Genomic DNA, 57,671 nt, shown 5'->3' with positions numbered 1-57,671 from the left:
AACCCCTAAATGATAGGCTGGCGAATCTTCCAGTTTTATAGGAAAAGTGAAAGGTAATTTCCCCGAAGGCGAAATTTTCCCGGACAGTACATCTGCTAAGGCATGTCCTCCCTCTGAGCCATTAAACCAAGATACTAGAATACTTGAAGAGTTTTTTTCTATTGTCTGCAAATCAACAGGACCACCAATTACCATTACCGAAACAATGTTTGGATTGGCTTTGGCTATGTTCTGTATTAATTCGTCCTGATGCGATGGTAAAGTGATGTTTTTGCGGTCAGAACCTTCTGTTTCCACTTCGCGGTTGTTGCCTCCGACAAAGATGACCAAGTCCGCCTCTTTGGCTAAGGCAATCGCTTCTTGAACCAGCCGTTCGCTTTTTTCTCTGATTTCTTTCTCTGATGAGGCTGTTTCGCTGCTGTTGCGCTTGTGCCGTGAGGAACGTTCCTGCGGCAGGTAACCTTGTGCATACTTGATTTTGACATTGGTTCCCTCATAAGCCTTCTGTAGTCCTTCCAAGGGTGTAATTTCATATAAAGCCTTGACACCGGCACCTACACCGCCCGTAGCCATATGCCGGACTGCATTGTCTCCGATGACGGCTATGTCCTTCACTTTTTCGGTGTTTATGGGCAGCAGTCCGGAGTTTTTGAGCAATACGATGCTTCTGGAAGCTACTTCATAGGCAATCTGCTGCTGGGCAGGCAGGGAAGTCATTTGGGTATTGGCTTCTTCTTTGGGAACAGCCGGGATAGCCAGCCGCACACGAAGCAGGTTCCTTACTTTCTCGTCAATGACTTTTTCCGAGACGACACCGGCTTGTACCGAATCGAGCAATGCCTTACCAAAATATCTGTCGTTGGGCATCTCTACATCAAGACCTCCCAGTGCAGCTTTTGTGGTGGAGTGGGTGCCTCCCCAGTCGGAAATGACGATACCCTTAAATCCCCATTCACCGCGTAGGATTTTATTCAGGAGGCGGTCATTCTCCGAGCACCATTCACCTGACACTTTATTGTAAGCAGCCATTACACCGTAGGCATTGGCTTTCTTCACAGCCGCCTCAAAAGGGGCGAGGTAAATTTCTCTCATGGCACGTTCGGAAACTTTTACGTCTACGAATCCGCGCATGTTTTCTTGGTTGTTCAGTGCATAATGTTTCAGACAGACAGCTTCCTGATGGTCTTGTGCACCTAATGTATAGTTGACAGCCAGTTCACCACTCAGTAGGGGGTCTTCACTTAAATATTCGTAAGTACGTCCTCCGGTTGGGATGCGTTGTATGTTGATGGCCGGCCCTAAGATCATGTCTTTACCCCGGAGTTTAGCTTCGGCAGCCATTCCCTCTCCGTATTTGTATGCCATTTCCGTACTCCATGTAGCTGCAAGGGCAGAGCCTGTCGGGAAGAAAGTGGCGGAATCGGTGCTTAAATGCAAGGAGTTCCATGAATGCGGTTCCATTTCTTCGCGAATGCCGAAGGGACCGTCGGCATATTCTATGTCAGGTATATTCAGACGTTCGACACCTGCCGATGAAAACATGTTTTTTCCGTGGAGCATGTTTATTTTTTCTTCCAGTGTCATTTCTGCTATGATGTTTGTGATTTCGTCCTCGTGTTGTGTCAGGGGATTGACTTTTTCATTGGTAGGACTACATGCAGAGAAACATCCTCCTATGCAAATTAGCAATGATAATGTTGAGTGTTTCATGGTATGATGTTTTTATTGTTATCTTGTTGTCAATGTAAAATGGAGGATACTGGGGGCATCACCTACTTGCGGTCCTCCCCAGTCTGTCTGGTCACCGTTGAGGATACGGAGCATTTTGAAATCACCGTTCTCGTCATAGAATCCTTCTTGTACTTTCAGGTACTGCCAGGCTTTTCCTTGTTTTTTCCCTATTGGTTCGAAAGTGAACCGGCAATTAGTACCGATACCGATGAATTCGTTTTCGCCAAGTTGGATAATCATGGCCTTTCCGTTGGCCGGACGCTTTTCGGCGGCAGCGGTTTGCCCTCCACGGGTGTTGCCGAATTTGATGATGGCTTTCCAACTGCCTAAGCTGACGTACTGTTCTGAATGGTCGGAAGGCTCTATGACAGGGTGTATCCTGTCTTCTGCACTCCATTCAGCCAGCAAGTGTGCCATCGGTTTTAGTATTTCATATTCAGCGGATAAGGGGGATTGCCTTTGCATGTCTGGAGAAAAGTTCCTCCGTTGGTCTACGCCGAATGGGGAAAAGCCGATTCCTTTTGCGATGGTATGATAAAGGAATCTCGGGCTTCCGATAGTTTCGGGAACCATTAATGCGTTATCGGGGCGGGCATATAGTTCGAGCACTTTCAGGACCGCCTTGTCATCACGGAGGTAGATGTCCGGAGCGACGAAGTCGATGTCAGGGGCTGCGGCTTTCCAGATGGATATGACATTGTCCGTTGCACCGCCGCTTTCATAGTGGTCTGCTGTGGGATTCGTCAGAGGATCTCTTAAGGCAACATTGATGTATAGGGGAAGCGGATAAATTTCTTTTCCTGCTTTGGCCACATAATTGATATAACGGGCTACGTGCCATGCATGGAAATATTCGTCTGCCCGTTCGCCAAAGACTTCCTTCCAACTCCCTTTTGCATTTTTCGGCACATTCAGTTCTTTACAAACAGTGGGTGTCAGAATATCTTGGGGAATGGAGCCTTCGAATAGTTTTTGGGCTTTCTTCGAATAGTCTCTTACACTGCCCCATGTCCCCGGTTCATTTTCCACTTGTACCATGATGACTGTATGTTGTGTATCTGCTTCCTTCAGATAACCCATGAATCTGGCGAAAGCTTTGGCATCCGCTTTCATCGCTTCTTCACAATGCGGACTGGGAGAGTCTACTTCTTGACCATTTTTGCCGACAACATTGGGATACTTCTTAGAATCTGTTTTCATCCATTCGGGCATGTAGTGATTGCTTCCGTTCTTCCAGGTGGCAAACCAGAGGAAGATAAGTCTCACATTGTTTTGCCGTGCCTGATTTAATACTGACTGCACTTGTGAGAAGTCGAACTTGCCTTCTTGAGGTTCCAGTTGTTCCCAATATACCGGTATTTCTAATGTGTTGGCATGCATTTCTTTCATCACATTCCATACATTGGGCAGCATGGAGGCCCAGTTGGATGAGTTTCCGCATTGTCCTCCCAGAACAAAGAAAGGTTTGTTGTCCACCAAGAGTGTGTAACGTCCGTTTTTCTGTATAAGCTTGGGGATGGATGTGTCTGTTTGTGCTGACAGCCACGTTGTGGTAAGTAGCATGGCGATACAAAAAGCCCATGCCTTGTAATTGGAGATTTGTTTCATGCTTGTTGATTTTGAAAAGGTTATTATTTGGCAAAGATGCTGATTCTTTTCGTGAAACGGCTCTCTCTTTTGTGTCTGATAAGGGAGGATAATGTTTCCCGTTTATTATTTGTTGGCAATAACTGTTTCTGCAAGCATAAACCGGAGTAAAACCTATTCTTCCGGTGTCTCTTCAGCATCTTGTTCCGGATACTGTCCATCTTCTTCTTCTTCGTTGGTTTGTATTTTTCTGCTATGTTGCCTTATGAATTCGGAAGGGCTGATGTTGAACTCATCTTTAAAATGTTTGGAGAACACTTTGGGTGAGTTATAGCCCAATATGTAGGCAATCTCTGAGATTTGCATCTGGCTTTCTGTCAGGAGTTGTTGTGCCCGTTTCATGCGGATGGTCTTGATGAATTCGATGGGTTTCTTTCCCGTTATCTTAATCATCTTCTTGTAGAAGTAGCTGCGTGATATGTTCAGGCTGCTGGCAAGTTCCTCGACGGAAAATTCCGTTTCATTTATATTGTCTTCTACAATGGCGATGGCTTTTTCTATCAATTGCTGGTCAAGGGGGGTAATGGTGATGCGGCTGGGTTCGATCTTTATCTCCTGATTGAAGATTTCTTGCCGTTTTATATTCATTTCAATCATTTTGCAGATGCGGAGTTTTAGCACTTCCATGTTGAATGGTTTGGTAATATAATCGTCGGCACCGGTTTCGAGTCCTTCCAATTGGTGCTCTTCGCTTGCTTTGGCTGTTAAAAGTATTATGGGAATATGAGAATAATGTATGTCTTTTTTAATGTTTGAACACAGTTCCAGCCCATCCATTTCCGGCATCATGACATCGCTGATTATTAAATCTGCATCTTCTTTTTTTAAGATGGATAAGGCTTGTTTTCCATTGCTGGCTTTCAGTATATGATATTGTTTGGAAAGACTTTCAGAGAGAAACTTGAGAAAGTCGTAGTTGTCATCTACAAGCAGAATAGTGGATTGGCGAGATTCTTCTTCTGCCGATTGCATTTTGATTGTATCATCTTCTTCGATTACTTCACTGTTTTGGTGTAACGGGAATGTAATTAAAAAGATAGATCCGCAAGGATGATTGTCTTTGACACTGATTTTGCCATGATGCATTTTTATATATTCGGAGGCAATATGTAACCCAATGCCGCTGCCTCCGCTATTTGCCGGATTTTTGCTTGACTGATAAAATCGCTGGAATATTTTCTCCTTGTTTTCGTCTTCGATGCCGCAGCCGGTATCTGCGAATGTCAGTTCCAGATTTGATTCTTTCACCTCAATATTCATTGAGATACTTCCTTTGTTAGGAGTGAACTTAAAAGCGTTGGTTAGTATATTTGTACAGATTTTGCGCATTTTGTCATAATCAAAATCCATAAAAACAGAGTGTTGCGGGCAAGTGAGAGTATAGTTTATGCTCCTTTTTTGTGCTATCGGGTCAAAAGAGTAGAATATTTCGCTTAGAATGATGAGGATATTGTCATGTTTGCATTTCAGGCTCTCGGCTTTGGCATCCAGTTTTCTGAAGTCCAACAACTGGTTGATGAGTTCCAGCAAGTAGTTGGCGTTCTGCTTTACCATGTCAAGTATGCCTTTTCGGTGTTCGGGATGGTTTTCGAGAAATTCTTCAAGCGGATTAATAATCAGTGATAAAGGGGTGCGTAGTTCATGACTTATATTGGCGAAGAACTGTAGTTTCATGTCATTGATTTTTTGTTGTTTTTCATTTTCTATTTCAACAGTTTGTAGAATCAATTTTTGTTTGTGACGCATGCGCAGGCTTCGAATAACCAGTAAGATTAGGCACATGGCGATACATGTATAAATTGTGTATGCCCACCAAGTGCGCCATAGGGGAGGAAGGATATTGATTTTCAATTCTTTGATGTTTGGACTCCAAATGCCTTGTGAGTTGCATGCTTTTACAGATAATGTATAGTCTCCGGCAGGCAGCATAGACAGATTGACCTTATTGTTGTCTGCGTACACCCAGTCAAAGTTTCTTTGGTTAATTTTATAGGCATATTTTATTTTGTCTGTTTCTGCAAAGTCAAGTGCAGAGAAAGATAAAATGAATGAATTTTCTTTTTCAGTAAAAGAAAGGGTCTGTGTGCATTCAAGTGAACTTTCATTCGATAAGTTGGGATGGTATATTCCTGATTTGAGTTCAATCCCTGTCAGGTAGATGTTTGCGTGGTAGTCTGTTGCTAAAATTTCTTGGGGAATGATTGTCTGATATCCTTTGGGGGTACCTATTAAGATATTGCCATTGTCCAACTTGAGTATAGCATGTATATTGGTGTCATTGCATATTAATCCGTCTTTTATGGTATAATTCACAATGTAATATTTTCCATTTACTATTTGGACTCGTGAAATACCGTTTCCCGTACCGATCCACATTTGTTTGTTGTTGTCTTCTATAATAGCTTTGACGAAGTTGGTGGCAAGCCCACTCTTCTGGTCAAGAAAAAGGATGGAATCGTTCTTCTGGTCCCAGACACTTATTCCATGTGAATGGCCTATCCAAAGAAGGTTGCGGCTGTCTTTGTAGACAGTAAGGATATTCTTTTCGCTGAAGTGGTTGTCTTCATCGAAAAGGCTATAGGTTTGGTTTTCTGTATCAATGATGATCAATCCTCCGTTGGAAGCTACATAAAGATATTTGTCGCTGTCATAGTACATATCTCGGATGAAAAACTCTCCGGGGCGATACAGAACTGTGTCGAACTCTTCGGTTTCGGGGTTCAGCCTTTGAACGTAACCTCTCATTGTCCCTATCCATATATAACCATATTTGTCGACTTTTACTGTATATACGTTGTTTTCGAGCAAGTGGCTGTTGCTTACTGTATACTGTTTGATTTTCCCTTTTGAGTAGCACAAGAGTCCTTTCTGATAAGTTCCGATCCACAAACGGTCTTTGGAGTCTATGGATAAATCAACCACAATATTGGCAGGGGTTGGTATTTTTTCATATAAGTCACTTGCCAATGATTGGCGGATTAAACCTGTACCATCCGTACCGTAATATATAAATTCCTGATCGGTGTCTTTACAGAAGGTCAGGATGTCATTGTACTCTGGAGACTTGTTGCACAGTATGATTTGAGACATCGGACTGTAATAGGATATGCCGTGTTTAAAGTTGCCTATATATACAATTCCATCTTTGTCTTGATAGATTGTACTAAGGTTGTTACTGGCAATGGTATGCTGCTTTAGAGGGGTATGGGTCAGGTTGGTAATTGATTTGTTCAAGGTATTGTATATGAATAGGCCCTTGTGGCTGGTAAGTATCCATACGTTTCCATTGCCTATGTCCAGGATGCGTTGTATCCGGTTATATTGCATGTCCTGGCCATTGTTTAACTTTATTTCTTCCCATTGCCGGGTGAAGCTGTTTTTGTGCAATAGCAGGCTGTTCTGGTATGTATATAACCATATATTCTCGTTCCGGTCGGTATAAATATGAGGCTCGTGGTTTTTCAATAAAGGTATGAATGTTGTAGGGATGGCGATTTCTTTGGTTTCAGAGGTCTGCTTGTCTATACTGTATAATGCGCCGTCGGAGTACATTATATAGATGGACTGTACTGCAATAGATATGTTTGAGATTTTTTCAGTTTGTAGGGGAAAAACCTTGATGGGGTTCTTGTCTTCATTTTGTAAATAGAGCTTGCTACGGTTGTAGGCCCAGAATTCATTTCTGGGAGTCATGCCTATTCTTTGAATGTTTTTGCTTGGTATATGTTTCTTTTCAAGTACGGACTTGTAATCGTTGCTGATTTTCCCTGTTTTATAGTCATAAATGCTGTATTCGTTGGCTGTTTTAATCCATATGTTGCCTTGCGGCCCTTCAAAAACTTCAAAGATGGCATCATCGGATAGTCCTGAATTACTTTGATAATATTGATGGAATGAGTAACCGTCGTATTTGTTGAGCCCTGATTCAGTTCCTATCCACAAAAAGCCTCTACTGTCCCTGAAGATGCTTCGGACACTATTGTTGGAGAGCCCTTCTGATATGGAAAGTTGTTTAAACATCATGGTTAGTGTTTTCTCGTTCGTATTTCCTGAAGTGGTGAGTATAACACACAAGATATAAATGGCGGTTGTGAATAGGCGCTTCATGTATTTCTTAATTTTAAATTAGGAAGGTTAACAATATCATAATTCAAAATTAAAAATAATATTCTGATTAGGCAAGACTATTTTTGTGTATATATTGAGGATTATGTCATTTGTTTGTTGAAAAATAATGTATTGTTTGTTTCCAAAGGTGCCGAAATGTGCATTGTGAAACAAAATTGGGTATTAAAAGACATTTTTATAACCTATGTTTCGCTTTGGAAAGGAATATATTTGGCAGCAAAATCACTTAATTCTAATATTATGATAAAGAAAATTTTAACGGTGGCGATGCTTGTGTGCACTTGCAGTAGTTCATTGGCACAGCCGCATGTCAATGATGGTACTTCGTATTTGATGAATCAGGCTTTGGATATGAGTACGGACTTCCTTGATTTAAGTAATACTTTATTCTTTGCAGACCATCTGGAATCATTCGACGTTAAGTCGGGTGAAGGACTGGTGAATTGGAAACGGGGGCATTTAATGCCACGTCAGGCTTTCAATACCAACGGTGCGCAACCCCGTAAAATGAGAATGCTCGATTTTCCTTTTACTGCTTATGAGAATGACCCGAACTTAAAATTTAAGATTGACTTTGTAACTCCGCGTACAGTACGTATTCGTATGCTTACTACTCCAGTGGAACCTAAGGTAAGTACATCCATTATGCTGGCGAAGGAACCGGGTAAAGATGAAAGTTGGAAGGTAACCGAAACGGAAAATACCATTGTCTATGCCGGTAATTATGGAACTGTACAAATAAACAAGAATCCTTGGAGGGTTGTATTGAAAGATAAGACAGGACGTATATTAAGTCAAACCGTTACTTTGCGTGATGCTGATTCTACGCAAGTGAAGTATACCCCTTTCAGTTTCATTAAAAGGGGAAGCGACAATGCTCGTCGTATCAATCCCGTGTTTACTCTGACTGCAGATGAGATGATTTTTGGCTGTGGCGAGTCTGCTACAGGGTTGAACAAAGTGGGGCAGAAAGTAAATCTGTTTGTTACAGACCCACAAGGTCCGGAAACAGACCAGATGTACAAGCCCATTCCTTTCTTTATGAGCAATCGGGGATATGGTATGTTCATGCATACTTCCGCACCTGTCACTTGTGATTTCGGTGCTACTTATATCGGGCTGAACAAAATGTTTATGGGCGACGAAAACTTGGATTTGTTCGTATTCTTCGGTGAGCCGAAAGACATCTTGGATGAGTACACTGATTTGGTAGGAAAACCGGGTATGCCTCCATTGTGGTCTTTTGGTACATGGATGAGCCGTATCACTTATTTCAGTGAAAAAGAAGGTTATGATGTGGCTGCTAATATCCGCAAGAATAAGTATCCGTGCGATGTTATTCATTTTGATACTGGTTGGTTTGATGTAGACTGGCAATGCGATTATAAGTTTTCTGAAAACCGTTTCCAGAATCCCCAGCAGATGCTGAAGGACCTGAAGTCGCAAGGGTTCCATGTTTGCTTGTGGCAGTTGCCCTATTTTACTCCCAAGAACCGTTATTTCCCTGAACTGATAAAGAAGGACATGTATGTAAAGAATGGTAATGGGGAACTTCCTTATGAGGATGTGGTGCTCGATTTCTCCAATCCGGAGACTGTAAAGTGGTATCAGGACAAGTTAGCCGGACTGCTGAATATCGGTGTGAGTGCCATCAAGGTTGACTTTGGCGAAGCGGCTCCGCTGAACGGTATTTATGCTTCGGGCAAAAGTGGTTGGTATGAGCACAATCTCTATCCGGTGCGCTACGACATGGCAGTATCCGAGATAACCAAGAAGCTTCATAATGAAAATATTATGTGGGCCCGTGCTGCGTGGGCCGGTTCACAACGCTATCCGTTGCATTGGGGCGGTGATGCTGCTACGACGAATACGGGTATGCTGGGTACACTCCGTGCCGGTTTGTCCTTCGGTTTGTCAGGTTTCTCTTTCTGGAGCCATGATATGGGTGGATTTGTAAAGTCTACTCCCGAAGATTTGTATTGCCGTTGGTTGCCGTTCGGTTTTCTGACTTCTCATACTCGTGCACACGGTGCACCTCCGACAGAGCCGTGGTTGTACGACAGCAAGCGTGTACAGGATGTTTTCCGCAAAAGTGCAGAGATGAAATATCGGCTGATGCCTTATGTTTATGCCCAAGCCAAGGAATGTACTGAAAAAGGCTTGCCGATGTTGAGAGCTTTGTTCGTGGAATTCCCTGATGACCCTGGAGCATGGAAGGTGGACGATGAATATCTCTTCGGTTCGCAGATTCTGGTTGCCCCCTTGCTCGAATCCGGTATAACCGGCCGCACCGTTTACCTTCCCGAAGGAAAGTGGATAGACTATCAGACGGAGAAAGTGTATGAAGGCGGATGGCACAGGATTGAAGCAGGCAGCCTGCCGATAATCATGCTGGTGCGCGACGGTTCGGTGCTTCCTCATCTGAAGTTGGCGCAGTCCACCTCTGAGATGGATTGGAGCAAGATGAGCCTGAAAGTGTATAGTGCCGATAAGAAACAGGCGGAGGGCTTGATATGCCTGCCTACAGACAACCGCATTCAGGTAGTGAAAGTGGATTGCGCAAAGGCGAAACCGCAGTTGCTGAATCAGGTTGAAGGCACTTCCCTGAGTTTCTGAACTTAATCTTTGAAAATCTATATTTAATCCACTCCTGCCGGTAGGCCGGGAAAAGAGTAAACCTTTTTTGCCACTATAGTGGCAAAGTCTTGCCATCACATTGGCAAAACTTAGCCAACGGCTTGGCAAGACCGTGCCAGCAAACTGGCAAAACTCTTATTCCTGGTATATTCCAAGCAGGGTCTTTGTTAAACCTAAGTATTTAGTATTTATGAGAAATGTGATGAAGTATTTGGGCATCATGTCAGTATCGCTGGCATGCGCCGGACCTCTCTTTGCAACAAGCGGATATCCGTTTGCAAGTGTCGCTGTAGTGCAGCAGAGTGTAGCCACCGTAAAGGGACAAGTGGTAGATGAGAAGGGCGAACCCATTATCGGTGCCAATGTCATCGTAGAGGGTACGACGAACGGTATGATTACCGATTTGGACGGAAACTTCTCTTTGCAGTGTCCCGTAGGCTCTACGCTGAAAGCCAGTTACATCGGTTATCTGACAAGGACCGTTAAAGTAACCGGAAACATGAATGCCTTGAAGATTATCTTGAAAGAAGATGCCGAAACATTGGAAGAAGTGGTGGTGGTAGGTTACGGTACGATGAAGAAATCCGACCTGACCGGTTCCGTTACTTCTGTAAATGCAGAGGAGATGATGAAACGTAATCCGGTGAACTTGGGACAAGGTCTGCAGGGAGCTGCCGCCGGTGTTTCCGTCATCCGTTCCTCCGGTTCGCCCGACGGGGGATTCAACATCCGTATTCGTGGTGTAGCCACCGTAAACGGTAGTTCCGACCCTCTTTATGTAGTGGATGGAGTGCAGGTCGGTACTTCCATTGACTTTCTTAATCCAAACGATGTGGAGAGCATTGAAATCCTGAAAGATGCCTCTGCTACTGCCATTTATGGAACGCGCGGTGCCAATGGTGTTATCATGATTACCACTAAAAACGGAAGCAAGGGCAAGGCACAAGTCAACTTCTCTGCCAACTATTCTCTTCAATTCAACAACAACAAGATAGACGTGGCCGATGCAGATCTCTTTGCCAAGGCAGTACGCGAATCTTGCCGTAACGGTTCGGTCATGACCAATCTGGCTTTTGGCGAAGAGTACATTGGCAAATTGAATAGCATTGACTGGCAGGATGAAATGTCACGTACAGCGTTGCAGCAGAACTATAATCTCTCCGCTTCGGGTGGTACGGAAGCCACGCAAGCCAACCTTTCGGTGGGATATCTGAATAATGAAGGTGTTGTCATTGAATCTTATTTCAAACGTCTGACAGCCCGTGCCAATATCACTCATAAAGTGAAAGATTTCATTCATGTGGGATTGAACTTGAACTATACACATGCCCAGCATCACTTCAGTGGCAATATGCGTAGTTATGCGCAAGCCATTCCTACGATGGACTATGTAGAGAATGGAGTCTTTTATTCTATGCCTATCGTTTTGCCCGACGGTTCATGGGGACATTATAAACAAGAGTCTGATGGTGACATCAACAAGGGGGCCGACAACCTGGTGGCTGCAGCCAAGACCAGAACCGACCAGATTTCCAAATGGGACCGTTTGGTGGCCAGTGCATTCCTGCAATTGGACATTGCAAAGGGATTGACTTTTAAAACCATCGGTAGCTACAACTATTTCACAAAAGGTTATGATGGATATACCCCTTATAATCCTCGTACATTTGGTTCGAAAGACCGTAAGGACAGTTATTCTATCAATCAGAATCAGAACTCGGAGATTGCCTTAGAATCGTTTGTCAACTATGACTGGTCGAATGCCCATCATCGTGTAAGCGCTATGGCAGGTTTCTCTATCAGCGATACGGACGGTGTCTGGCTGAATACCAGTGCCAGTGATTTCCCGGCTGACAACATTCGCCAGATTTCTTTGACAAACGACCCCAGCTCCAAGAATACAAATGGGGGACGTGACTTGAAGACCCGTTATCAATCTTATTTCGGACGTCTGACCTACAGTCTGAATGACCGTTATATACTGACGGCTACAGTACGCCGCGACGGTTCTTCCAACTTCGGTTCGGGCAACCGGTACGGTACTTTCCCTTCCGCTTCTTTGGCATGGCGCTTGTCAGAGGAGAACTTCATCAAGAATCTGAATCTTTTCAGCAACCTGAAGATACGTGCAGGTTGGGGGCAGACCGGTAATGCGGGTAGCGGAACCAGTCTTTCTGTCCCTCAGCTCTCTTCTTTGGATTGTATGTACTATGTGATGGCCGGGGGCGGCATGATGAATGCAGCCGGTATTGCACAGCAAAAGGAAATTGATACCAACCTGAAGTGGGAGACCAACGAGCAGACCAACATCGGTCTGGACATGGCCTTTATGAACAACGAGCTTTCATTCTCGGTGGACTACTTTATCCGTGACTCGAAAGATTTGCTTATTTATCGTCAGATCCGTCCTTCTACCGGTTTTACTTCTGTGTATACCAATGCCGGACATATCCGTAACAAAGGTTTTGAGGTCAGTGCTGCGTGGAATAAGAGTTTCGGTGATTGGAATGTAGGAGTACGTGTGAATGGTTCTACCTTGAAGAATGAGGCGGTAGAGGTGGGCGACCCTATTTTCTATAAAAACAACAGTTATGGTACGCAGGATGGTGATGACTGGGACAATCACTCCATCACACAGAACGGTTATGCCGTAGGTTCTTATTATGGCTGGAAAGTGGCCGGTATTTTTCAGAACCAGCAGGAGATTGATGCCTTGAATGCTCAATCGCCTACAGGCAAGTACCAGGATGGTGACACCGCTCCGGGTGACTTCAAGTATATCGACCTGAATGGCGACGGCCAGATTACAGACGAAGACCGTACGGTTATCGGTAATGGTTTCCCGACTCTTTCCTACGGTTTGAACCTTACTGCCTCTTACAAGAATTTCGACTTTTCAATGAATATGTATGGGGTAGCCGGAATGGATGTCTATTCTTACAGCGCTGCCCGTCTGACTTCTATGTATGGTCCTGACGGCGGTTACCAGAACGTTCTGGCAGAATATGTGAAGAATGCCTGGACTCTTGAGAATCCCAATGGCAAATATCCGCGTATCACCAAGGGCGACCACAATAAGAATCACCGTTCCAGTGACGCTTTCATTAAGAAAGGCGATTATTTGAAGATTTCGAACATTCAGTTTGGCTATACTTTCCCGAAGAATTTGGTAAAGCACGCGAAGATGGAGAATGCCCGCATGTTTGTCAGTGCAGACAACATATTGACGCTTTCTTCGTATAACAAATGGGGTGATCCGGAAGTCGGTTCGGACAGAGTGCTGCTGACAGGTTTCGATGGCGGACGCTATCCGTTCCCGTTATCCGTCTCTTTCGGTGTGAGTGTACAATTCTAATCTAATACTTAACAGATAAACAAATCATATTATGAGAAAAAGTTTTTACCATATATTGTTGTTGGGTGCTCTCACCTTGGGTACTACCAGTTCTTGTGATGACTATTTGGAAGTCGATCATTACGATATTCTGCCCGAAGATTTCATGTACCGGAATGAGGCAAATATAAAGTCGGGGCTTTATGGTATTTATGATACTTTTTATACCTATCAAGGCAGTGATAATAGTGGCGATGATACGACATGGGGATTTAAGCCCAATGTATTTATTGCCGGACACAGTACGATGGATTGCCAGGCGTCCGGCTGGGATGCCGAATGGCAACGTCATGCGGTATTAGCCAATAAAGGTTCGCTGGATACGGCTTGGCGTATGAGCTATAAGGGTATTGACCGTGCCAACCGTTTTCTGGCCGGATTGCAGAATGTGGACGTTTCCGTGCTTTCTGCCGAAAAGAAAGTGCAGTTTGAAGCCGAGGCGCGTGCCATTCGTGCATACAATTACTTGTATTTGTCAAAAGTCTTTGGCCCTGTCCCCATGTTGCTTACGGGTGAGACTTATACAACCAGTGCAGGAAAGGCGCGTCCTGAAAATCTGGAAGGCACTTATCAGGTTATTGAGGAAGACCTTAAGTTTGCCATGGAAAAGCTGGATTGGGAACCTGCCGATGGAGAATACGGTCGTATTACGAAAGGTTTCTGCAAGGCATTTTTGGCAGAACTCTATATGTATCAGAAGAAATTTACTGAAGCCAAGAAGGAATTGAATGACATTATTACCAGTAATACCTATGCATTGGAGCCGTGCTATGCCAATCTTCATGCCTGGGACAACCATTGGACAAAAGAATCCATTTTTGAGGTGGCTTATCATATTCACGGCAATATGAATTGGGGAGGCAACAGCCACGATGACGGCAAGATATGGTATGGCTATATGTGTGCCGCTCCCGAGTATGGCGGTTGGGGGTCCTTGGCTCTGTCTTGGGAGTATTATCGCTCTTTTGAGCAGGGAGACAAGCGCAAGGAGTATACTTGTGTAGGTACGGGTGACGTACATCCTATTACCAATGAAAAACTGGGTACCAATCCCTCTTACAGCGGATATGTACAAGGCTCTGAAAATGTACCTTGTGTATATTCACTGAAGTATTGGAGAAAGCAACCGGGTAAGGACGGGTTTGTGTATTGCCCGATTTCATTGACTTTCAAACGATATGCAGGCGTATTGCTGGATTATGCTGAATGTTGTTTCGAGACGGGTGAGGAAGCGACCGGATGGGAGATGATCAGACAAGTGCGTAATCGTGCGTGGGGTAACTTGGAAATTGGTGTACAAGCCATTGATTTCCCGCAGGCAATGTTGAATACGACAGTTGTCGATGTACCCGATGCAAAGACTGTTTATGCTGAATATAAGACGCGGAAAGGGTATACAAGTGATGTATGGAAAGTGGCTTTGACACAAGAACGCCGTCATGAGCTCAATGCAGAGTTCTCTTTATATTTCGACCTTTGCCGTATGGGGTTGGCTGAAGAATGGTTCAGATGCGAATACCCGAAAACAAAAGCCAATTCTACACCGGAGGAGTGCTGGGAAACTGGCGATTCTTTCCGTTATTTTGAGCATCAGAAATATCAGGAGATTTTCCCAATACCTACTAATGAGATTCTTAATAATCCTCTCATCAATTCGGAGGACCAGAATGAGGGATATTGATGACTCTAAAATTGTGCTAAGAATAGACAATTATATTGTTCTGTTATTCTGAACGAAGTGAAGAATCTCTTCTACAGAAAAGAGATTCTTCACTATGTTTGGGGTATGTATTCCTGAATGAGCAAATCAGATGATTAAGTGTCCACAATTTAAACTTGTAGTTAAGTATGGCAAGAAAAACATTTTGTTTCCTTCTATTTATATGTATGGGCGTGTGTGCATGTACTGTTCGGCATAATTCGTTACGGTCGACATTGTGTGCGGAAATTGTTGCCAATGTGCAGGACAGCGTGTTGCCGTTTTGGATGGATTATGCAGTGGCGCCTGACGGCGGTTTTTATGGTATGGTATTACGGAATGGTACTCCGGTGGTAGATGCTCCCAGAGGAGGGGTGCTGAATGCCCGGATTCTGTGGAGCTTTTCTGCTGCATACCGTACATTTGGAGATGAATCCTATCTGAAACTTGCCGACAAGTCTCAGCGTTATTTCATCGATACATTCATAGATAAGGAGAACGGTGGGGTATATTGGCTGGTCAATCCCGATGGTGAGATAGTGAATGCTTCTAAATATACTTATGCCATGACCTATGCCATCTATGGACTGGCAGAGCACTATCTGGCGACGGGTAACGACGAAAGTCTGAAAACTGCTATTAGTTTGTATCATGTCTTGGAAGAAAAAGGTCGCGAACCGCAATATGACGGTTATGTGGAATCCTTTACCGAAAATTGGGAGAAATTGGAGCGATATGACAATAATGCTCCCAAGACCATGAATGCCCATCTGCATGTGTTGGAAGCTTATACCCTTCTATATCAGTGCTGGAAAGACAATGGCTTGAAGAAAAGGCTTGAGTTTTGCGTCGATTTGTTCATCAACCGCATTTACGACCCGTCAAGGAAGCATTTCAATCTGTTCTTTGATAATGAGTGGAACAGTCTGGTCGAAATGGATTCTTACGGACATGATGTTGAGACCGGATGGTTGCTTTGTGAGGCTGCCCGTACGCTGGAAAATCAGGACTTGATAGAACAGACAAATCAGCTTGCATTGGATGTGACGGAAGCTTGTCTGGCTGAAGGAATGAGTGATAAAGGCTATATGATTTACGAGAAGAAAGGTGACAGAAAAACCAAGCATGCCTCATGGTGGGGCCAGATTGAAACGGTGATAGCTTGTGTCAATGCTTGGCAAATCAGCGGGAGTGACGTTTATCTACAATCGGTTGATACGGTCTGGACTTTTGTCAAAGACCATATGGTGGACAAGGAATACGGGGAATGGTATAGCGACTGTTTCGACGGAGAGCCTAAAAAGGAGGCTCCCAAAGTAAGTATGTGGCGTTGTCCATATCATACGGTACGCTTGGGAGTGGAAATGTATAATCGTTTAAAATAATACGTATGAAGAAATTGATAATAGGTGCGGCATCACTGATGCTTTGTGCAGGTTTGCAAGCCCAGGACTTCAAGATTAACCCGTCGGGGTATTTTGAAAACCACGGGGCCAATGTGATGGTTTTCAGTGATGTCTATCCTGAAGGACACCAAGGGGGTGTCACCTTGGTTTTGAATGGAGACCGCAGGGCCGCAGGCGGTGATGTGCGTTTCGAGATTTCGCAGGGGCAGTGGCAGGGATTGCCCAAGATGAGGAAACGGGTGGTGGATGAGGCTGCCAACGAAATCCGTGTCACACTGAGCTATCCTGACTCGGCCAAGCATATGGCGGGGTTCAATCCGATGCTCTATCCGGATTTTGCTTTCGGCTATACTATCAAGGTGAAAGGGGAAAAGGACTATCTGGTATTGACTGTTGATTTGGACCGGCCGGTTCCGGAGCGCTTTGCCGGGAAGCTCGGTTTCAATCTGGAGCTGGTGCCTTCTACCTTGTTGGGCAAGCCCTGGATTATGGATAACCGGACGGGTGTTTTCCCTCATCAGGCGATGGGGCCCACCATGAAGCAGACCTCCAATATGGAGCATATCGGAGACTTCAATCCTAAGGGGAAAGCCAGCCTGGACCAGTTGCTTCTGGACCGGAAGACTTATAATCCGATGATTGCCGATGATATTGTCTCTGCCCCTCTTGCCGCGGGAAAAAAGTTTGTGCTCAATCCGCAGGATGAGTTGGCAAAGATTACGATTGAGAGTGAGAAGGGAGATTTGATGCTGTATGACGGACGGATAAACCATAATAACGGTTGGTTTGTGCTTCGTTCGGAATTTCCGGCAGGAACGAAAGGGAATGCGGTAAAATGGATTATCCGTCCCACAGTTACCAAGGAGTGGCGCTATGCACCGGTAGTACAGACTTCCCAAGTGGGTTATCATCCCGGACAGAAGAAAGTGGCTGTCATCGAATTGGACAAACGGGATACAGATTTCCGGCAACCTGCCCTCTACCGTATTGCGGCCGACGGCAGGAAACTGGTGAAACAGCAGGCTGCCAAGGATTGGGGAGATTTCCAGCGTTACCATTATTTGCAGTTCGACTTTACGGAAATTACGGAAGAGGGACTTTATCAGGTGATGTACGGTGATGCGGCTTCTCCGGTGTTCCGTATTGCAAAGGATGTTTGGGATAAAGGAATCTGGCAGGCGGAGGTGGAATATTTCCTGCCGGTACAGATGTGTCACATGCGTGTCAACGAGAAGTATCGTGTATGGCATGACTTCTGTCACCAGGACGATGCCCGAATGGCCCAAACGAATATCAATCACATTGACGGATATAGCCAGGGACCTTCTACTCTGTGTAAATATCAGCCGGGCGATCTTGTTCCGGGATTGAACGTAGGCGGTTGGCACGATGCAGGCGATTATGACCTGCGTGTGGAGTCGCAGGCAGGTGAAGCCTATATCCTCGCTATGGCTTGTGAGAATTTCGGTGCCTACTGGGACGAGACTTCCATTGATTTCGAAAAACGGATTGTAGAGATACACCAGCCTGACGGGAAAAACGACTTGTTACAGCAAGTGGAAAACGGGGCTTTGACCGTAGTAGCCGGTTGGAAGGCATTGGGACGCCTCTATAGAGGAATTTTGTGTCCTACTGTACGGCAATATGCACACTTGGGAGATGCTTCGGCCCATACTGATCATGTCAGTGGAACGGCTGATGACCGTTGGGTGTTTACGGAAGACAATCCGGGACGTGAGTTACAGGTGGCCGCTTGGCTGGCAGGTATTTCACGCGTGCTGAAGGGACATAATGATACTCTGGCGGCAGATTGTCTGGAAATAGCCCGTGAGCTGTTTAAGATTACACGTTGTGATAACAATTGGATACTGACAACGAAAGTACATGCCGCCGTAGAGCTTTATCTGGCAACGAAGGAAGCCGGGTACCGCGATTTCGTTTTGCAGCAGCAGGATTTCATCTGCAAGAATATCCGTCAGACGGGCTGGTTCATCGGACGGTTCGACCAAGCTGTGGGCAATGTCCGTTTCAGCAAGGCTATTCGTAAGGCATTGCCGGAGTTACAGGCCATGTATCAGGAGTATAGCAGTAAAACCCCGTATGGAGTGCCACACGACAGAGGTAACCGTTCTTCCGGTTCATGGGAGCCTCAGCATTTGGGCTATAACTACTGTTATTTACATGCTGCTTATCCTGACTTATTTACACCGGACTACATTTTTAATGCCGTCCAGTATCTGCTGGGTATGCATCCGGGACGTAACCAGGCAGCTTTTGTAACGGGAGTTGGTGCCGAAACGATGAAGGCCGCCTATGGTGTCAATCGTGCTGATTGGTCTTATATCCCGGGTGGAGTTTCTCCGGGTACTAATCTGATTCGTCCCGATCTACCCGAACTGCTTCATTTTCCGTTCTTGTGGCAGGAAGGTGAGTATTGCCTGGGTGGACATGCTACGTGGTTTATGTATATGGTATTGGCGTCTAATAAAATATTGAATTGCAATGAATAGTAAAATAAAGGTAGATAAGTTTGTAATTGTAGTTTTTCTGCTCTGCATGGTTTGTAATATGACCATGCAGGCAAAAGCTTACGAGAGTTTCAAAGTATCCATTTATGTCCGTGCTTACGAGGTAGACAAGATGAAGGACATCCATTGGCTGGATTCTACCTGGAATGTGATTTCACAACAGTTGGAAGTGGACAAGATTTATCTGGAAACACACCGGGACTTGCTGGTTGTGGAGGATGCCACTCTGGAGCAGGCAAAGAAATTCTTTCATGACCGGGGTATAGAGACAGCTGGAGGTATTACCTATACCATCAACGAGGCAAACAGTTTCGAGACATTCTGCTATTCCAATCCCGAACACCGCAAGATGGTGCAAAAGATTGCGGAACACACGGCGAAACACTTTGATGAGTTTATTCTGGATGATTTCTTCTTCACCAGCTGCAAGTCCGACATAGAAATAAAGGCAAAAGGAATGCAGAGCTGGACGGACTACCGCTTGAAGCTGATGACCGAGGCCGGTCGTGACCTCGTGCTGAAACCTGCCAAGAAAGTGAATCCTCAGGTAAAGGTGATTATCAAATATCCCAACTGGTATGATCACTTTCAAGGTTTGGGATTTAATTTGGAGGAAGGTCCCCAGCTCTTTGACGGTGTCTGGACCGGTACTGAAACAAGGGACCCGGCAGGTAATCAGCATTTGCAGAACTATCTGAGTTATAATATTATCCGTTATTTCGATAACCTGCGTCCGGGTTATAACGGTGGGGGATGGGTCGATGTAGGTGGACTGAACATGGGTATGGACCGGTATGCCGAACAGCTTCATTTGACCATGCTTGCCAAGGCTCCCGAGATTATTCTCTTTGCCTATCACCAGCTTCTGGATGTGAAGTTGTCTCCTAAATACCGTACTCCCTGGCAGGGAATGGGTACCAGCTTTAACTATGATGAGGTGACCGCTCCCATCCGGTTGGAAGACGGCTCTTTGGTAGAACCTACCACGATGGCCCGTATAGCCGGTGTTGTGCTGAAACAAACGGATAAGTTGATTCATAAGCTGGGGAATCCGGTGGGTATAAAATCCTACAAGCCTTTTCATGCCGCCGGTGATGATTTCCTTCAGAACTATTTGGGCATGATAGGTTTGCCGATGGATATGCGTCCTGTTTTTCCGGAAGACCAGCAAGTGGTTCTGCTGACTGCACAAGCTGCACAGGATACGGAAATTATGGCTAAAATCAAGAGACAACTGCAAAGCGGGCGTGATGTGGTGGTTACGAGCAGTTTGCTGAAAGCCATTCCTGAGAAGCTTACAGAGGTAGCCGAGTTGCGTTGTACTGATTTGAAGGCTCTTGTCAATGATTTCGGCCGTTACGGGCAGTCCGGACGTGACCTGTTGATTCCGCAGGTGCAGTATTATACGAATGATGCTTGGGAGATGGTCAGTGCCGGTCGTCCGCTGACGGGTGGAGTTTCGGGCTATCCTATTCTGTTGAGAGCCCCGTATGCTACCGGTAATCTGTATGTTCTTACCATTCCCGACGATATGGGCAATCTGTATGATTTTCCGGCCAATGCCTTGAATGAAATTCGTCGCATTATGAGTAAGGACATAGGAGTCTGTCTGGAAGCTCCCTCCAAAGTAGGCCTGTTTGTATATGACAATAAAACGCTGGTGGTAGAGAACTTCAATGACGAACCGGTAGAGGTGCGTATCGTGACCGGTGATAAGGTGATGAAGCTGGAAAGCTTGGAGGATGGGACTGTTTTGAGTCCTCTTCCTGCCGGACCGGTGATACAGACCAGACGTCCGGTTACGCCTAAGAATTCTTTCCGTTTATTACTGTTGCCCCATTCATATAAGGCATTCCGATATAAATAATGGGTAAGAAGATTGCCGGGTGACTATTTGAAAGAGCAAGGAGGCTGGTTTACTGTAAAACCAACCTCCTTTGCTTATTCATGAGCATGCTTATGCTCCCCCAGTATTCTGTGTGGCAGTGTTCCGTGTCCCAATAACTCTATCGGGCAGTTGAAGTTCCGTTCCAGCCACTCCTCCGTGACACCGGTGTCGGGGTGGTAATCCAGCGTTTCGTTGACGCAAGCGATAGACTTGACTTGCTGCAATACCGTACCGATGTCATGGCTGACGAGGATGATGGCACATTCTTCATTGATTTCTGTCAGTAGTTCGTAGAGGCGGGCTTCAAAACGCTTGTCAATGTAGGTACTGGGCTCATCAAGAATCACGACCTGTGGGTCGGAGATGATGGCACGTCCCAGCAAGGCGCGTTGCAACTGTCCGCCGCTCAAGGCACCTATGGCGCGTTGTTCCATGCCTTCCAGTCCCATGCGGGCTATCACATGGCGGGCCTTTTCCCGGTGTCGGGTATTGAAGCGCGAAGCAAGTGGCTTTTGGCTGCTGAGGCCTGAAAGGATGACTTCTTCTACTGTAATGGGAAACTTCCGGTCGATGCTGCTGTACTGGGGCAGATACCCCATGGATAATCGAGTGTTGAGGGGTAGGCATTGAGAACCGGCTACTTCGGGTGACGGGGAATCGGTATGATAAAGTATCTCTCCGGCAGTGGGCTTCAGCAGTCCCAGGATGCACTTGATAAGTGTGGTCTTTCCTCCACCGTTGGGGCCGATGATACCCAGAAAATCACGTTCGTAGATAGTCAGGTTTACATCGTGCAACACAGTCCGGTTATCGTATCCGGCACTGAGGTTCTTTATTTCTATAATAGGAGATGCGAGCATGTTTTTTTCTTTATTCTCCTTCTCCTTTAGGGGAACGAGGGGTGAGCAGTGCTTGGGCCGTATTCATCATCTCCTCCTCCCAGTCGTATGAGAGGGGATTGATAGCCACCACCCGGGTTCCGGTCTGCTGGGCGATAAGGTCGGCATTGCGGCGGTCGAATTCCGGCTGTACAAAGATGACGCGTACCTTCTCCTTCTTGCAGGAGTTTATCAGGTTCTTCAGATGGGCGGGGGAGGGTTCCTTTCCACCTGCCTCGATAGGAATCTGGTGCAGGTTGTAGTCGCGGGCAAAGTAGGAAAGTGCCGGATGATAAATCATGAAGGCACGGTCGGCATTCGGACTGGAAAGCATCTGGCAGATGAGGCTGTCCGTATGCTCTATCCGCCGGATGAGTGCGTTGTAACGTTCCATGTAGGCGTTTTCATTGGCTTTGTCTATGGCGCAGAGTGCATTCAGAATATTTCCGGCAATGATTTGGGCGTTGATGGTGGAATTCCAGATGTGGGGTTCCACACCACCGGCGTGCGTATGGCCTTCGTGTACATGCCCGTCTTTATGATGATGTGCATGGGTATCGTCCAGAATAAGTTCCACATTCTCGGACATATCGAAGAATTGCAGGTGGGGAGCATTGTCCGTCAGTTTTTCCGTCCATGTCTGCTCGAAACCGATGTAGCCGATGCGGAAATAGGCCTTGCTTTGGGCAAGGTCGACAAGCTGCTGGGGCGTGGGGTCGTAGGTTTCCGGACTTGAACCTTTGGGCACCATGCTGACGACGGTGAATTCATCGCCGGCAATGGCTTCGGTGAAATACCGCAGCGGCTCGATGGTGACGGTAATCACGGGTTTATCGTCATTCTTCTTGTTCTGTTGGCCTCCTTGCTTGCACGAGAAGAGCAAGGTGGCTATGAGGAGTAAAAAACAAAACTTTTTCATTTACAATTTACTATTTACAATTTACAATTTGGCTGCGCTGTGGCAGGGGGCATCAACTATTCATTATCAACTATTCCTTATCCATTATCACTTCCTCTTTCTTTCCCCTCAGTATCTCCCGTTTCCCTCCGGGAGGACCTGGGAGACGCTCTACCTTGAATCCTACGGCTTGCAGCATGCGGCGTACTACTCCTTTGGCGCAGTAGGTGGTCAGCACGCCATCGGTGCTCATGGCGGCATGGATATTCCGGAAGACTTTTTCCTCCCACATTCCCGGTTGCTTTTCGGGTGCAAAGGCATCGAAGTAGACAACATCGAACGGAGATTTATTAATCATTAACAAACTGTCAATGCTTATTGTTTCGACATCTGCCCGCACTTTTCTCAGTGTGAAATAAGGAGTTATGGCAACTTCTTCTTCCCACGCAGCCCGATGCAGTTCCTCGAACAGAGGATTGTCGCTATATTTTAGCGCATCCACCTCCGGCCATGCAAGCGGATAGAGTTCGATACCGGTATAGTGCACAGGTCTCTTTTCCTTTTCGGCAGTTTCCAGTGTAAGCAGGGCATTCAGCCCGGTGCCGAAACCGATTTCAAGGATATGCGGGCGGGCAGTAGCGGATGCTTTCAGTCCCATGTCGATGAAGATGTGCTGTGATTCTGTACGTGCCCCCTTTACCGAATGATAATGTTCATTCAGTTCCGGTACAAACAGTGTCGCACTTCCGTCTTCCGTCTTCTCTATGATTCGTTGCATCACTTCTGCTTTTGTTGAATGTTTTTATTTAGTTTAATTCTCTGTGATTCAGCGTGTTGTTGCGCCTATATATCCAGCGTGCTGCATCTATACATCCAGCACGTTGCATCTATACATCCAACGCGTTGTATCTATACATCTATTGCTCAAACTCACTACATGTCAATAATTCATCATCGAAATGGCTCCTTGCAGTGCCCACAGCATAGCTATGTAGCGCACCAGTTTCCCTGCAAACATGGACGTGGTGGTCAGCATCAGATTACTGCGCATGAAGCCCAGTGCAATGGCTATGGCCTCTCCCACAAAAGGCAGAAAGGCGAAGAAAGCCATCAGTGCCCCTTTCCCTTGGAGGAAATGCTGCATCCGTTCTATCTTTTCCCTTTTTACCTTGAAATATTTCTCAATCCAGTCTATACGTCCCAGACGTCCCATGTAGTAGCACGTCATGCCTCCCAGCGTATTTCCCAAGGTGGCGGAGAGTACGCACAGTGCCGGGCTCAGACCGACCTTGACCAGTGCTACCATCACTATTTCGGAACTGAACGGAATGATGCTTCCTGCCAATAGGGCAGAGATGAACAGACCGACATATCCCCAGTCAATTAGCAGCTGTACGAGTGTATCTACAAAAGCGTCCATATGTTGAATCCTAATAGAATGAATAATCCGATAAATGCACAAATGAAGAATATATTGGAACTGCGGCTATTTGTCAGTACAAACAAGTGTCCCGCCAGGATGCTGACACCGATGAGCAGGAAGGACATCAGGTGGACACTCAATACCGGTTGCAGTCCGATATAGACAAAGATGCAGAAATTCAGCAGGATGAGGAAGTGTAGATAGCTTCGGGTGCGTATCTTGTCTTCATAGCCGGCAATGAGACAGTGTGCCGCGCTGACGATGAACAGAACAAGGAGATATCCGAGGGTGGCGAGTTCCCACGGCTGATAGTCGAACCGGGTGGGAGCGAAGGTCACCAGCTCGCGGAAGGGCTGGCAGAAGAGTTCCATTTGCCCGTAGTAGAGGGCGTGTCCCAGCAACAGCCAGTAGGGTACGCTCCATCCTACCAAGGAGGCGAAGAAACTTTTGGGTTGGAGAGACTGGAAGTTGTAGGCACCTATCCAGAAGATGGGGACAAACAGCATGAGCTGCGGAAAAAGCAGGCTGCCCAGTCCGATGAAGACAAAGGCGTGGAAGAGACTGCCTGTGGGCCGTGCCTGCTGGTAGCTCTTGAAGAGGAAAAACAGTGCCACCAGGAAGGAGGCGGCTGCCAAGTCTCCCGCATACAGCATGTGTAGGCTGGGGCAGACGGATATCAGCAGGAAGTAGACAGAAGTCTGTACCGATGCCCGCATCCGGATGATGGCGAACGTATTGTTGAGCTGTATTAGGAAGTACCCGATGACGGCATACAGAATAAAGCTGAAGAGACGGTTTGCCCAGGTGGGGATGCAGAAGTCGCAGAATGTTTCCCAAAGGGAATATCCGCTTTGCTGTGTCTCCGTCTCGGGCAACAGAACAGCGGTCAGTATCCAGCAGGATACTGAAATCAGGATAGCGGTGGGTAGTGTGAACCGCCCTGCCGTTATCCGGTTCTGGAATCTCTTCGTTCTCATTTATAAGTCAAATCCGATGTCGCGACGGAAATATTTCTTCTCGAAGTTTATCATGTCGGCCACGCGGTAGCTCTTCTGCAAGGCTTCTTCCTTTGTTTCACCATAGGAGCAGACGGCGATGACACGGCCACCGGCAGTTACGGTCTGTCCGTCTTTGGTGGCTGTTCCGGCATGGAAGAGGATGCTGTCCGTTTCGGCAGCCTTCTCGAATCCGGTCATCACCTTGCCCTTTTCGTAGGCTTCCGGGTATCCTCCGCTTACCAGCATGACGCAAGCGGCTGTGCGTGGGTCGAATTCCAGTGTACGCTGGTCGAGGTCGCCCTGGGCAACGCCTTCGAGTAGGTCTACCAGGTCGCTCTTGATACGTAGCATTACACTTTCGGTTTCGGGGTCGCCCATGCGGACGTTGTATTCAATCACCATCGGTTCGCCCTTCACGTTGATAAGTCCCAGGAAGATGAAGCCTTGGTAGCCGATTTCTTCTTCCAGCAGACCGTTTACGGTAGGTTCGATGATGCGGGTGCGTACTTTTTCCATAAATGTTTCGTTGGCAAAAGGTACGGGAGTAACGCTGCCCATACCGCCGGTGTTGAGGCCTTTGTCGCCTTCGCCGATACGCTTGTAATCTTTGGCTACGGGCAATACCTTATAGTGGCGGCCGTCTGTCATCACGAATACGGAACATTCGATGCCGCTGAGGAACTCTTCAATGACTACCGTGGCGCTGGCATCGCCGAACATGCCGTCCAGCATTTCCTTCAGCTCTTTCTGAGCTTCTTCCAGTGTGGGGAGAATCAGCACGCCCTTGCCTGCACACAGTCCGTCGGCCTTCAGTACGTAAGGCGCTTCGAGGGAAGCGAGGAAGTCGAGTCCCTCCTGCAAGTTGTCGGCGGTGATGCTCTTGTAGCGGGCAGTGGGGATGTTGTGGCGCATCATGAAGCCTTTGGCAAATTCCTTGCTACCTTCCAGTGTAGCACCTTTGGCGGTGGGGCCGATGATGTCGATATGGCAGGTGGCAGGGTCTTCCTTGAAGCTGTCGAAGATGCCTTGTACCAACGGGTCTTCGGGACCCACAACAATCATGTCGATTTCTTTCTCAAGGGCAAAGGCCTTGAGTGTGGGAAAGTCTGTCGCCTTCAGGTTCACATTCTCGCCTGCTTCGCTTGTACCTGCATTGCCGGGCGCAATATATAGTTTCTCTACTTTCGGGCTTTGGGCAATCTTCCATGCCAGAGCGTGTTCGCGGCCACCGGAGCCTAATAATAATACTTTCATGGGTTCATTTACAATTTACAATGTACAATTTGTCTGTGCTGTGGGGCATCAGGTAAGTTGTACAGATTGTTATACTTAATGATTTATTCTCTCTTTTATTCTCTTCTTTCTTCTACCATCTACTCCCTATTTGCACGCCCGCACTGCATAGCAAATTGTACATTGTACATTAAAGATATTCTTCAAAATATCTTGTTATCTTCTCGTGCAGATGCACACGGTCGCGTCCCAGGACGTTGTGCTTGTGCGTGGGATAGATAGACAAATCGGGATAGGTACGGGCATCCACGCACGCCTTCATGAATGAAAGGGTGTGCTGCGGCACGCAGGTGTCGTCGTGGTCGTCGTGTATGATGAGCAGATGTCCTTTCAAGTTACCGGCAAGGTTTTTCAGATTTGTCTGCTTGTAGCCTTCCGGGTTCGCTTGCGGAGTGTCCATATAGCGCTCACCGTACATTATCTCGTAGTATCCCCAGTCGATAACCGGTCCGCCGGCAACGCCTACCTTGAAAATTTCGGGATAGCGCAGCATCAGCGCCGTAGTCATGTGTCCTCCGAAGCTCCAGCCGTGCACTCCGATACGCTCTCCGTCCACATAAGGCTGGCTTTTCAGGAATTCTACGCCCTTCACCTGGTCTTTGCCCTCTTCGATGCCCAGCTGGCGGAAGGTGGCGTTTTCAAACTCCAGTCCACGGTTGCTGCTGCCACGGTTGTCGAGGCTGAACATGATGTAGCCTTTGTTTGCCATGTAGATGTCCCAGCCGCGGGCATCGTTCATCCAGCCGTTCGTTATCATCTGGGCGTGCGGGCCGCCGTATACGTAGACGATGGCGGGATACTTCTTTGCCGGGTCGAAGTCGGCAGGCTTTATCAGGCGGTAGTACAAGTCTGTCTTGCCGTCGGCGGCTTTGATGGTGCCTACTTCTATGCTGGGCATTTCAAAGCCTTCGTAGGGGTTCTTGGCTGTCAGCAGTGTGTGTTCCCGTTGTTTTTTCGGGTTGGTGGACATCAGTTTTATGATACGGGGGCAAGTGGGCGAAGAGGCATTGTCGATGAGGTAAGTTCCCATGAAACCGGAAATTTGTGCCGAGTGCATGCCGGTTGGGTCTCCTATCAAGCTGCGTTTGCCATTCTTCAGGTTGACAGCGTAAAGGTTGCTCTGCAAAGGAGAGATTTCCGTACTCTTGATGATGAGCTCTTTCGTGTTCCGGTTAAAACCTACGATGTCTTGTACAAGCCAGGGGCCGGAGGTGAGTTGCTTCAGCAGTTCCCCTTCCGTATTGTATAGGTACAGATGGTTGAAGCCGTCACGCTGGCTTTGATAGATGAACTTGTGGCTGTCCCATGGCAGGAATAGAATGGGAGATTGCGGCTCCACATATTTGGGATGTCTCTCTTCGATGAGCACTTGTTGCAGCTTTCCGCTTTCAGCATCGTACCGGCACAGTTTGGAGTGGTTTTGGTCTCGGTTTAGCTCTATCAGATAGAGGCTTTTACCATCCGGTGCCCAGGTGATGTTGGTGAAGTAGCGGTCTTTTGGGTCGCCCATGTCCAGGTAGATGGTCTTTTGAGTAGCCGGATTGTAGATACCTACCTTTACCTGATGGCTGAGCATGCCGGCCATGGGGTAGCGTATTTTATCCACCAGTGCTATTCTTGTCGTGATGTCAACCAATGGATAGGGGGTGACCATGCTTTCGTTCATTCGATAAAAGGCCAGCAGGTCCCCGGCAGGATTCCAGAAAGTGCCTTTTGAAATGCCGAATTCATTGCGGTGCACACTTTGTCCGCAGACGATACCTTCCGGTTCGTTGGTGACTTTCAGGGTTTGCCCGTCACCGGTCATCACATAGAGATTATTGCCGATAGTATAAGCCAAATGGCGGCTTACCTCGTTCCAATCCTCATTTGCGGCTTGGGCGGGGCAAGGCTGGCTCCAGATGACTTTTTTCTTCTTCCAGTCGACGAGGGCACGGTACTTGCCGGTGTTCAGCAGCAGGAGTGGGTCTATTTGGACTTGAATACCCAGATTGACGCCTCGGGGTACGTTGACAGCCTTTGCAGCATGAAAGTGACGCAGTTTTCCAAGTCCTTTTTCTTCCAGCAGCGCGTTGGCTTCTTCCAATGTGATGGCAGTGAATTTCTCTCCGGGCTTGGCACCTAATCCTTTGACAGCCCATGTACCTTCTATATTGTCGATGCCAAGTTCCAGACAAGCGGCATCGCCCCACCACTGGTACGATTTGTTTTCCGGTTTGTGGTAGGTCTCACCTCCGGGAATCAGATCTTCCAGGGTCGGCTTTTTCAGTTCTTGTGCCATAGCGTTTGTTGCAAGCAGAGCAGGTACTGTTATCAGCAGTGCAAGAATGCTCTTACTTATTTTCTTTGCATTCATTCTCCTTGTCATTGTTCGTGTTATTCTTCTTCCTTCTTTCCCGCCTCTCTTCTTTTGCTTTCCGGGTAAGACTCACCCAACCTTGTTCTGCGTTCTCCACCGAATTCACGTCTTTCCCTCGGTCTGAACTCCCGTCTTTCCCCATTCTTGAACTCTCTTCTTTCACGCGGACGGAATTCGCGCTTTTCGCCGTCCTTGAATTCTCTTGGTCTGCGTTCGCCGTTGAACTCGCGTCTTTCGCTACCGAATTCACGTCTCTCTCCACTGAATCGGGGACGGAATTCGCGTCTTTCTCCGGGTTTGAACTCTTTCCGTTCCCCAGAAGCCGGACGAAATTCTTTGCGCTCCTTGCTCAACTCCTCGCCTTCGGCACGGAATTCCTTGTACTTTCCATCGAAGATTTCGTACTGGCGGAATTCGCATTCCAGCGCACCATTGAATAAAGGTATCTTGGAGGTGGCTTTTAGCCCGATTTGGTCGAAGCACTCTTCCCGGTAAGAAAGAATCCATGCGGTGTTGCCCGTAAAGGCATGTTTCAGACGCTCGCCAATCATGGAGTAAAGGCCCAGCAGGTCGTTGGTAGAGATACGCTCACCGTAGGGAGGATTGGTGATGATGATGGATTTCTCCGCAGGTTGCTCGAATTGCTGGAAAGGTTGCAGCTTCAATACCACGTCCTTGCTTACGCCGGCAGCCTTTATATTGTGTGTGGCAATTTCGTTTGCCTTCGGGCTGTTGTCGTAACCGTATATCTTATGCGTAAATTCACGTTCCTGGCTGTCGTCATTGTATATCGTGTCGAACAGCTCCTGGTCAAAATCCACCCACTTCTCGAAAGCGAACTCCTTGCGGAATACGCCCGGAGCGATGTTGCGTGCAATCAGCGCCGCTTCGATGGGAATGGTTCCCGAACCACACATCGGGTCTATCAGGTCACATTCGCCACGCCAGCCGGTCATCAATATCATGCCGGCGGCCAGCACCTCATTCAGCGGGGCCTCTACTGCTTCCTGGCGATAACCGCGGCGGTGCAGCGATTCGCCGCTGGAGTCGAGAGACAGCGTACATTTGGTTTCGGCAATGTGTATGTTCAGCAGCACGTCCGGTTTGTTGACACGCACGCCGGGACGTTCGCCGGTCTTCTCGCGGAAATAGTCCACGATGGCATCCTTCACCTTGTAGGAAACGAACTTGGAATGACGGAACTCTTCACTGAATACAACCGCGTCCACGGCAAAGGTCTTGTCCGTATCCAGATAGTCTTCCCATCGGATGGCTTTAATCTGTTCGTAAACCTCGTCGGCATCCTTGGCTGTGAAGTGTTTGATGGGTTTCAGTATCCGGATGGCTGTACGCAGGCAGAAGTTTGCCTTGTACATCATTTCCTTATCACCACTGAAAGATACCATGCGGCGGCCTATTTCTATTTCGTTGGCGCCCAGTGCAGTCAGCTCTTGTGCCAGTACCTCTTCCAGTCCTTGGAAGGTTTTGGCAATCATTTCAAAAGATTGTTCGCTCATCTATGCATTTACTTTATGTGAATCGGCAATCTGGGTAGTTGTCACTCGTTTCTCTCATTAGTGGCTGATAACCATTTAACTACTTGAACTGCTGATTTGAGTTATTTACGATTTTAATTGTTTATTGGTTGTTTGTGACTTACTTCTTGGCCTTTGTCTGTACAATCCTTGCTCCTGCGGGAACATCTTCTGTCACCCAGATATTGCCGCCTACGGTGGCTCCTTGTCCGATGGTGATGCGTCCCAATATGGTGGCGTTGGAATAGACTATCACATTGTCTTCCAGAATGGGATGGCGGGGAATACCCTTGATGGGCTTACCGTCTTCGTCTAGCGGGAAGCTCTTGGCACCGAGGGTCACACCCTGGTACAGCTTCACGTTGTTGCCGATGATGCAGGTCTCGCCGATTACCACACCCGTACCGTGGTCGATGGTAAAATAACCACCTATTTCCGCTCCTGGATGAATATCGATTCCCGTTTCACTGTGCGCCATCTCGGTGATGATGCGGGGAATGAGGGGAACACCCAACTTGAGCAACTCGTGTGCGATGCGGTAGTTGCTGATGGCGCGGATGGCCGGATAGCAGCTGATGACTTCGCCGAACGACTGTGCGGCGGGGTCACCGTTGTAGGCGGCTTCCACATCTGTGGCGAGTGTACGTCTCATTGCCGGCAGGTTGCTGATGAACTTGGCAGCCAATAAGGCGGCTTCTTCCCGTTGGAGCTCGGTACAACAGTTGCATTCGCCGTCGCCTGCAAAGCAGAGGCCGGCAAGGATTTGCTCGGTCAGCAGGTCGAACAAGCGTTCGACATTGACACCGATATGGTAAGTCACCGTACGGCTGTTGACCGTAGAATTTCCGAAATATCCGGGGAAGATGATGGCTCGCGCCAGTTCGATGATGTCGCGCAGCACTTTTGCCGAAGGCAGCGGGTTGCCGTCCGTATGCTGGTGAAACAGTCCTTTGTATGATTCGCTTTCCGATAGCTCATCGACTGCTTGTGTCAAAATGTGGGTAAAGTTGAGTGGACTCATTATGATATCCTTAAGTTTAAAAGTGGCAACAAAGATAGGAAATACTCGTCAAATATCCTACATATCCCTCATTTATAGTACGTATTTACCATATTTGTGGTATTTTCTACGAACCAATTTTGCGCTACTTTTGTCTTGTAAGAAATAACATACCTCGTTCCACTCCGGATTGTTAGTCTTTTCCCTTAGGGGAATGAGGAATTTAAAAACGGTTGGATTATGAAGAAGATAGCAGAACGCCTTACCGACCTGGTAGGCAACACTCCCTTGCTGGAGTTGAATAATTATAACAAGAATAAGCGTCTGAAAGCCCGTGTTATCGCCAAATTGGAATATTTTAACCCCGCCGGCAGTGTGAAGGACCGCGTGGCGCTTGCCATGATAGAAGATGCCGAGGCAAAAGGGCTGTTGAAGCCCGGTGCCACCATCATCGAACCTACCAGTGGGAATACGGGCGTAGGGCTGGCTTTTGTGGCCGCTGCCAAAGGTTACAAGCTGATACTGACGATGCCCGACACAATGAGCTTGGAACGCCGCAACCTTTTGAAAGCCCTCGGTGCGGAATTGGTACTGACTCCGGGTGCCGACGGTATGAAAGGCGCCATAGCCCGTGCCGAAGAACTGAAAGCCGCCAACCCCGGCTCGCTGATTCTACAGCAATTTGACAACCCTGCCAATCCGGCAATGCACGAGCGTACTACCGGACAAGAAATCTGGCGTGATACAGACGGCCGGGTGGATATTTTCGTGGCCGGTGTAGGTACGGGAGGCACAGTGAGTGGTGTGGGTGCAGCCTTGAAAGCCAATAACCCAAAGGTAAGGATTGTGGCTGTGGAGCCCGAAGATTCTCCCGTACTTTCCGGTGGGAAGCCCGGTCCCCATAAAATACAAGGTATCGGTGCCGGATTTGTGCCAAAGAACTATAACAGTGCCGTAATAGACGAAGTTCTGCAGGTATCCAATGATGACGCCATCCGTACGGGTCGCGAACTGGCGAAGTATGAGGGATTGTTGGTCGGCATCTCTTCGGGAGCTGCCGTTGCTGCAGCTACCCGCTTGGCACGGTTGCCCGAGAATGAAGGAAAGACGATTGTAGCGCTGCTACCCGATACGGGAGAACGGTATCTTTCGACGCTGTTGTATGCATTTGAGGAATATCCGTTGTAAAAGTAAATATTTCTGCCGGTTATCCGCTCCATCAATGTGGAGCAGGTGACCGGCAGATGGTATTTATAGTTCGCTTGGTCTTAACCCGAATGACCGGCAGCTTATTTTCTCTACTTTTACTTCCCATATCTTGACATTGCGTACGGCGGGTTCAGCATATTTGCATTCATTTTCCGTATATTGCTTCATCAGCATGTCGAGTACGCGTCGCTTCTCTTCCATGTCTTCCACGAAGTGTACTTTCCCACGACAGATAACACTGCGCGACTTCATACTGTAGCTGCATGCCACTTGCCGGTGCATATAAACCAGCTCGTGTCCTTCGCAGAAGGTGATGCAAACTTGCGGGTGCTTTGTTACCATCTCCACTTTACTGCCTTCCGGGCCGGAATGCAAGTATATTACCCCGTCTTGATAGGCAAAGTTCATGGGAACCGCATATGGGTTTCCTTCAAGGTCTGTGATGCCCACTATGCAGTATGGGCATTTACGGATAATTTCCTCAATCTGTGTAGGGTCTGTAATAGTAATTGTCTTCATGTGCAAAGCCTCATCCCCGGCCCCTCTCCGAAAGAGAGGGGAGTGGGGATATTTAAATATTGTAGGGTTATTCTTTATTTCACTTCACTCAAGTTTCGCAAGTTTTCAATTCATTGCTCTCCTCTCCCCTCTCTATCGGAGAGGGGAGAGGGGGTGAGGTTACACCAGTGCAAAGTCCAACTGCTTCTTTTCCAAGTTAGCGCGTGCCACCTTAATGGTAATGGCATCTCCCAGACTATAAATTTTATTTTTGCGGCGTCCGCGCAGGCAGTAGTTCTTTTCGTCGAATTCGTAATAGTCATCGTCGAGGTCGCGGATAGGAATCATGCCTTCGCACTTGTTCTCATTCAGCTCCACGTAGAGTCCCCATTCCGTTACGCCGGAGATGACGCCGTCGAAGGTCTGTCCCAGGCGTTCGGTCATGAATTCTACTTGCTTGTACTTGATGGAGGCGCGTTCCGCGTTGGAGGCTATCTGCTCCATGCTGCTGCTGTGTTCGCAGAGGGCTTCGTATTTCTGTTCGGACACGGTGCGGCCTCCCTGGTCCAAGTACTTGGTGAGCAGACGGTGTACCATCATATCCGGATAGCGGCGGATGGGCGAGGTGAAATGGGTATAGTAATCGAAAGCCAAACCATAGTGCCCCACGTTATGCACGGAGTAGCGTGCCTTCTGCATGGCGCGGATGGAGACGGTTTCAATCAAGTTCTCCTCCTTCTTGCCCTGGATGTCGTCCAGCAGGTGGTTGATGGACTTGGAGATGTCGGTCTTTGTACCGCTGGTACGCAGCTTGTAGCCGAAACGGGCGATGAACTGTGCCAGGTTGTCCAGCTTCTCCGGGTCGGGGAGGTCGTGAATACGGTATGGCAACACTTTGGCTTTCTTGCCTTTGGGCACGCGGCCTATCTTTTCGGCTACGGTGCGGTTGGCGAGCAGCATGAACTCCTCTATCAGCTTGTTGGCATCTTTCGACTCCTTGAAGTAGACGCTGACGGGTTTGCCCTTCTCGTCAATTTCGAACTTCACTTCGTAGCGGTCGAAGTTGATGGCTCCTGCCTTAAAGCGGTTCTCACGCAGTATTTTGGCAAGCTTATCCAGTTGGAGCATCTCTTCCTGGAAGTCTCCTTTGCCGGTTTCTATAATCTCCTGGGCTTCTTCGTAGGTGAAGCGGCGGTCGCTCTTGATGACGGTATGTACCACGCGTGAGTTCTTCACTTCGCCTTTTTCCGTCATTTCAAAGATGACGGAGTAGGCAAGCTTCTCTTCGTCGGGGCGGAGTGAACAGATGAAATTACACAACCGTTCGGGGAGCATTGGGATGGTGCGGTCTACGAGGTAGACGGATGTGGCACGCTTCTCGGCTTCCTTGTCTATGATGCCGCCCTCTTTCACGTAGTGGGTCACGTCGGCAATGTGTACGCCTACTTCCCAAAGTCCCCCTTTCAGTTTGCGGATGGAGAGGGCGTCGTCGAAGTCCTTGGCATCCTTGGGGTCGATGGTGAAGGTGGTCACACCCCGGAAGTCCTCACGTCGGGCTATTTCCTCGGCGGAGATTTCGGCGGGTATCTTGTCGGCAGCTTTCTCTACGGCAGCGGGGTAGACATAGGGCAGGCCGAATTCCGCCAGGATGGCGTGCATCTCGGTGGTATTGTCTCCTGCGCGCCCCAGGATGTCGATTACCTGGCCGATGGGGTTCTTGGCTTTGTCGGGCCATTCCACCACCTTTACGATGGCTTTGTCGCCCGTCTTGCCGCCTTTCAACTTTTCTTTGGGGATGAAGATGTCGTTGGCAAGCGTACGGTTTTCCGTTACAAGGAAAGCGTATGACTTGGCAACTTCCAGGGTACCCACGAAGGTGTCGTTGGCACGTTCCAGTATCTCGATGACTTCTCCTTCGGCTTCGCGTCCGCGACGCTTGGCATAGAAGGCGATACGCACTTTATCATTGTTCATGGCGTGTGCCGAGTTGCGTTCGGCCACGAATATCGGTTCGCCTCCACCTTCCGGTATAAAGGAATTCTTGCCGTTGCTCTTGCGCTGGAAGGTTCCGGTCATTTCCACGCCGTGGTTGTTCAGCTTGTATTTGTGCTTGTCCACTTCTGTGATGTAGTCGTCCATCGACAGTTCGGACAAGATGTCCATGCACAGCATCTTCAGCGGATGTGTGGTGAGGTGGAGTTGTTCAAAGATGTATTTCAGGGATAATACTTCGTCTTGCTTTGTGTGGAAGAATTCCAGCAGTACTTTGACGAGCTCTTTCTTCTTCATGCGTTTGCCGGCTTTCTTTTCTTTCTTTTTGGCCATAATGTTATGATGTATTTTATGTATAAATAGAGATTCTGTGTCAATCTGTGTAATCTGTGGTGATTACCTCTTGCAAAGTAAACAAATAAATATGTTCCTTCGTTCACTCAGACTTCAAAATATTATCATTCTATTGAAAATAATGAAGGAACGACAGATTGTAATGGATTTATGTACTATATTTGCACACAAAGTGAAGATAGGCTGTACCTTAGACGAAAAGCAGATGGAAATGCAAACTCTGAACAAAAAAGCAGATGCCACACGGGAAAAAGACATTTACCGGGTGACGGTTGTGGGAAGTGTGGTAAACTTTCTCTTGCTTGTCTTCAAATTCTTTGCAGGTATTGTAGGTCACAGTGCCGCCATGCTGGCGGATGCGGTACATTCTTTGTCGGATTTCATTACAGATATTATTGTCATTGTTTTTGTGCGCATTTCGGCAAAGCCCGAAGATGAAGGACACGATTACGGTCATGGCAAGTACGAGACGCTGGCAACTGCCATTATCGGTATTTTTCTGTTGTTTGTGGGATTCGGCATTTTCTGGAACGGGGCTTCCTCCATTTACCGCTTCCTGCAAGGCGGCTCTCTGCAGGAACCCGGTATACTGGCACTGGTGGCTGCATTGGTATCCATCGTTTTCAAGGAAGTGCTTTATCAATATACCGTATTCAAGGGCAGGAAGTTGAATTCGCAGGCGGTTGTTGCCAATGCCTGGCATCACCGGAGTGACGCGTTTTCGTCCATAGGCACGGCAGCGGGTATAGGTGGCGCCATTCTTTTGGGTGACCATTGGCGGGTGCTGGACCCGGTGGCAGCGGTTATTGTCAGCTTCTTCATTATGAAGGTGGCTGTGCAGTTGTTGATACCGTGTGTGGACGAACTGTTGGAGAAATCATTGCCTGCCGAGGTGGAGGATGAGATACTGAAGACGATTCTCTCTTTTCCCGGTATCAGCTCGCCGCATCACCTTCGTACGCGCCGCATCGGCAGTTATTGTGCCATCGAGGTGCATGTGCGTATGGATGGTAGCATCTCGCTGGAGGAAGCTCACGAGACGGCAACGGCGGTGGAGAACAAGCTGAAAAGGCAGTTCGGCAAAGGAACACTGGTCAGCATCCATGTGGAGCCGGTGAAGAAGAGTAACGAGGCGACAGAGTAACACAAGGAGCGTCAAGGTGACGGACCGGATGAAAAGTAATTAGTAATTTGTAACAGAAGAAGTGGAATCGATTTTAATTACAGGAGCAAGCGGATTTATCGGAAGTTTCATCGTGGAGGAGGCGTTGAAGCGCAAGTTCGGTGTGTGGGCGGGTGTACGTTCGTCCAGCAGCCGCGAGTATCTGCGTGACCGCAAGATACATTTCCTCGAACTGGACTTTGCGCACCCCAATGAACTGAGGGCACAACTCTCGGGACATAAAGGGACCTACAATAAGTTTGATTATATTGTCCATTGTGCCGGTGTGACGAAGTGTGTGGACAAGAACGAATTCGATTTGGTGAATTATCTGCAGACCAAATACTTCATCGATACGCTGAGGGAGCTGAACATGATTCCCAAGCAGTTTATCTTCATCAGTACGCTGAGTGTGTTCGGCCCGGTACGCGAGAGGACCTACGACCCGATTATGGAGAGTGACCCCCCTTCACCCAATACCGCCTACGGACTCAGTAAACTGAAAACAGAACTTTATTTGCAGAGTATTCCGGGTTTCCCCTACGTCATCTACCGGCCGACGGGTGTATACGGGCCGCGTGAGAAGGATTATTACCTCATGGCGAAGTCCATCCGGCAGCATACGGACTTTTCTGTAGGCTTCTGCCGCCAGGACTTGACGTTTGTATATGTAAAGGACATCGTGCAGGCTGTCTTCCTCGGGATAGAGAAGCAGGTGTCCCGCCGCGCCTATTTCCTGGCTGACGGGAAGGTGTATAGCAGCCGTGCTTTTTCCGATTTGATAAGGAAAGAATTGGGCAATCCGTTTGTTATTCGCCTGAGATGTCCGTTAATTGTATTGAAAGTCGTATCTTTGCTCGCCGAATTCTGGGCGAAGCGGCAGAACAAGACCAGCACGCTCAATTCGGACAAGTATAGAATAATGAAACAACGCAACTGGCAGTGTGACATCACACCGGCCGTCGAGGAACTGGGCTTCAGTCCTGAGTACGACCTGGAACGGGGTGTAAAGGAAACCATTGCCTGGTATAAGGATAAGGGATGGCTTTAGATTTATTTAAAAGGGTAGAAACCCGTAAGGGGCTTTTTGCGGTAGAGAAGATTACGCTGATATACAATTTGCTGACTTCCATTCTCATTCTGTTTCTTTTTCAGGAAATGGATCATCCGGTGCAGATGCTTGCAGACCGTGTTGTCATTGCGGGTATGACGTTCCTGCTGATGTATCTTTACCGGCTGGCACCCTGCAAGTTCTCTGCCTTTGTGCGCATAGCCATCCAAATGTCACTGCTTTCCTATTGGTATCCCGACACCTTTGAGTTCAACCGGATATTCCCCAATCTCGACCACGTGTTCGCGTCGGTGGAGCAATGGATGTTTGGTGGACAGCCTGCTGTGTGGTTCTGTGAAAGGTTTCCGCAGATGTGGGTGAGCGAGCCGTTCAATATGGGATACTTCTTCTATTATCCGATGATTCTGCTGGTGGTGGTGTGGTATTTCCTTTATCGTTTCGACCTTTTCGAGAAGGTTTCGTTCGTCATCGTCACCGCTTTCTTCATCTATTACCTTATTTATATCTTCGTCCCCGTTGCCGGGCCGCAGTTCTACTTCCCCGCCATTGGAAGCGACCATGTGGCGCAAGGTATCTTCCCGTCCATCGGTGACTATTTCCATCACCATCAGGAACTTCTTCCCGGTCCGGGCTATGAGCACGGCTTCTTCTACAACCTGGTGGAGAGTTCCCAGCAGGTGGGTGAGCGTCCCACGGCTGCTTTTCCCAGTTCGCACGTCGGAATGTCTACGGTACTGATGATTATGGCATGGCGTGGCAGCAAGCGTCTGTTTGCCTGCTTGTTTCCTTTCTATCTGCTGTTGTGCGGGGCTACGGTCTATATCCAGGCACATTACCTGATAGACTCTATCGTGGGTTTCGTATCGGCTTTCGGCATTTATATCCTGGCCACGTGGATGTTCAAGCGATGGTTTGCGCAGCCGATGTTCCGCTAGTCGGGCATGGTGATTATCTTTCCACCGTCTGTGGGCAATACCAATGTACGCGGATAAACTTCTGCCGGAAGTTAATGCTGGAAGTTTACGATGAGCTGTTTGAGCAGTTTTTTCTTTTTCATAAAGACATATTTATGGGATTCTTTCTTTCTTGGGAAGACGAATATAGGGACTTGTTTCTTTCTGCCAAAGAAACAATGTTTTTTTTCTTGCCTCCTTGTTGGCAAGGTTTTGCCTTCCCATTGGCAAGGCTTTGCCACCGCGTTGGCAAAACTTTGCCATAGGCATGGCAAAAGTTTGCCAAGGGCAAGGCAAGTGGTTGGCAAAATTTCTTGCTGACAGACAGTGAGTTATGCGGATGGCAACAAAGCCTGTCATCTGCGTCTGAATACTCCCCCCCTCTCAGAAGCTATTCAAGAAGGAGCGTGAGGATGATTGCTCAAGTATCGGACTCGATGGTAAAAATCGTATGCGGTTTTCTCCTATGGCAGTAACGGCTCTATCTCTTCGAAGATGCGGTACAGTTCCTCCTTCGTCTCTGCCCGCAGCATGGCTATCCGGGTGTCGCGGAAATTGGGAATCCCTTTGAAGAGCGGGCTTGCTGCCAGGTGGCGGCGCACGTGCAGTATGCCTCGTCGCTCATCCAGCAGGTTGACGCTGTCTTCCACTTCCTGGCGGAGTACGTTCAGCCGCCATTCGGAACTCAGCGGAGGGAGTTCTTCGCCCGTCTCCAAATAATGCTTCACTTCCTTAAAGAACCACGGGCGGCCGAAGCTGGCACGGCCTATCATGATGGCGTCCACACCGTAGAGGTCGAAGCATTCTTTGGCCTGTTGGGGAGTGGTGATATCACCGTTGCCGATGATGGGAATGTGCATGCGTGGGTTCTTTTTCACCTCGCCGATAAGTGTCCAGTCCGCCTCGCCGGTATACATCTGGGCGCGGGTACGGCCGTGGATGGTGAGGGCGGCAATGCCGCAGTCCTGCAACTGCTCGGCAAGGTCTACGATGATTTTACTGTTGGCATCCCAGCCCAGGCGGGTCTTCACGGTGACGGGAATCTTCACGGCATCTACCACGGCACGGGTGATTTCCAGCATCAGCGGAATGTTCTGTAGCATACCGGCACCGGCACCCTTGCCGGCAACGCGCTTCACGGGGCAGCCGAAGTTGATGTCCAGCGTGTCCGGGTGTGCCTGCTCCACGATGCGGGCGGCTTCTACCATGGTGGCGGTGTCCCGTCCGTATATCTGTATGGCTACGGGCCGCTCTTCATCGCTGATGTTCAGTTTCTGCTGGGTCTTGCCTACGGAGCGTATCAAGGCATCGGCAGAAACGAACTCGGTATATACCATGTCTGCTCCGAAGTGCTTGCACATCAGGCGGAAAGCAGGGTCGGTGACGTCCTCCATCGGGGCGAGGAATACGGGGCGTGGGCCCAGGTCTATATCTTTAATCTTCATAATCTAAGCGGATTTGTCCGCAAAAGTACAGAAAAAAGCCTACCTTTGCATACTCTAATTCAAAAAGAAATGATGAAACACTCAATCAGTGACTTCGAAATCATGGCACCGGTAGGCTCGCGCGAATCTCTCGCAGCAGCCATACAAGCAGGTGCCGACTCCATCTATTTCGGTATCGAGAACCTGAACATGCGTGCCCGTTCGGCAAATACCTTCACTATCGACGATTTGCGGGAAATAGCCCGGACGTGCGACGAACATGGCATGAAGAGCTACCTCACCGTCAATACCATTATATACGACCATGACATTCCGCTGATGCGTACCATTGTAGATGCGGCAAAGGCGGCAGGCATCTCGGCAGTCATTGCCGCTGATGTGGCAGTGATGAGCTATGCCCGGCAGATAGGGCAGGAGGTACACCTCAGCACACAGCTCAACATCAGCAACGTGGAAGCCCTGCGCTTCTATGCACAGTTTGCCGATGTGGTGGTGCTGGCGCGTGAGCTGAATTTGGAGCAGGTGGCAGAAATCTACCGACATATCCGTGAGGAGAATATCTGCGGTCCCAGTGGAGAGCAGATACGTATAGAGATGTTCTGTCACGGTGCGCTTTGCATGGCAGTCAGCGGAAAGTGTTATCTCTCATTGCATGAAATGAACCACTCCGCCAACCGCGGTGCCTGCATGCAGGTATGCCGCCGTAGTTATACGGTGCGCGACAAGGAGACGAATGTGGAATTGGAGGTGGACAACCAATACATCATGTCCCCCAAAGACTTAAAAACTATCCACTTCATGAACAAGATGCTGGATGCAGGTGTTCGTGTTTTCAAAATAGAAGGACGTGCCCGCGGACCCGAGTACGTGCGCACGGTAGTGGAGTGTTACAAAGAAGCCATCCGTTCCTATCTGGACGATACATTCACCGATGAGAAGATTGCCCGGTGGGACGAACGTTTGAAGACGGTCTTCAATCGTGGTTTCTGGGACGGCTACTACCTGGGACAACGCTTGGGCGAATGGACCAAGAACTACGGCTCTGCCGCTACGGAACGTAAAATCTATGTGGGTAAGGGCATCCGCTACTTCTCAAACATCGGTGTGGCGGAGTTCCTGGTAGAAGCAGCCGAAGTGAGCGTAGGCGACAAGTTGCTGATTACGGGTCCCACAACGGGTGCCGAATTCGTCACTTTGGACGAGGCACGCGTCGATTTGAAACCCGTGCAGACTGTAAAGAAAGGCCAGCATTTCTCGATGAAATCGGTGAAAATACGTCCCAGTGACAAACTCTACAAGCTGGTCAGCGTAGAGGAACTGAAGAAGTTCAAAGGCTTGGATGTGGAGAAACAACGTGGCTAAGTATCAAATAGTCCAATAGTAAATATGAATTATATCTATGAACTTCCCATGAAGGTGCGCGACTATGAATGCGACCTGCAAGGCATCGTCAATAATGCCAATTATCAGCATTATCTGGAGCATACGCGCCATGAGTTTCTGTTGAGTGCCGGCGTCAGCTTTGCCGGACTGCACGAGCAGGGGGTAGACCCGGTAGTGGCACGTATCAATATGGCTTTCAAGACTCCCCTGAGGAGTGGTGACGAGTTTGTCTCCAAGCTTTATATGAAGAAGGAAGGCATCAAGTACGTCTTCTATCAAGACATCTTCCGTGCTTCCGACGGTAAGGTCTGCCTCAAGGGCGTGGTCGAGACCGTGTGTGTAGTCAATGGCCGGTTGAGCGACAGCGAACTGTTCGACCGCCTTTTTGCCCCTTATCTCAACCCGGGTAAGTCCGTGTAATCTTTGGTGGAATGAACAGTGACGAACGGATTTGCAGTATAGCTCTCACACTTTGCCCCGGTATAGGACATATCGGGGCAAAGCGTTTAATAGAGGGTACGGGCAGTGCTGCCGAAGTATTCAGTCGGCGGAAGGAGCTCCCCGAAATCATGCCCGGTGTGAATCCGGGGGTAGTGACGGCCCTTGATTGTCCCGCTGCCTTTCTGCGTGCCGAGCAGGAGATGGAGTTTGTAGAGAAGAACCGCCTTTCCTGCCTGACGTTGAAGGATGAGGCTTACCCTTCCCGCTTGCGTGAATGTGAGGACGCACCGATTGTACTTTTCTTTAAAGGAAACACCGATTTCAACCGCCTGCATGTCGTCGATATGGTAGGTACACGCCGTGCCACCGATTACGGCAAGCAATTCTGTGCCGACTTCCTGCGCGATTTGGCCGTTCTTTGTCCCGATGTGCTGGTAGTAAGCGGACTGGCTTACGGGATAGATATCCATGCCCATCGGGCCGCTTTGGCAAATCATCTCCCTACCGTTGCTGTCCTTGCTCACGGACTGGACCGCATCTATCCGTATGTACACCGGAAAACAGCCATCGACATGCTGGCACAAGGCGGACTGTTGACCGAATTCCTTACCGGGACGAATCCGGACAAGCATAATTTCGTCAGCCGCAACCGTATTGTGGCGGGTATGAGTGATGCTACCATTGTGGTGGAATCTGCCGCAAAGGGAGGTTCCCTTATCACTGCAGAGTTGGCAGAGGGATATCATCGTGACTGCTTTGCCGTTCCGGGGCGTGTTACGGACGAATCTTCCATCGGTTGTAACCGGTTGATACGCGACAACAAGGCCGCCCTTATCCAGAGTGCGGAAGAGTTTGTGCAGATTATGGGCTGGGCCGTAGCGGAGCAGCCTGCCCGGACAGAAGGTATTCAGCGTAATCTTTTCCCGGAACTGACGGAAGAGGAGGAGCTTGTTGTACGCATCCTTATGCGGCAGGGAGACCTCCATATCAATGCGATGGTGGTGGAAGCGGATATACCCGTCAACCGGATGAGTGCCTTGCTTTTTGAGTTGGAGATGAAGGGAGTGGTCAAGGCAATGGTGGGCGGTGTCTATCACTTGCTGACTTGAGCGCGGCAGGTCTCTTGCCTTACATGGACGGTTTCCCGTATTTCATGATGAACTTTTCCGGGTGGTCCGTCGCTATGATGTCTACCCCCAGGTCGACTGCCTTCTGGTTCTCTTCCGTCTTGTCGTCCAGCCCCAGGACGAGTGCCAGTACCTGCAGGTTGTGCTCACGGCATTTCTTTACGAATTGCGGGGTAAGGGAGTCAATCCAGACGACAGCGATGTCGGGGTGCAGTTCCTTTACGACATGCTCTATGTCTTTTTCACTTTTGATGTAGGCTTGCAGGGTTCTTACCTCGGGTGCCATCTTTCTGAAGCATTTGGCATGATACTCCTTGCTGAAGGTGAAGTTGCAGTTTTCCAGCATGCCTTCGTCCTTTATCAGATTCAGTAATTGGTGCAGACCGCCGTTGCGGTAGTCGATGGTGATTCTTAAACCGTGCTCTTTGGCCTTGCGTAGCAGGTCGGTAAGACGTAGTACCCGTTGTCCGGCAAATCGGGGCGCAAACCAAGAGCCGGCATCCAGTGTGTCGATGTCGGCGGACAGCCATTGGGAGATGGCGCCGGTACCGTTGGTGGTACGGTCGAGGGTGGAATCGTGCAGTACGTAGAAGACACTGTCCTTACTGATGCAGACATCGCATTCTATATTGCCTACACCGTATTTGATGCACGAATCTACGGATGCCATTGTGTTTTCGGGAGCGATGGTGGCGGCACCACGGTGTGCGCTGGTCAGGGGTATCTTGGTGGTGGCAGCAGGCCGTTGGGAACATCCTGCGGTAAGTAGGATTATGGAAAGCAATGCGAGTACCGGTTTTTTCATAATGGGCTCAAGTGGTGATGTTTTCTTCTTTAACAGTTATAAAAGCCATCGAAGATAGCTATTTTTTGTCATTCGGAGAAACGTATGGGCATAAAAAAAGGAGTACCGCTGTACTCCAACCTTTGTTAACCTTAAATCTAATACTATGAAAAAAATCACATTACAAATGTAAGGTTCCCGTTGTTATCTTCCAAATTTCAGAATGTTCCTGCTACTTCTTTTGTATTTCTTTCACTGAATTTTACTGTTTTCGCACACGGATTGACTTTTTGAGAGAGAAGAATCTATTCACAGCGTCCCGGATAAGGCAGAAGTTGCAAATCTGTTTCAATCGTTTCACAGAACCTTTCAGCCTTTGAAAAGAGTGATGGAAAGTGATTTTTATTCGGTAATTATCTTCTACTTTTGTTTGTATACAACGCGAAATTATGGGAAAACGCATTTTTATATATGTCTTTTGGCTACTCCTTTTTTGCATGATGTCGGGGCAGGTAATAGGGCAGAATAAGTCGGTAGAATCCCATAGCCATACTTGTAAAACGGTGCTGGCGTTAAAAAATAATTTGCTTTACGACCTGGCCTTGGCTCCGAACATAGAAGTGGAGCTGCCATTGGGAAAGAGGTGGTCTTTGAATGTTGAGTACAAATGCCCTTGGTGGTCTGACAGCGGATGTAATTTCTGCTATCAGCTCCTTTCGGGAGGGACAGAGGCGCGTTACTGGTTGGGAAACCGCCATACGCGCGGAAGATTGTCCGGACACTTCCTGGGAGCATATGCCGAAGGAGGTACCTATGATTTTCAGTTGAAAAAGGAGAAGGGATACCGGGGGAAGTATTACGCAGCTGCAGGAATAACTTATGGATACGTGCGTCCACTGGCTCGGCATCTGGCGATTGAATTCAGTGTGGGCATTGGATACTTGGATACGGAGTACAGGAAATATACTTCTTATGGAAATGACTTGGTTTGGGTCAGCAGTGGAAAGTATCACTTTATCGGGCCGACAAAAGCAAAAGTTTCTTTGGTGTGGCTTCTAACGTCGGGGAGATGAGTGGTATGAAAGATGCACGGCATATGATTCTCTGGCTGTTCTTCGGACTGTTGCCAATGCTGGGAAGCTGTGACTTCCGCGATATGCTGGATGATTATCCCGTTAGCGGAGTACAGATTAAACTGGATTGGAAAGGGGTGACGGATAAGCTGCCGCAGACCATGCGGATTATCTTCTATCCGAAAGATACTCAGGGGAGAAAGGTTGAAAGTTATCTGCCTGCCGGAGGGGGTGAGGTGAAGGTACCGCCGGGGAAGTATGCGGTGGTGGCCTATAACTTCAATACGGAGAGTATACAGATACGGGGCGACGAGAGTTATGAGACGATTGAGGCTTTTACGGGACACTGTACGGGGCTGGATGTACACGAAAATATGGTTTGGTCGCCCGACCCTTTGTATGTGGTGGCTTTGGACGAGGTGGAAATAAGGCAGAGTGATGTGGCGCTTCCGTTGGACTGGAAGCCGGAAGCGGTAGTGGACCATTATTCCTTTGATATAAAGGTGGAAGGATGGGATAGAATATCGAGCATCATCTGCCATGTGGACGGCTTGAACGGAAGTTACTTTATAGGCAACCGTGCTTGCCATTTGAGCGAGGTACCTATATGTGTGGATACAAAGCGTGAAAACGGGCTTTTATGGGGGTATTTCTCCAGTTTTGTATTACTGAAAGATACCAAGACCCGTGCGGATAGTCCTATGTTGCTGACACTGAAGATTGTGAAACGAGATAAAACGGTTCAAGAGGTGAAGGTGGATATCACGGAAGTGATTGAAACAGCTCCTCCCTCGGGAGGAGGCGAAGAAGAACCTGATGTGGGCGTTCCTGGGTCGGAAATCCATATCGAGGTTCCCGTACCGGAGGACAAGGTTGTGGTGGATGATTTGGAACCGGGAACCGATGAAGGAGATGGAGGGATTGGTGGCGATGTGGATGATTGGGATGATGAGACGGATGTGGAGCTACCGGTGAATTGATAGCAAACAGACAAATAAATATATTAACTTTAATAACAGACAATTATGAAGAAGGTTTTATTTTTGGCTTTGGCTGCAGCAGCAGTAATGAGTTGCTCGGAAAGTGAGGAGATAGAGAATGCCGGACAAAAGGCGGAGATTAAATTGGGAACAGTAGTGGGTAACACTACGAGAGCCACAGTGACTGATTTGCCGGAATTGCAGAAGGTAGGGTTCACTGTGTATGCTTATAATACGGGAGCGACAGCAATGGCCTCCGTTGCGACTTTTGATGCGATGAAGGAATTCATGACAGATGTTAAAGTAACCTATAGTGCTCCCAACTGGAGTTTGACTGGGGGAACATATTATTGGCCAATGACGGATAACTTGCAGTTCTTTGCTTACGGGAATCCGGGTACCGGAGCCTTGACGTACAATCAACCGGCTGCTGGTGCTATATATCCTTCCATTACTTATACGGTAGCAGATGTAGCTGCCCAAACGGACTTGGTAGCCGCGAAAGTGACGGATGCAACCAAGGCATCAAATGCCAGTGGGGTATCTTTGAAATTCGGCCATATACTGACCCAAATAAATTTCACTGTCAAGGCAGCCGACGCTTTGACTTATAAACTGAAAACACTTACAATATCCGGCGTGCACAATAAGGGAACTTATGGTTTTGATGATTCAACATGGAAGTCACAAGAAGGAACAGCCACTTATGCGCATACGATTGCCGGCAGTGCATTGGAAGTGAATACAACGGGTGTGGAAATGAATGCAGCCTGGATGTTGATGCCCCAGACGTTGGATACGAATGCCAAAATCAATGTTGTCTATGACATCTATGAGAAAGACGTTCTTCTTGATACTGTAACTTCCGCCATTGACTTGAATGATACACAAGCCTGGGGTGAAGGCAAAAAGATACGTTATACGCTGACGCTGGCCAATAAGGCGGCAAAAGTAACCTTTGTACCTGAAGTTGGTCCATGGAGTACGGCTGATGATACGAACGTGGAAAAATAAAACGGCACTGTCCGCAATAAAAAACTGAATTACTTCTATTTTATTCATTCCCCGAAACTTCTTTATGAAAGTTTTCGGGGAATGTTTCTTTTATGAGTATTATTTATCTATTTTTGTCACTGCAACAAACAAACAAATCTACTTGCCGATGCCCAACTCTTCTGCTTGCAGAGGTAAAATACAATGCGCTCAATGTCCCAAGGCTGTGGACAATGCAATAATATATGCTTCCCACCTCAGAGGATTCCATCTGCCGGCGCGAAAGTGTGAGGAAAATATTATAATTTTCCTGCTGAAAGGAGAAGTGCTTGTCAACAGTAAGGAGTATGCGGGAACTGTGTTGCATGCAGGTGAGTTCATCCTTCAAGCTATTGGTTCCAAGTACGAAATACTTGCCATGACGGATGTGGAATGCGTTTGTTACCGGTTCAGTAAGCCTGAATTCTTCTGTGAGGACCGGTATAACCATATTATGAAAGAGGTTACCCCTCCATTGATATTCTATCCTTTGACCATTACTCCCGAGTTGCAGCTCTTTCTGGAAAGTTCCAAGGCCTATTTGTCCGAGGAGAAGATTTGCCGGGAAATGCTTTGTTTCAAACGGAAAGAACTTGCTTTCATTCTTGGAAATTACTACTCCGACTATGAGCTTTCCATGCTGATACATTCTCTTGCCCAGTATACTAATTCCTTTCACTACTTTGTCTTGCAGAATCATGCCAAAGTCAAGACGGTAGAGGAACTTGCCCAGTTGGGAGGATATACAGTAGCTACTTTCCGGCGTATATTCAATTCTGTTTTTCATCAACCGGTGTACGAGTGGATGATGGAACGGAGGAAGGAAAGCGTGGTTTATGAACTTCGTTATACGGATGCTTCTATATCAGAGATTTGCTATAAATATGGCTTTGAATCGCTGCCTCATTTTTCCAATTTCTGCAAAAAGAATTTCGGGGCTTCTCCCCGTAGCTTGCGTGCCGGCAATTTATCTGAAGTAAACGGCATGTCATAAAAAAACTCCTCCGGCGGTTTCCCGGCAGAGGAGTCTCTTGTGATATTAATCAAATATAGTGAAAGCTGAGTGATAAATCTGAGCTTGCTCAAAAGGTTTATCCGAAGCGCATCCTATATTATTTGCAGAAAGACCGGATTAGTCTTTCAGTTTCGCAATGATAAAGTCGCGGTTCAGGCGAGCAATGTTGCTGATGGAAACATTCTTCGGGCATTCAGCTTCGCACGCACGAGTGTTTGTACAGTTACCGAAACCGAGTTCGTCCATCTTGCTCAACATAGCCTTGGCACGGCGCAATGCTTCCGGTTTGCCTTGGGGCAACAGGTTCAGCTGGCTCACCTTGGCAGAAACGAACAGCATAGCAGAACCGTTCTTACAAGCAGCCACACAAGCACCACAACCGATACAGCTGGCAGCATCCATAGCCTCGTCAGCGATGGGCTTCGGAATCAGGATAGCGTTGGCATCCTGGGGAGCACCGGTACGTACGCTGACGTAGCCGCCTGCCTGCATAATCTTGTCGTAGGCCGTACGGTCGACCATCAAGTCCTTGATAACCGGGAAACCGGCAGAGCGCCACGGTTCAACAGTGATGGTATCGCCGTCGTTGAAACGACGCATATAAATCTGGCAAGTCGTAGCGCCGGTTGCAGGACCGTGGGGATGTCCGTTGATGTAGAGCGAACACATACCGCAGATACCTTCGCGGCAGTCGTGGTCGAATACAACCGGTTCTTTACCTTCAGAAATCAGCTGTTCGTTCAAGATATCCAGCATTTCGAGGAATGAAGTATCGCCCGGGATATCTTTCATTTGGTATGTTTCAAAAGCGCCTTTTGCTTTCGGACCCTTCTGGCGCCATACCTTGAGCGTAAATGATATATTTTTATCCATTTTCTTTAATTCTTTAAATGTTCAACTTCCCGATTAGCTCTTGTAGTTACGAGTCTGTACCTTGATTGCTTCGTAAACCAGCGGCTCTTTCAGCAATACCGGTTCCTTTTCGTCAGAACCCTGATATTCCCAGCAAGCCACGTAGAAGTAGTTTTCATCGTCACGCTTGGCTTCGCCTTCTTCAGTCTGATATTCTTCACGGAAGTGACCGCCGCAGCTTTCGTTACGGTTCAGTGCATCGTAAGCAACCAGCTCGCCCATAGTGATGAAGTCGTACAGACGGATAGCCTTGTCGAGTTCTACATTCATACCTTCCTTGTCGCCCGGGATGAACAGTTCTTTCTCGAACTCCTTGCGGACTTCTTTCAGCTTCTTCAGACCTTCCTTCAAGCCTTCGGCCGTACGTCCCATACCTACATATTCCCACATAATGTGGCCCAGTTCCTTGTGGATAGAGTCTACAGACTTCTTACCCTTGATGTTCATCATCCAGTCAATCTTCTCCTGAACGGCCTTTTCTGCAGCTGCAAATTCGGGCAGGTCGGTAGAGAAACGGGGAACTGTAATCTGGTCGGCCAGATAGTTCTGGATAGTGTAAGGCAATACGAAGTAACCATCGGCCAGACCTTGCATCAGGGCGGAAGCACCGAGGCGGTTTGCACCGTGGTCGGAGAAGTTACATTCACCGATGGCGAACAGTCCCTTGATGGAGGTCATCAGTTCGTAGTCAACCCAGATACCACCCATGGTATAGTGGATAGCCGGATAAATCATCATCGGGTTTTCGTATGGGCTGACATCAGTGATTTCTTCATACATATCGAAGAGGTTGCCGTAACGTTGTGCAACGACATCTTTACCCAGACGGTTGATAGCTTCGGAGAAGTCAAGGAATACGGCAAGACCGGTGTTGTTCACGCCGAAGCCCTTGTCGCAGCGTTCTTTGGCAGCGCGGCTGGCAACGTCACGCGGAACGAGGTTACCGAATGCCGGATAACGGCGTTCCAGGTAGTAGTCGCGGTCTTCCTCGGGAATATCTTTTCCTTGCAGTGTACCTTCCTGCAGTTTCTTGGCATCTTCCAGCTTCTTCGGAACCCAGATACGACCATCGTTACGCAGAGATTCGGACATCAAAGTCAGCTTAGACTGCTTGTCACCGTGAACCGGGATACAAGTGGGGTGAATCTGTACGTAAGCAGGGTTGGCAAACCAGGCACCTTTACGGTAGCAAGCCATTGCTGCAGAGCAGTTACATGCCATTGCATTGGTAGAAAGGAAGTAGGCATTGCCGTAACCACCGGTAGCGATTACCACAGCGTGGGCGGCAAAACGTTCCAATTTACCGGTAACGAGGTTCTTTGCAATGATACCGCGGGCACGTCCGTCAATGAGGACAACGTCTTCCATTTCGTAGCGGGTATACAGTTTCACAGTGCCTACGTTCACCTGGCGGCTCAATGCAGAGTATGCACCCAGCAACAGCTGCTGTCCGGTCTGACCCTTGGCATAGAAAGTACGGGATACCTGAGCACCACCGAAAGAACGGTTGTCCAGTGTACCGCCGTATTCGCGGGCGAAAGGAACACCTTGTGCAACGCATTGGTCGATAATATTGTTGGATACTTCAGCCAGACGGTAAACGTTGGCTTCGCGGGCACGGTAGTCGCCACCCTTTACTGTATCGTAGAACAGACGGTATACAGAGTCACCGTCGTTTTGGTAATTCTTAGCAGCATTGATACCACCTTGTGCAGCGATGGAGTGTGCACGGCGCGGAGAGTCCTGGATGCAGAAGTTGAATACTCTGAAACCCATTTCGCCCAGAGAGGCGGCAGCACTGGCACCGGCAAGTCCGGTTCCTACTACGATGATGTCCAGACGACGTTTGTTGGCAGGGTTTACTAATTTTTGGTGAGCCTTATAATTGGTCCATTTCTCAGCCACCGGTCCTTCCGGTATTTTAGAATCTATCTTAGTCATAATGCAATTTACAATTTAGTCATTTACAATTTGAATTTAGCAAGCGCCGCACAATGATTTTGCAAAGAATACGACAACTACCAGAGCGAAGCAGAGGACAACGATAGTAGAATAGATGTTGGAGATACATTTCCAACGGTTAATCCATACTTTGTTGTTCCAGCCTAAAGACTGCATGGAGCTCCAGAAACCGTGAGTGAGGTGGAACCACAATGCGCCCAGCCAAACGAGGTAAAGCACTACGAATACCGGATTGCTGAAGGTGTTTTGAATGTGATAGACACCGTTGGCTGCATATGCCAGCGTGAGGGTGTCAGCATGCATGCCCATGTTGTGCATCAACTCGGGAAGCTGCATTTTAGCCCAGAAGTTTACCAGGTGCAGGCCCAAACCCACGATTACGATGATACCCAGTACGAGCATGTTTTGAGAAGCCCATTCCACAGTCTTGGGCTTTTCCGTAACGGCATAGCGTTCGCTACCACGTGCCTTACGGTTCTGCATAGTCAGCCAGAAAGCGTAGATGATGTGGATGATGAATAAGGCAGCCAGACCTACCGTAGCCACCAATGCGTACCAGTTTGCTCCCAGGAACTCACAAACCATGTTGTAGCCATTAGCCGAGACTAATGCAACCAGGTTCATCGCCATGTGAAATGTCAGAAACAGGACAAGGGCGATACCGGTAACGCTCATCACCACTTTCCTTCCTACAGATGAATTACTTAACCACATAAATGATTGAATTTAAGTTATTTAATAGTTTGAAAATTTGTTCTATCAGGATACTTCTGTAAATGTTTCGCAAAAATAGGAGAAATCCAGCGATAAAGCAAGCGATTAAAGAAATAATTCCGTAATCCGGCAGAATGCGAAGTTTACGGACAAGTAAAAGGTTTACTCGTCCTCCTGGTCTTTGCCTTGCTCTTTGCAGATAATGGAAATCTTTTCTCCGTTTGCTGAACGTTTTCTCAGGGCGCGGGGCGTGTCTCCGAAAGAGTCTTTGCAGAAGTGGGCAAAGTGGGATAGGGAATCAAAGCCATAGCGGGCGCTGATGACTGAAATGCGTTGTTTGGTGTATTGCAGGTCGTTCAGAATTCCTTCACGTTTCTTGTCCAGAATCCATTCATAGACCGGGACCCCATACATATTTTTAAACAGACGGCGGAATGTGGTGGTGGTATATCCACCGAGGTGGGCAAACTCTTCCACATTCTTCACCTTGTCGTAGTTCTGCATGACGAAATATTGGAAGCTTTCCGTATAAGTGCTGATGGGGTAGAAGAATGTACTGATTTGGTGTAGCGGATAGTAGCATGTCAATATGTATACCAATTCCTGGCATTTCATTTCAATGTATTTGCTGCACGCATAGGGTTGCTCGTTGAGGTAGCAGGCAAGGCTTTTCAGGAGCCCTTCGAGCATGGAAATCGCGGTAAGCGGGGTATAAGTCAAGGGGGCTTCCGAGCGTTTCAGTATCTCCTTGTAGCGCTCTTCGCAAATCAGAGGAAGCTCGGTGAACCAATAGACAATATATTCCACTTCGGTCAAAGCCAGGAGTTCTACTTTGGAGCCGATGGCTTGCAAGATGAGCTGGCGGCTTTGGAGAGTGGTGCCCGGATATTCGTCACTGTTTACAAGTAATTCACCTTTCAGCATAAATATCATGCAGTTCTGTGTGCACTTTTCAGCAGAGAAATGTTGTCCCTTGGGGTAGTGGCGGTAAACCAATACTCCTTCTGATTTTTGGGGACATACCATACAATCAATCTGTCGGTTGCAGCAAGTTTCCAGTCTCATGAAATGATTAGCGAATTATTATAAATGTGGCAACAAAGATAGAATTTTTTTGTGAAAACTCTATCTATTTGTCCTATCTTTGCGTCAAACTAATATAAAGGACTTATGAAAAAGGCTATTTTTTTTGTATATTTTATCTGCCTTGTTGTATCCGGTCTTTCGGCACAGAATTGGGATATTAACACTTTGCACCGGGTTAACAGTTGGGATGGCAAGTTTGTCCGTAACTATAATAAGATAATTTCACGTTCGGAGCCCTATGTTGCTGTCGGTGTTCCGGTGGCGATGGCGGTTGCCGCTTGGATAAAACATGATAAGGGTTTGCTGAAAGATGCGGTCTACGTAGGTACAAGTGTAGCGGGGGCTTTTGTTGTGACTTATGGAATGAAATATCTGGTGGACCGTGAGCGTCCTTATGATAAATATCCCGACAGAGTGCATGCATATAGCCATGAAGGCAGCCCGTCTTTTCCTTCCGGACATACGGCGACGGCTTTTGCCCTTGCCACCTCGCTCAGTGTAAAGTATCCTAAATGGTATGTGATAGCTCCGTCTGCCCTGTGGGCTTGTTCCGTGGGAGTTTCCCGTATGAACGAGGGAGTGCATTATCCGTCGGATGTGTTGGCGGGGGCTGCAATCGGTGCTGGATGTGCTGTGGTCAACATCTACGTCAACAAGTGGCTGAATAAGTGGCTGTTCGGAGAATGATTTTAGGCGCGAATTACGCGGAATTAGATAAACTAAATCCGCATAATCCGCGCCTAAGTTTGTTTCAAGTCGGCTATTGGATAATAGTGCTGTAGATGCCTTCGTTCAACACTTTTAGAGCTTGCTGCACGCTCTGGTTCGTGCTGTTCATCACCTGGAAGTATTCGTTCATGTCCCATAGGTCACGGGCTATCAAGGCTTTAAGTTGTGTCTTGATGAGCGGTAGGGATTGGTTGTACTGTTTCTCGTCAAACTTGATTTTCTCTTTGTCGGCAAGCGTACGTATTTCGGCAAGGAAGTTATCGTCTATCTCGAACTTCTCGTTGAAGGCTTCGAATTTCTTGTATTTGTTCTGCAACTCCTTCCGGTGCTTCTCGATGTAGCCGGTAGTGGCTTTGATAACCACGCCTTTGGCTACGAGGTTGCGGTGATAGTCTGTGTACTGGGTAGTGTCGATGGGGACGAAGAAGTCGGGCATGATACCTCCACCTCCGTAAACGGTACGTCCCATACGCTTGGTCTGTGCTTTCAGGGAGTCGGCAAAATGGATACTGTCCGCATGAATCATTTCTCCATGATTGAAGCGGTCTATCAGTTCCTGGTTATACTTATCCTGACTGTTCTCGCCGGTTAGGCGGCCGTCGAGGTTGGCGGTGCTGTCGTAAGGCTTCTGGATACAACGGCCCGAAGGAGTATAGTAGCGGGCGATAGTGAGGCGAATCATGGAACCGTCCGGCAGGTCGATAGGACGCTGTACTAATCCCTTGCCGAAGGTGCGGCGTCCTACTACCACGCCTCTGTCCCAGTCCTGGATGGCTCCGGTCACGATTTCACTGGCAGAAGCGGAGTACTCGTCCACCAATATGATGAGACGGCCGTTCTTGAAGTTGCCCGTACCTTTGGCAAAGAAATCACTGCGGCGTGCGGCCCTTCCTTCGGTGTAGACGATGAGTTCTTTTTGCTTCAGAAATTCGTTGGCAAGGTCGATGGCGGCATTCAGATACCCTCCTCCATTTCCTTGCAGGTCGAGGATGAGGTCTTTCATTCCTTTCTTTTGCAGGCTTTTCAGGGCTTCTGCAAACTCTTCGGCGGTGGTTGCCCCGAAGCGGTTGATACGGATATAGCCGGTTTTGGGTTGTATCATGTAAGATGCGTCCAGGCTGAGGATGGGAATTTTGTCACGCTTCACGGTGAAGTACAGCTGGTCGTCCACGCCACGGCGCACGATGGTGAGTTTCACTTCCGAGTCTTTCGGTCCGCGCAGGCGGCTCATAATATCTTCCGTGCTCATTTTTACTCCGGCAATGGCGCTGTCATTGACGGCTACGATACGGTCGCCGGCAAGGATGCCCACCTTCTCGGAAGGTCCGTTGCTCACGGGTTGTATCACAAGCAGGGTATCTTCTATCATCTGAAACTGTACGCCGATGCCCTCGAAATTGCCTTGCAACGGCTCGTTCATCTTCTTCACTTCTTCGGCGTTGTTGTAGGTGGAGTGCGGGTCGAGTTGTGCCAGCATCTTGATGATGGCTTCTTCCACCAGTTTGTCTTCATCCACCTTGTCCACATAAAGGTTGGTGATGGCAAACTCTGCCATTTGCAGTTTGCGCAGGGCTTCATTGTTCGGCTTTTGCGCTTGTGCCGTCACCGCGCATATACATATTATAATAGTAAATAGTTTTTTCATCATTTCCATTTTAATCCCTAATCCTTTATCCTTAATCCCTAATCTCCATTCCCTCCGGTATGAACATGCTTATGTCCTTGCCGTATTGCAGCAGTTCGCGCACGGTGGTGGAACTGACGCAGGTAAGTTCTGGCTCGGTGAAGAGCAGGATGGTTTCTATGCCGGTCAGTTTGCGGTTGATGTCGGCAATGGTTTCCTCGTATTCGAAATCCTTCACGGTGCGTATGCCGCGTATTATCAGACTGGCATCTACCTGCCGGGCAAAGTCGATAGTCAGGCAGTCATAGGACTGCACAATGATGCGCGGCTCGTTCCGGTAGTAGTCTCGTATCATTTGTTCGCGCTTTTCCAAGGGGAAATACGTATTCTTATTTTCATTGATGCCGATGCCTATGACGATTTCGTCTATAAAAGTCAGTGCACGGCTCACTACCGAAGAGTGTCCGATAGTAAACGGGTCGAATGTTCCCGGAAAGATAGCTCTTCTCATGATGCCAAATCTTCTTCTATAACCAAGTTGTTGATAATAAAGTTTTGTCGTTCCATGGTATTCTTACCCATGTAGAATTCCAGCAGCTCTTTTACGAGGTCTGTCTTGCGCAGGGACACTTGTTCCAGACGCATATCCTTGCCGATAAAATGCTTGAACTCGTCGGGCGAGATTTCTCCCAGACCTTTGAATCGGGTGATTTCGGGGTTGGGACCCAGTTCTTCAATGGCTTTCACACGTTCCTCCTCTGTATAGCAATAACTTGTCTTCTTTTTGTTGCGCACGCGGAAGAGAGGGGTTTGCAGGATATATACATGCCCTTTCTTTATCAGGTCGGGGAAGAACTGCAGGAAGAAGGTGATGATGAGCAGGCGGATGTGCATGCCGTCCACATCGGCATCGGTAGCTACGATGACTTTGTTGTAGCGCAGTGTCTCTATGCCGTCTTCTATATTCAAGGCTGCTTGAAGCAAGTTGAATTCTTCGTTTTCATAAACTACTTTCTTGGTGAGTCCGTAGGAATTTAGCGGTTTACCACGCAGGCTGAATACTGCTTGGGTATTCACGTCGCGGCTCTTGGTGATGGAACCGCTGGCAGAGTCTCCCTCGGTAATGAAGATGCAGGATTCGGTTTCCTGGTCTTTGCCTTTACCGTCACTCAAGTGGTAGCGGCAGTCGCGCAGCTTGCGGTTGTGCAGGTTGGCTTTCTTGGCGCGTTCGCGTGCCAGCTTGGTGACGCCGGCAATGGCTTTGCGCTCTTTCTCGGAGTCTTGTATCTTTTGCAGCATCACTTCGGCCACAAGCGGGTTCTTGTGGAGGTAGTTGTCCACTTCCGTCTTGATGAAGTCTCCTACGTATTTGTTCACCGTGGGGCCGGCGGGCTTGTGTTCCTGCGGCGCGGCAGGCCACATGTTGTTGCTGCCCAGTTTCGTTTTGGTCTGGCTCTCGAACATGGGTTCCTCCACGTCGATGGCAATGGCGGCTACCAGTCCGTTGCGGATGTCGGCATATTCCTGGTTCTTGTTGTAGAACTCCTTGATGGTACGGGCAATGTGTTCCTTCAAGGCAGTCTGGTGTGTGCCGCCTTGGGTGGTGTGTTGCCCGTTGACAAAGGAGTAGTACTCTTCGCCGTATTGGTTGGTGTGTGTGAAGGCAATCTCGATGTCCTCTCCTTTCAGGTGGATGATGTCGTAAAGGCCTTCGCTGGTCATGTTGTCTTTCAGCAAGTCCTCCAGCCCGTGGCGGGAAACGATGCGCTGGCCGTTGTAAATGAAGGTGAGGCCCGTATTCAGGTAGGTGTAGTTGCGCAGCAGGGTTTCTACGAACTGGTTCTGGAAGGAATAGTTCAGGAAGAGTGTGGCGTCCGGTTCGAAGAAGATATAGGTTCCGCTTTCTTCTGTCGAGTCTTCGGTCACATCACTCAACAGCGTTCCTTTCTCGAAGATGGCGGTACGTACTTTGCCGTCGCGGTAACTGCGTACCTCGAAACGGCTACTCAGCGCATTGACCGCCTTGATGCCCACGCCGTTCAGTCCGACACTTTTCTTGAAAGCCTTCGAGTCATATTTACCCCCGGTATTCAGTTTGCTGACCGCCTCTACCAGTTTGCCTTGCGGAATGCCTCGTCCATAGTCGCGTACGCTGACACGCAGACTGTCTTCTATAGTCACTTCTATACGCTTTCCGGCACCCATCTTGAACTCGTCGATGCTGTTGTCCATCACTTCTTTCAGCAACACATAGATGCCGTCATCGTTCTGTGAGCCGTCGCCCAGACGGCCTATGTACATACCGGAACGGACACGGATATGTTCCATGTCGTCGAGGTGGCGGATGTTGTCGTCGGTATATTCCACGCTGGAAACGGGGCTCTCTGTGATATTGTTGTCTGCTTCTTCCAGCGGCAGGGTCATATTGTTGTTATCTTCCATAAGTACGTTATTCCTTCATATTGCGCATTGCGACAAAGGTAATGAGAAATTCGGGGGTTCGCAAAAAAATAATGTCTTTTATGGACTTCTGACAAGCTTATATTCTGGATTTAGAACTTATTTTATTCCTTTCACAAAGCATCTTCTCCGTTTATGCTGTTCCGTCTTGAAGTACTCCCACTGCGCTTGCACCTTGCCGTTCAGCTCCAGCTCCGGATTACTCTCGGCATACTCGAAACC

At 48.1% G+C, this 57,671-nt stretch carries 42 protein-coding genes and 1 pseudogene (2 of these 43 cut by a window edge); 18 read left to right on the top strand and 25 right to left on the bottom strand.

All coding sequences use genetic code 11. The annotated features are described in order from the left end of the window. The 3 genes from DWZ03_RS02590 to DWZ03_RS02580 all read right to left on the bottom strand — a co-directional run. On the bottom strand, positions 1 to 1,710 hold the 5' portion of the coding sequence (locus DWZ03_RS02590) for a glycoside hydrolase family 3 C-terminal domain-containing protein (RefSeq protein WP_005834230.1). 546 nt of this gene lie to the left of the window's left edge; only the first 1,710 of its 2,256 coding nucleotides appear in the window; its start codon is at positions 1,708 to 1,710; its stop codon lies off the left edge, out of view. Positions 1,711 to 1,728: 18 nt separating this feature from the next. After that, entirely contained in the window at positions 1,729 to 3,339 is a 1,611-nt protein-coding gene (locus DWZ03_RS02585) for a DUF5597 domain-containing protein (RefSeq protein WP_120128674.1), read from the bottom strand. Between the two features lie 153 nt (positions 3,340 to 3,492). Then, positions 3,493 to 7,485 carry a two-component regulator propeller domain-containing protein gene (locus tag DWZ03_RS02580; protein ID WP_120128671.1) on the bottom strand — a complete coding sequence of 1,331 codons (3,993 nt, stop codon included), beginning with the start codon at positions 7,483 to 7,485 and terminating at the stop codon, positions 3,493 to 3,495. 261 nt (positions 7,486 to 7,746) lie between these two features. Between DWZ03_RS02580 and DWZ03_RS02575 the strand changes: the two genes are divergently transcribed. From DWZ03_RS02575 to DWZ03_RS02550, 6 genes are all read left to right on the top strand, one after another. Further along, a complete protein-coding gene (locus tag DWZ03_RS02575) occupies positions 7,747 to 10,122 on the top strand; it encodes an alpha-xylosidase (protein ID WP_044468959.1) in 2,376 nt (791 codons plus the stop codon). A 211-nt stretch (positions 10,123 to 10,333) separates the two neighbouring features. Next, positions 10,334 to 13,498 carry a SusC/RagA family TonB-linked outer membrane protein gene (locus tag DWZ03_RS02570; protein WP_016272268.1) on the top strand — a complete coding sequence of 1,055 codons (3,165 nt, stop codon included), beginning with the start codon at positions 10,334 to 10,336 and terminating at the stop codon, positions 13,496 to 13,498. Between the two features lie 31 nt (positions 13,499 to 13,529). Beyond that, on the top strand, positions 13,530 to 15,218 hold the full coding sequence (locus DWZ03_RS02565) for a RagB/SusD family nutrient uptake outer membrane protein (protein WP_016272269.1): 1,689 nt from the start codon (positions 13,530 to 13,532) through the stop codon (positions 15,216 to 15,218). A 167-nt stretch (positions 15,219 to 15,385) separates the two neighbouring features. After that, positions 15,386 to 16,621: an AGE family epimerase/isomerase gene (locus DWZ03_RS02560; protein ID WP_057281478.1), complete on the top strand. Its 1,236-nt coding sequence runs from the start codon at positions 15,386 to 15,388 to the stop codon at positions 16,619 to 16,621. Between the two features lie 5 nt (positions 16,622 to 16,626). After that, the gene (locus DWZ03_RS02555) at positions 16,627 to 19,152 is read left to right on the top strand and encodes a glycoside hydrolase family 9 protein (protein ID WP_120128668.1); all 2,526 of its coding nucleotides are present in this window, start codon (positions 16,627 to 16,629) and stop codon (positions 19,150 to 19,152) included. Then, entirely contained in the window at positions 19,145 to 21,037 is a 1,893-nt protein-coding gene (locus DWZ03_RS02550; protein WP_044467909.1) for a hypothetical protein, read from the top strand. The genes DWZ03_RS02555 and DWZ03_RS02550 overlap by 8 nt, the downstream gene beginning before the upstream one ends. 74 nt (positions 21,038 to 21,111) lie before the next feature. Here DWZ03_RS02550 and DWZ03_RS02545 read toward each other — a convergent pair whose 3' ends face one another. From DWZ03_RS02545 to epsC, 9 genes are all read right to left on the bottom strand, one after another. After that, positions 21,112 to 21,918, bottom strand: a complete 807-nt coding sequence (locus tag DWZ03_RS02545) for a metal ABC transporter ATP-binding protein (RefSeq protein ID WP_005834252.1) — start codon at positions 21,916 to 21,918, stop codon at positions 21,112 to 21,114. A 10-nt stretch (positions 21,919 to 21,928) separates the two neighbouring features. After that, on the bottom strand, positions 21,929 to 22,855 hold the full coding sequence (locus DWZ03_RS02540; protein ID WP_120128666.1) for a metal ABC transporter solute-binding protein, Zn/Mn family: 927 nt from the start codon (positions 22,853 to 22,855) through the stop codon (positions 21,929 to 21,931). A 70-nt stretch (positions 22,856 to 22,925) separates the two neighbouring features. Next, complete coding sequence (mnmD, locus tag DWZ03_RS02535) at positions 22,926 to 23,612, bottom strand: tRNA (5-methylaminomethyl-2-thiouridine)(34)-methyltransferase MnmD (protein WP_120128663.1); 687 nt, start codon at positions 23,610 to 23,612, stop codon at positions 22,926 to 22,928. Positions 23,613 to 23,774: 162 nt separating this feature from the next. Continuing rightward, complete coding sequence (locus DWZ03_RS02530) at positions 23,775 to 24,254, bottom strand: YqaA family protein (protein WP_005830979.1); 480 nt, start codon at positions 24,252 to 24,254, stop codon at positions 23,775 to 23,777. Beyond that, on the bottom strand, positions 24,239 to 25,234 hold the full coding sequence (locus DWZ03_RS02525) for a hypothetical protein (RefSeq protein ID WP_005834261.1): 996 nt from the start codon (positions 25,232 to 25,234) through the stop codon (positions 24,239 to 24,241). The genes DWZ03_RS02530 and DWZ03_RS02525 overlap by 16 nt, the downstream gene beginning before the upstream one ends. Further along, complete coding sequence (purD, locus tag DWZ03_RS02520) at positions 25,235 to 26,509, bottom strand: phosphoribosylamine--glycine ligase (RefSeq protein ID WP_120128661.1); 1,275 nt, start codon at positions 26,507 to 26,509, stop codon at positions 25,235 to 25,237. Positions 26,510 to 26,678: 169 nt separating this feature from the next. After that, positions 26,679 to 28,904: a S9 family peptidase gene (locus tag DWZ03_RS02515; RefSeq protein ID WP_120128658.1), complete on the bottom strand. Its 2,226-nt coding sequence runs from the start codon at positions 28,902 to 28,904 to the stop codon at positions 26,679 to 26,681. A 20-nt stretch (positions 28,905 to 28,924) separates the two neighbouring features. After that, positions 28,925 to 30,424 carry a THUMP domain-containing protein gene (locus DWZ03_RS02510; RefSeq protein WP_044468333.1) on the bottom strand — a complete coding sequence of 500 codons (1,500 nt, stop codon included), beginning with the start codon at positions 30,422 to 30,424 and terminating at the stop codon, positions 28,925 to 28,927. A gap of 139 nt (positions 30,425 to 30,563) precedes the next feature. Next, positions 30,564 to 31,463 (bottom strand): serine O-acetyltransferase EpsC, encoded by a 900-nt coding sequence (gene epsC, locus DWZ03_RS02505; protein ID WP_005830965.1) that lies wholly within the window; start codon positions 31,461 to 31,463, stop codon positions 30,564 to 30,566. A gap of 219 nt (positions 31,464 to 31,682) precedes the next feature. Between epsC and cysK the strand changes: the two genes are divergently transcribed. Then, positions 31,683 to 32,630, top strand: a complete 948-nt coding sequence (cysK, locus tag DWZ03_RS02500) for a cysteine synthase A (RefSeq protein ID WP_117749257.1) — start codon at positions 31,683 to 31,685, stop codon at positions 32,628 to 32,630. Between the two features lie 63 nt (positions 32,631 to 32,693). Here cysK and DWZ03_RS02495 read toward each other — a convergent pair whose 3' ends face one another. Further along, positions 32,694 to 33,170 carry a pyridoxamine 5'-phosphate oxidase family protein gene (locus DWZ03_RS02495; RefSeq protein ID WP_005830961.1) on the bottom strand — a complete coding sequence of 159 codons (477 nt, stop codon included), beginning with the start codon at positions 33,168 to 33,170 and terminating at the stop codon, positions 32,694 to 32,696. A gap of 159 nt (positions 33,171 to 33,329) precedes the next feature. Next, positions 33,330 to 35,474, bottom strand: a complete 2,145-nt coding sequence (gene rnr, locus DWZ03_RS02490) for a ribonuclease R (protein WP_005834273.1) — start codon at positions 35,472 to 35,474, stop codon at positions 33,330 to 33,332. Positions 35,475 to 35,700: 226 nt separating this feature from the next. On the opposite strand from rnr, the gene DWZ03_RS02485 reads away from it, so the two are divergent. The 3 genes from DWZ03_RS02485 (at position 35,701) to DWZ03_RS02475 (ending at position 38,664) form a co-directional block, all read left to right on the top strand. Further along, a complete protein-coding gene (locus DWZ03_RS02485) occupies positions 35,701 to 36,639 on the top strand; it encodes a cation diffusion facilitator family transporter (protein ID WP_034523299.1) in 939 nt (312 codons plus the stop codon). 61 nt (positions 36,640 to 36,700) lie between these two features. Then, complete coding sequence (locus tag DWZ03_RS02480; protein ID WP_005830955.1) at positions 36,701 to 37,708, top strand: NAD-dependent epimerase/dehydratase family protein; 1,008 nt, start codon at positions 36,701 to 36,703, stop codon at positions 37,706 to 37,708. Further along, positions 37,699 to 38,664, top strand: a complete 966-nt coding sequence (locus DWZ03_RS02475; RefSeq protein WP_005830954.1) for a phosphatase PAP2 family protein — start codon at positions 37,699 to 37,701, stop codon at positions 38,662 to 38,664. Before DWZ03_RS02480 ends, DWZ03_RS02475 begins: the two co-directional genes overlap by 10 nt. Positions 38,665 to 38,796: 132 nt before the next feature. On the opposite strand, the gene DWZ03_RS02470 is transcribed toward DWZ03_RS02475, so the two are convergent. Next, positions 38,797 to 39,042 carry a hypothetical protein gene (locus tag DWZ03_RS02470; protein WP_155519597.1) on the bottom strand — a complete coding sequence of 82 codons (246 nt, stop codon included), beginning with the start codon at positions 39,040 to 39,042 and terminating at the stop codon, positions 38,797 to 38,799. Positions 39,043 to 39,146: 104 nt separating this feature from the next. Then, positions 39,147 to 40,127 carry a tRNA dihydrouridine synthase DusB gene (gene dusB, locus DWZ03_RS02465; protein ID WP_057281469.1) on the bottom strand — a complete coding sequence of 327 codons (981 nt, stop codon included), beginning with the start codon at positions 40,125 to 40,127 and terminating at the stop codon, positions 39,147 to 39,149. A 69-nt stretch (positions 40,128 to 40,196) separates the two neighbouring features. On the opposite strand from dusB, the gene DWZ03_RS02460 reads away from it, so the two are divergent. Genes DWZ03_RS02460 through dprA form a run of 3 tightly spaced genes read left to right on the top strand, consistent with a single transcriptional unit; the run spans position 40,197 to position 43,060 of the window. Continuing rightward, entirely contained in the window at positions 40,197 to 41,489 is a 1,293-nt protein-coding gene (locus DWZ03_RS02460) for a peptidase U32 family protein (RefSeq protein WP_016272282.1), read from the top strand. A gap of 24 nt (positions 41,490 to 41,513) precedes the next feature. Continuing rightward, positions 41,514 to 41,930 (top strand): acyl-CoA thioesterase, encoded by a 417-nt coding sequence (locus tag DWZ03_RS02455; protein ID WP_044468320.1) that lies wholly within the window; start codon positions 41,514 to 41,516, stop codon positions 41,928 to 41,930. 11 nt (positions 41,931 to 41,941) lie between these two features. Continuing rightward, the gene (gene dprA, locus DWZ03_RS02450) at positions 41,942 to 43,060 is read left to right on the top strand and encodes a DNA-processing protein DprA (RefSeq protein WP_044468319.1); all 1,119 of its coding nucleotides are present in this window, start codon (positions 41,942 to 41,944) and stop codon (positions 43,058 to 43,060) included. Positions 43,061 to 43,079: 19 nt separating this feature from the next. Here the strand turns inward: dprA and DWZ03_RS02445 are convergent, their stop codons facing one another. After that, positions 43,080 to 43,883 (bottom strand): glycerophosphodiester phosphodiesterase, encoded by an 804-nt coding sequence (locus DWZ03_RS02445; protein WP_098032018.1) that lies wholly within the window; start codon positions 43,881 to 43,883, stop codon positions 43,080 to 43,082. A gap of 536 nt (positions 43,884 to 44,419) precedes the next feature. Here DWZ03_RS02445 and DWZ03_RS02440 point away from each other — a divergent pair. From DWZ03_RS02440 to DWZ03_RS02425, 4 genes and pseudogenes are all read left to right on the top strand, one after another. Continuing rightward, positions 44,420 to 44,935, top strand: a pseudogene (locus tag DWZ03_RS02440) (DUF3575 domain-containing protein); the annotation flags it as partial. Continuing rightward, positions 44,911 to 45,915 carry a DUF5119 domain-containing protein gene (locus tag DWZ03_RS02435; protein WP_410492065.1) on the top strand — a complete coding sequence of 335 codons (1,005 nt, stop codon included), beginning with the start codon at positions 44,911 to 44,913 and terminating at the stop codon, positions 45,913 to 45,915. The pseudogene DWZ03_RS02440 and the gene DWZ03_RS02435, both read left to right, overlap by 25 nt. A 45-nt stretch (positions 45,916 to 45,960) precedes the next feature. Continuing rightward, positions 45,961 to 46,929 carry a fimbrillin family protein gene (locus tag DWZ03_RS02430; protein WP_005830928.1) on the top strand — a complete coding sequence of 323 codons (969 nt, stop codon included), beginning with the start codon at positions 45,961 to 45,963 and terminating at the stop codon, positions 46,927 to 46,929. A gap of 148 nt (positions 46,930 to 47,077) precedes the next feature. After that, on the top strand, positions 47,078 to 47,941 hold the full coding sequence (locus tag DWZ03_RS02425; RefSeq protein WP_120128652.1) for a helix-turn-helix transcriptional regulator: 864 nt from the start codon (positions 47,078 to 47,080) through the stop codon (positions 47,939 to 47,941). A 138-nt stretch (positions 47,942 to 48,079) separates the two neighbouring features. Here the strand turns inward: DWZ03_RS02425 and DWZ03_RS02420 are convergent, their stop codons facing one another. The 4 genes from DWZ03_RS02420 to DWZ03_RS02405 form a co-directional block, all read right to left on the bottom strand. Next, positions 48,080 to 48,835, bottom strand: coding sequence for a succinate dehydrogenase/fumarate reductase iron-sulfur subunit (locus tag DWZ03_RS02420; protein ID WP_005830925.1), 756 nt, complete (start codon positions 48,833 to 48,835; stop codon positions 48,080 to 48,082). Between the two features lie 33 nt (positions 48,836 to 48,868). Next, positions 48,869 to 50,815 (bottom strand): fumarate reductase/succinate dehydrogenase flavoprotein subunit, encoded by a 1,947-nt coding sequence (locus tag DWZ03_RS02415; RefSeq protein ID WP_005830924.1) that lies wholly within the window; start codon positions 50,813 to 50,815, stop codon positions 48,869 to 48,871. 36 nt (positions 50,816 to 50,851) lie between these two features. Further along, positions 50,852 to 51,550 (bottom strand): succinate dehydrogenase/fumarate reductase cytochrome b subunit, encoded by a 699-nt coding sequence (locus DWZ03_RS02410; protein WP_005830923.1) that lies wholly within the window; start codon positions 51,548 to 51,550, stop codon positions 50,852 to 50,854. Between the two features lie 162 nt (positions 51,551 to 51,712). Beyond that, entirely contained in the window at positions 51,713 to 52,615 is a 903-nt protein-coding gene (locus DWZ03_RS02405) for a helix-turn-helix domain-containing protein (protein ID WP_005834304.1), read from the bottom strand. A gap of 105 nt (positions 52,616 to 52,720) precedes the next feature. On the opposite strand from DWZ03_RS02405, the gene DWZ03_RS02400 reads away from it, so the two are divergent. After that, entirely contained in the window at positions 52,721 to 53,323 is a 603-nt protein-coding gene (locus DWZ03_RS02400; RefSeq protein ID WP_005830921.1) for a phosphatase PAP2 family protein, read from the top strand. Between the two features lie 73 nt (positions 53,324 to 53,396). Here DWZ03_RS02400 and DWZ03_RS02395 read toward each other — a convergent pair whose 3' ends face one another. The 4 genes from DWZ03_RS02395 to DWZ03_RS02380 all read right to left on the bottom strand — a co-directional run. Next, complete coding sequence (locus DWZ03_RS02395) at positions 53,397 to 55,010, bottom strand: S41 family peptidase (RefSeq protein ID WP_034529349.1); 1,614 nt, start codon at positions 55,008 to 55,010, stop codon at positions 53,397 to 53,399. A gap of 31 nt (positions 55,011 to 55,041) precedes the next feature. Then, positions 55,042 to 55,500: a pantetheine-phosphate adenylyltransferase gene (gene coaD / locus DWZ03_RS02390; protein ID WP_005830918.1), complete on the bottom strand. Its 459-nt coding sequence runs from the start codon at positions 55,498 to 55,500 to the stop codon at positions 55,042 to 55,044. Further along, positions 55,497 to 57,431, bottom strand: a complete 1,935-nt coding sequence (locus DWZ03_RS02385; protein ID WP_005830915.1) for a DNA topoisomerase IV subunit B — start codon at positions 57,429 to 57,431, stop codon at positions 55,497 to 55,499. Before DWZ03_RS02385 ends, coaD begins: the two co-directional genes overlap by 4 nt. 117 nt (positions 57,432 to 57,548) lie before the next feature. Further along, a protein-coding gene (locus DWZ03_RS02380; protein ID WP_005830912.1) for a hypothetical protein crosses the window boundary here: on the bottom strand, positions 57,549 to 57,671 show its end. It continues 1,014 nt past the right edge of the window; only the last 123 of its 1,137 coding nucleotides appear in the window; its start codon lies beyond the right edge, outside the window; the stop codon is at positions 57,549 to 57,551.

This window comes from Bacteroides sp. AF29-11, assembly GCF_003602895.1.
GTDB lineage: Bacteria > Bacteroidota > Bacteroidia > Bacteroidales > Bacteroidaceae > Bacteroides > Bacteroides uniformis.
The sequence above is the reverse complement of the archived record's forward strand: the minus strand, read 5'-3'. Positions and strand labels throughout refer to the sequence as shown.

What these genes read in the sequence shown, in the direction of transcription:
- DWZ03_RS02585 (WP_120128674.1), bottom strand. Translation starts at nt 3,339, where the DNA reads ATGAAACAAATCTCCAATTACAAGGCATGGGCTTTTTGTATCGCCATG.
- DWZ03_RS02580 (WP_120128671.1), bottom strand. Translation starts at nt 7,485, where the DNA reads ATGAAGCGCCTATTCACAACCGCCATTTATATCTTGTGTGTTATACTC.
- DWZ03_RS02575 (WP_044468959.1), top strand. Translation starts at nt 7,747, where the DNA reads ATGATAAAGAAAATTTTAACGGTGGCGATGCTTGTGTGCACTTGCAGT.
- DWZ03_RS02570 (WP_016272268.1), top strand. Translation starts at nt 10,334, where the DNA reads ATGAGAAATGTGATGAAGTATTTGGGCATCATGTCAGTATCGCTGGCA.
- DWZ03_RS02565 (WP_016272269.1), top strand. Translation starts at nt 13,530, where the DNA reads ATGAGAAAAAGTTTTTACCATATATTGTTGTTGGGTGCTCTCACCTTG.
- DWZ03_RS02560 (WP_057281478.1), top strand. Translation starts at nt 15,386, where the DNA reads ATGGCAAGAAAAACATTTTGTTTCCTTCTATTTATATGTATGGGCGTG.
- DWZ03_RS02555 (WP_120128668.1), top strand. Translation starts at nt 16,627, where the DNA reads ATGAAGAAATTGATAATAGGTGCGGCATCACTGATGCTTTGTGCAGGT.
- DWZ03_RS02550 (WP_044467909.1), top strand. Translation starts at nt 19,145, where the DNA reads ATGAATAGTAAAATAAAGGTAGATAAGTTTGTAATTGTAGTTTTTCTG.
- DWZ03_RS02545 (WP_005834252.1), bottom strand. Translation starts at nt 21,918, where the DNA reads ATGCTCGCATCTCCTATTATAGAAATAAAGAACCTCAGTGCCGGATAC.
- DWZ03_RS02540 (WP_120128666.1), bottom strand. Translation starts at nt 22,855, where the DNA reads ATGAAAAAGTTTTGTTTTTTACTCCTCATAGCCACCTTGCTCTTCTCG.
- mnmD (WP_120128663.1), bottom strand. Translation starts at nt 23,612, where the DNA reads ATGCAACGAATCATAGAGAAGACGGAAGACGGAAGTGCGACACTGTTT.
- DWZ03_RS02530 (WP_005830979.1), bottom strand. Translation starts at nt 24,254, where the DNA reads ATGGACGCTTTTGTAGATACACTCGTACAGCTGCTAATTGACTGGGGA.
- DWZ03_RS02525 (WP_005834261.1), bottom strand. Translation starts at nt 25,234, where the DNA reads ATGAGAACGAAGAGATTCCAGAACCGGATAACGGCAGGGCGGTTCACA.
- purD (WP_120128661.1), bottom strand. Translation starts at nt 26,509, where the DNA reads ATGAAAGTATTATTATTAGGCTCCGGTGGCCGCGAACACGCTCTGGCA.
- DWZ03_RS02515 (WP_120128658.1), bottom strand. Translation starts at nt 28,904, where the DNA reads ATGAATGCAAAGAAAATAAGTAAGAGCATTCTTGCACTGCTGATAACA.
- DWZ03_RS02510 (WP_044468333.1), bottom strand. Translation starts at nt 30,424, where the DNA reads ATGAGCGAACAATCTTTTGAAATGATTGCCAAAACCTTCCAAGGACTG.
- epsC (WP_005830965.1), bottom strand. Translation starts at nt 31,463, where the DNA reads ATGAGTCCACTCAACTTTACCCACATTTTGACACAAGCAGTCGATGAG.
- cysK (WP_117749257.1), top strand. Translation starts at nt 31,683, where the DNA reads ATGAAGAAGATAGCAGAACGCCTTACCGACCTGGTAGGCAACACTCCC.
- DWZ03_RS02495 (WP_005830961.1), bottom strand. Translation starts at nt 33,170, where the DNA reads ATGAAGACAATTACTATTACAGACCCTACACAGATTGAGGAAATTATC.
- rnr (WP_005834273.1), bottom strand. Translation starts at nt 35,474, where the DNA reads ATGGCCAAAAAGAAAGAAAAGAAAGCCGGCAAACGCATGAAGAAGAAA.
- DWZ03_RS02485 (WP_034523299.1), top strand. Translation starts at nt 35,701, where the DNA reads ATGGAAATGCAAACTCTGAACAAAAAAGCAGATGCCACACGGGAAAAA.
- DWZ03_RS02475 (WP_005830954.1), top strand. Translation starts at nt 37,699, where the DNA reads ATGGCTTTAGATTTATTTAAAAGGGTAGAAACCCGTAAGGGGCTTTTT.
- DWZ03_RS02470 (WP_155519597.1), bottom strand. Translation starts at nt 39,042, where the DNA reads ATGACAGGCTTTGTTGCCATCCGCATAACTCACTGTCTGTCAGCAAGA.
- dusB (WP_057281469.1), bottom strand. Translation starts at nt 40,127, where the DNA reads ATGAAGATTAAAGATATAGACCTGGGCCCACGCCCCGTATTCCTCGCC.
- DWZ03_RS02460 (WP_016272282.1), top strand. Translation starts at nt 40,197, where the DNA reads ATGATGAAACACTCAATCAGTGACTTCGAAATCATGGCACCGGTAGGC.
- DWZ03_RS02455 (WP_044468320.1), top strand. Translation starts at nt 41,514, where the DNA reads ATGAATTATATCTATGAACTTCCCATGAAGGTGCGCGACTATGAATGC.
- dprA (WP_044468319.1), top strand. Translation starts at nt 41,942, where the DNA reads ATGAACAGTGACGAACGGATTTGCAGTATAGCTCTCACACTTTGCCCC.
- DWZ03_RS02445 (WP_098032018.1), bottom strand. Translation starts at nt 43,883, where the DNA reads ATGAAAAAACCGGTACTCGCATTGCTTTCCATAATCCTACTTACCGCA.
- DWZ03_RS02430 (WP_005830928.1), top strand. Translation starts at nt 45,961, where the DNA reads ATGAAGAAGGTTTTATTTTTGGCTTTGGCTGCAGCAGCAGTAATGAGT.
- DWZ03_RS02425 (WP_120128652.1), top strand. Translation starts at nt 47,078, where the DNA reads ATGCCCAACTCTTCTGCTTGCAGAGGTAAAATACAATGCGCTCAATGT.
- DWZ03_RS02420 (WP_005830925.1), bottom strand. Translation starts at nt 48,835, where the DNA reads ATGGATAAAAATATATCATTTACGCTCAAGGTATGGCGCCAGAAGGGT.
- DWZ03_RS02415 (WP_005830924.1), bottom strand. Translation starts at nt 50,815, where the DNA reads ATGACTAAGATAGATTCTAAAATACCGGAAGGACCGGTGGCTGAGAAA.
- DWZ03_RS02410 (WP_005830923.1), bottom strand. Translation starts at nt 51,550, where the DNA reads ATGTGGTTAAGTAATTCATCTGTAGGAAGGAAAGTGGTGATGAGCGTT.
- DWZ03_RS02405 (WP_005834304.1), bottom strand. Translation starts at nt 52,615, where the DNA reads ATGAGACTGGAAACTTGCTGCAACCGACAGATTGATTGTATGGTATGT.
- DWZ03_RS02400 (WP_005830921.1), top strand. Translation starts at nt 52,721, where the DNA reads ATGAAAAAGGCTATTTTTTTTGTATATTTTATCTGCCTTGTTGTATCC.
- DWZ03_RS02395 (WP_034529349.1), bottom strand. Translation starts at nt 55,010, where the DNA reads ATGAAAAAACTATTTACTATTATAATATGTATATGCGCGGTGACGGCA.
- coaD (WP_005830918.1), bottom strand. Translation starts at nt 55,500, where the DNA reads ATGAGAAGAGCTATCTTTCCGGGAACATTCGACCCGTTTACTATCGGA.
- DWZ03_RS02385 (WP_005830915.1), bottom strand. Translation starts at nt 57,431, where the DNA reads ATGGAAGATAACAACAATATGACCCTGCCGCTGGAAGAAGCAGACAAC.